This window comes from Mesorhizobium sp. WSM4806 (assembly GCF_055811635.1).
This window is the reverse complement of sequence record NZ_JBVVQZ010000020.1, coordinates 3,877-58,606: the sequence shown is the minus strand read 5'-3', so window position 1 is coordinate 58,606 and position 54,730 is coordinate 3,877. Positions and strand designations below refer to the sequence as shown.

The following is a 54,730-nucleotide window of genomic DNA, read 5'->3' as shown; positions in this document are numbered from 1 at the left end:
TTTGAGCGCCGAAGAGGCGCTGGCAATGGTCGGGCTTGACGGTATCGGCCATCTGCCGTTCGGCTATCTCTCCACCGGGCAACGCCGCCGCGCGGCGATCGCAAAACTGCTGGTCAGCCGGCGGCCGCTGTGGCTGCTCGACGAGCCGACGGCCGGATTGGACAAGGCTTCGGAAGAGCGATTCGGCCGGCTGATGCGGGAGCACTGTTCGGAGGGCGGAATCATTATTGCGGCGACGCATCTGCCGCTGGGGTTGGAGGGGGCACAAGAATTGAGGATGGGGGAAACTCGGTAATGTCGGCAGGACAGAGGGGGGTGCCTGGGCAAGGGCATCTAAAACCATGCTAGCCCTCTTCCTGCGCGATATCCGCCTGAGTATCCGGGCCGGCGGCGGGGCGCTGACCGGCGTGATCTTCTTTCTCGCGGTGATCGCCACGATCCCGTTCGGCGTCGGGCCGGACCTCAATTTGCTTGCCCGCATCGGCCCGGCGATCCTGTGGATCGGCGCCTTGCTGGCTTGCCTGCTCGGTCTCGACCGATTGTTCCAGGCCGACCGGGAAGACGGCTCGCTCGATCTGCTGGTGCTCGGCGACGACCGGCAGATGCTGGCGCTGACCGTGCTGACAAAATGCCTAGCGCATTGGGCAGGAAGCGTGCTGCCGCTGGTCATCGCGGCACCCCTGCTCGGCCTGTTCATGAACATGGAGCCGATCGGCATCGGCGCCACGGCGCTGACCCTTCTGGTCGGCACGCCGGCGATTACCTTCATCGGCGCTGCCGGTGCGGCGGTGGCGGTGGCACTGCCGCGCGGCGGGCTGCTGATCTCGGTGCTGGTGCTGCCGCTGACCATCCCGGTGCTGATCTTCGGCGTCTCGGCAAGCTATGGCGCGGTGGCGAACCCTGATCCGTTTCTGCAGCCTTTCCTCATTCTTGCCGCGCTGACCTTGTTTCTTGCCGTGCTGGGGCCGGTTGCGGCAGCGTTGGCTCTGCGCCATGGAACCGACTGATTTGGCCGGCCATCGTTGGTGATTACAGGGCGTCAAAGGCTGCGGCGCTGCTGTCGATTGCGAAGCCGATGGCGCAGGGTTAAAGGAAGGCATGTTGGAACGAAGCGAAATGGTCCGGCTGAAAGGTTTTGCACCGGAGGAGCGACCCCTATGACCGCGCATGCGCTCTATGTGACCGCTGCCTATGCCATCACGGCCGTGGTGCTGGCCGGGCTGATCGGCTGGATCCTGCTCGACCAGCGTGCACGCAGACGAGACCTCGCCGAGCTGGAAGCGTCCGGCGTGCGGCGGCGCTCCGACAAGGCGGGGAAATCATGAGCATGGAGACGGAAACGCCGGCGCGCTCACGCCGCCTGATCGTGCTGTTGCCGCTGCTGATTTTCCTCGGGCTGGCGGGGCTGTTCCTGACGCAGCTGCTGTCCGGCCGCGACACTTCGGAAGTGCCATCGGCGCTGATCGGCCTGCCGGCGCCGCAGACCAATCTGCCGGCGCTGGAGGGCATGAATTTGCCGGGGCTCGATTCCAGGCAGTTCGCCGGCAAGGTCACGCTCGTCAACGTCTTCGCGTCGTGGTGCGGGCCGTGCCGCGACGAACATCCGCTGCTGCTGGCGCTGTCGCAGGACAAGCGCTTGGTCATCGCCGCCCTCAACTACAAGGACCAGCCGGAAAACGCCCGCCGGTTCCTCGGCGATCTCGGCAACCCGTTCCAGGCGATCGGCGTCGACACGGCAGGGCGCGCGGCGATCGACTGGGGGGTCTACGGCGTGCCGGAAACCTTCGTCGTCGGCAAGGACGGCAAGATCGCCTACAAGCACGTCGGCCCGCTGACGCCGGACTCAGCACAAGCGCTGCTGCTGCCGGAGATCGAGAAGGCGCTGGCAGCACCCGGCTGATGGCCCCGCCGTTTCGTCATCCTTGGGTCTCCACTCCGCTTTGCGTCGTTACGCCCAAGGATTACGAACGTGATAGGTCGACCGAAGATTCAGCCGTAGACCTGCTTGTGGACCTGGTAGAGCATTTCGCTGCGGTCGGCGCGCATGTCGGCCAGATCGCGGCTGGAAAACGAATCGATTTCGGCGATGAGGCGGTTGTATTGCCGGCGCTTGGCGATGCTGGTGCGAGCGCGGCTCATTAGGCTGTCGAGAATCATAGCGAGGTTCCTTCTGTGCCGCTTTGTTGCGGCAGGTTGTTCCTCCCTGATCGATACGCAGCATGACATAGTTATGGTGCATCGCAAAAAGAAGATGTTGCAATGCACCATTGCGCTGGGCGCATAGCCGGTTAACGGCGCATGGGCCCGTCCTTCCATCCGTCAGTCGAGCAAGGGCCGCATTGCCTGTCCCGATACACGACCTTGCCATATCGATCGCCGGCTGGCTTGATCGCGCCGGCACCAACGATTTGCATGACCCGGGAGAAAACCATGGCCGAAGACTACGAAATTCTCGATCCACGCTTTGCGCGGCTGTTCAACGGCAACGCACAGGTGGACAAGCTTTTCACCGGATGCCGGTGGGCCGAAGGGCCGGCCTGGTTTGCGGCCGGCCGTTATGTGGTCTGGTCCGACATTCCCAACAACCGCATGCTGCGCTACGACGAGACCGACGGCAGCGTCAGCGTGTTCCGGCAGCCGTCGGGCAATTCCAACGGCAACACCGTCGACCGGCAGGGCCGGCTGGTCACTTGCGAGCATTCGGGCCGCCGGGTCAGCCGCACCGAGCATGACGGCTCGATCACCACCATCGCCGACAAATGGCGCGGCAAGCGGCTGAACTCGCCCAACGATGCGGTGGTCAAGTCCGATGGTTCGATCTGGTTCACCGACCCGACCTACGGCATCGATACGGATTATGAGGGCGACAAGGCCGAGAGCGAGATCGGCGCCTGCCATGTCTACCGGGCCGACCCCGGTACCGGCGAGATCGAAGCGGTGATCACCGACATGATCAGGCCCAACGGGCTTGCCTTCTCGCTCGACGAGAGCAAGCTCTACGTCGTCGATACCGGCCGCACGCATGGCGCGCAGAATCCGGCGCATATGCGGGTGTTCGATGTCGACGAGGCCGGCAAGAAGGTCTCCGGCGGGAAGGTCTTCGCCGATTGCACGGCCGGCCTGTTCGATGGTTTCAGGCTCGACGACCAGGGCCGGATCTGGACCAGTGCCGCCGACGGCATCCATTGCTACGATCCGGACGGGACGCTGATCGGCAAGATCAAGGTGCCGGAAGTCGTCGCCAATTGCGTGTTCGGCGGCAACAAGCTGAACTGCCTCTACATCGCCGGCACGACGTCGCTCTACATGGTCCGGCTGATGGTCAACGGCGCAAAGACATTTTGAGCGGCCCTGGGGCCTTCGAAGAGGTCGCTGCGCGTGACTGGTTCGTCGGCGAGACCAATGTCGCGGCGTTGAGACCGAAGGGAAATTTGCGAGAGGCTGCGGGACAGCGCCCCGCTCTGCCCTGCCGGGCATCTCCCCCACTTGGGGGCTTCGTCGCCGACGCTTGCTTCGCGTTCGCTCCGCCCGGGATAACGAAAGCACGGTGGCCGCCGCTTAACGCGACCGGATGAAATCGGCGAATGCCGAAATGGGGTTGTGCATTGCCAGTTGGCTTGCCGGCTCCGACAGGATTTTGTCCACCTCCGGTGGCCTCTTGCCGAGCAGGGCGATTTCGAGCGCGGTGTCTTCAACAAGCGCGAAAGACATGGTGCGCATGATCTCGGCCAGAGCCGCGCGGGCAAACAGCGAGCGCGGCGAGGCGTGCACCAGCATGGCCGGCTTGCCGACAGCTGCATCGCGCGACACCAGCCAGTCGAGCGCGTTCTTCAGCCCGCCCGGTACGCCATGGGCATACTCAGGGCAGGAGACGATCACGCCGTCAGCGGCGGTGACCGCGTCGATCAGCGCGGATGCTTGCGGTGGCGTCCGCTCGCCTTCGTCATCCGGATTGAAAATCGGCAGCCGGCCAAGCCCGTCATAGACGGATACGTGACAGTCCGGCGGCGCGTTTTGCGCGAGCGCCGCGACCAGGGCCGAATTGGTCGAGGCGGCGCGCAGGCTGCCGGAAATGGCGAGGATGTTCAGCAAAGGCTTAGAGGCGGGCTCGGCGATTCGTGGTCGGGCACACTACCACATGGTGTGTTTGTATTCTTCGTCCAGCCAGCGGTCGGTCGCCTCGGCCGAATCGGCGAGCGCCAGCTGGTCGCGCAGGATCTGGCCGAGCGTCGGCAGCGTCGCGCGGTCGTACCAGGTTTCCGGCTTCCACAGATCGGAGCGCATGAAGGCCTTGGCGCAATGCATGTAGGCGGCCTTGACCGTCACCAGGACGACGCTTTGCGGTTCCTTGCCGTCGACGGCGAGCCGCTCGCGCAAAGCCGCATCGACGGTGATGCGGGCGTCGCCGTTGACGCGCAGCGTCTCGTTCATGCCCGGGATGAGGAAGAGCAGCCCGACCGAAGGGTTGAGAAGAATGTTCTCCAGCGTGTCGAGCCGGTTGTTGCCGGGCCGGTCGGGGATGGCGATGGTCTTCTCGTCGAGCACGGCGGCAAAGCCCGGCCTATCGCCCTTCGGCGTCACATCGGCATTGCCGGCGCCGTCCGAGGAGCCAATCAGCACGAAGGGGCTTTTGCCGATGAAGGAACGGCCGTGGCCATCCAGCGCCTTCAGTTCCTTGCGGATCGAGCCGTCGGTCGGCCGAGGCGTCTTGTAGATCGTTCTCAGCTCTTCGCGCGTGGTGACGAATTCCATGCCCTCTCCTTAAAATCGTTACTTGCCGGGCTTCCCTTCCGTTCCGGTCTTGCCTTCAAGCGAATGGCGCATGATCAGCGGCATCTGGCTGAAGGTGAAAAGAAGGGTGATCGGCATGATGCCCCAGACCTTGAAGGTAACCCAGGCGTCGGTGGAAAAATTCCGCCAGACCACTTCGTTGACAAGGGCCAGGAACAGGAAAAACAGGCCCCAGCGGAAGGTGAGTTTCTTCCAGCCCTCGGCATCGAGGCTGAAGGCCGAATCGAAGACGTAGCCGAGCAGCGACTTGCCGAAGAACAGGCCGCCGAGCAGCACGCCGCCGAACAGCATGTTGACGATTGTCGGCTTCATCTTGATGAAGATGTCGTCCTGCAGGTAGAGCGTCAGCGCGCCGAAGACGAAGACGACGACGCCCGACACCATCGGCATGATCGGCAAGGTGCGGGTGAGCAGCCAGGACGCGGCCAGCGCGATCGCGGTCGCGGCCATGAACAGGCCGGTGGCGACGAAGATCGGTCCGCCGAATTCGGCCAGCACCGGAAATTTCTGCGACAGCCATGCGCCACGGGCGTTGGCGAAGAAGAACACCATCAACGGGCCGAGCTCCAGCACCAGCTTGAGCAGCGGATTGACGCCTTCCTTCTTCTGTTTCTGCGGGTCGGACGGGTCGCGTTCGAGGATGCGCGGGTTCATAGGCTTTCCTTCTTGCGCATGATCCTGTCCAAAAAGTCTGCAACTTCCTGGGATCAAGCTTGTTATGCCACTCCAGCGATCGCCCTGGCGAACTCGCTTGCGGAGAATGGTTCGAGGTCGTCGACCTGTTCGCCGACGCCGATGAAATAAACCGGCAATTTATGCTTTGCCGCAATCGCCACCAGAATACCGCCGCGTGCCGTGCCGTCCAGCTTGGTCATCACCAGGCCGTTGACGCCGGCGACATTGCGGAAGATCTCGACCTGGTTGAGCGCGTTCTGGCCGGTGGTGGCGTCGACCGTCTGCAGCACGGTGTGCGGCGCCTCCGGATCGAGCTTGCCCAGCACCCGGACGATCTTTTCGAGTTCCGCCATCAGCTCGGTCTTGTTCTGCAGCCGCCCGGCGGTGTCGATGATCAGCACGTCGGAGCCGGCTTGCCTGGCCTGTTCGAAGGCATCGTAGGCGAGGCCGGCGGCGTCGGCGCCAAGCTTCGAGGCGATGACCGGCGACCTGGTGCGCTCGCCCCAGATCTTCAATTGCTCGATCGCGGCGGCACGGAACGTGTCGCCGGCGGCGAGCATCACCGACAGGCCGCCGTCGGTCAGCTTTGCCGCCAGCTTGCCGATGGTCGTGGTCTTGCCGGTGCCGTTGACGCCGACGACAAGGATGACATGCGGCTTGTGGCTGAGGTCGAGCTCCAGCGGCAAGGCGACATGGGTCAGCACCTTCTCAACCTCGGTCGCCATGATGGCGCGGACTTCCGTCTCGGAGACGTCCTTGCCGTAGCGGCTGGCAGCCAGCGAATCGGTGATGCGCAAAGCCGTCTCCATGCCGAGATCGGCGCGGATCAGCACGTCCTCCAGATCCTGCAGCGTGTCCTCGTCGAGCTTGCGCTTGGTGAAGACGCCGGCGATGTTGCCTGACAGTTCCCGGGAAGAGCGGGCGAGCCCCTCCTTCATGCGCTGGAACCACGAGCGTTTCGGTGCCGGTTCCGGCGCCTTCTGCGGTTCGGCTCTCTGCCCGACCTTCCTGGTGACGGTGACCTTGCCGGCAGCCGGCTTTGGCTCCGGCGGTGGTTGCGGAACGGGCTCGCGCTTTACCTCCCCCGCGATGGGGGAGGTCCCGAGAGAAGCTCGGGGGTGAGGGTGACTGGCGCCGGCGCTGTCACCCAACCCCGCCGCTTCGCGGCGACCCTCCCCATCGAGGGGAGGGCGGGGCGCCGGTATGGCTTCAGGTTCGGGCGCGATCTCGGTAAGGACCGGCTTCGCCTCGATCGGCGCTGGCTGGCGAATGGGGGGCGGGATTTCGGCCGTCGGTGCGGCATCTTGCGCAGGTCCGCGCTGCCCCTCACCCTTACCCTCTCCCCGTGAAGGACGGGGAGAGGGGGGCGTCAGCGCAGCCGCTTCTTCCTCGGCCTCTGCGGGAGTGGTTCCGGCGGCGCGATCAGCACCCTTCTCCCCGTCCCTATACGGGGAGAAGGTGCCGGCAGGCGGATGAGGGGCGGCGCCAGCCGCTGATGATGGAAGCTGAGTGGACGCTTCGACGGACGCAGGTTCGGGTTGTTTCTTCGGGGCGATTTCCGGCTGCTCGGGCTCAGGAACGTCCTGCGGCTCCGGAGTTGGCTCGGGAATCACGGGAGCAGCCGGAATCTGCTCTGGCTCTTCGACCGGATCAGGCTCCGGCTGAGCAGGCTCGGCCTCTTCAACAGGCACCGGCTGTGCCGGAGGCGCAGCTTCTGCTTCGGGCCAAGGCTCTTCGCGTTTCAAAAATTCCGGAACGGCTTGCTCGGCCGCCGGTTTCAGTGCCTCGAGCGCGTCCCATTTGATCGGCGGCAGCGGTGCGGTCTCGTCGATCCGCTCCTCGACCACTTCCTTCTTGCCGAACGAAAATATCTTCTTGAGAAAACCAGCCATGTTCTTGCGTCTCAGGCGGCGCGGGCGGCAAGCGGCGCCGCGATCAGCCGCGAGCCGTCATCGCCGGCGATATCGGCCTTAACGATTTCGCCCGGCGCACCCTCGGAGATCGCGGCAAGCGTAAACCCTTCGGTGCGGCCGAGCCCGTCGCGCTCGATCAGGATCGACTGGCGTGTTCCGGCGAGCGAGGAAAGGTGGCTGCGATAGGCGGCGTCACCGGCGGCGCGCAGCCGTGCCGCACGCTGCTTGACCAGTTCGCGGCGAAGCTGCGGCATGCGCGCGGCGGGGGTGCCTTCGCGCGGCGAAAACGGAAAGACGTGGAGATGCGTCAGCCCGCATTCCTCGACGATCTCCAACGATTTTTCGAACATGGCGTCCGTCTCGGTCGGGAAGCCGGCGATGATGTCGGCGCCGAAGACGATGCCGGGACGCAATTTGCGCAAATCCTGGCAAAAACGGATCGACTGATCCCGGTTGTGCCGGCGCTTCATCCGCTTCAGGATCATGTCGTCACCGGACTGCAGCGACAGATGCAGATGCGGCATCAGCCGGGGCTCGGTGGCGATGGCGTCGAGCAGATCGTCGTCAGCCTCGATCGAATCGATCGAGGAAAGGCGCAGGCGTTTCACGTCAGGCACCTGCTTCAGGATTGTCTTGACCAATTTGCCGAGCTTCGGGCTGCCCGGCAGGTCGGCGCCGAAACTGGTCATGTCGACGCCGGTCAGCACGATCTCGGCATAACCATTGCCGCTCAGCCGCTTGACCTGCTCGACCACGGCGCCCATCGGCACCGAGCGCGAATTGCCGCGGCCATAGGGGATGATGCAGAAGGTGCAGCGGTGGTCGCAGCCGTTCTGAACCTGGACGAACGCCCGCGCCCGGCCTTCGATGGCGTCGACCATGTGGCCGGCCGTCTCGCGCACCGAAAAGATATCATTGACGCGAGCCTTCTCGGTGTCGTTGACGCCGAAATCCGGCAGCGCGCGATAGGAATGCGCCTTCAGCTTTTCCTCGTTGCCAAGGACGAGATCGACCTCGTCCATGGCGACGAAATTCTGCGGCTCGGTCTGCGCGGCGCAGCCGGTGACGATGATGCGGGCGGCCGGATTCTCGCGGCGGGCTTTGCGGATCGACTGTTTTGCCTGGCGCACCGCCTCGCCGGTGACGGCGCAGGTGTTAAAGATGATGGCGCCGCCTTCCAGCGCGCCAAGGCCGGCGCTTTCCGCCTCTCGCCGCATCACCTCGGATTCGTAGGTGTTCAGCCGGCAGCCGAAGGTGACGACGTCAACACTTTTGGGAAGAGCGGGATCCTTCTTGGCAAGGGGAGCCATCAGGCGGCGCTTTCGGTGTCGCGGGCCCACACGCCGGTCGCCGGGTCGAAGCTGCCGGAAAATTCCCATTCGGCGGCGCCGGTGAGGATGACGTGGTCGTCGCCGCGCCACTCGACATGCAAGGAGCCACCTCCGGGCGTCACCAGGGAGACGCTGCGTCCGGTCCGCCTGGTGCGCGCGGCAGCGACGGCGGCGGCACAGGCCGCTGTGCCGCAGGCCTTGGTCAGGCCGGCGCCGCGCTCCCAGGTGCGGATGACCATCGTCTCGGCCGAGGTCACCCGCGCGATGGTGATGTTGGCGCGTTCGGGGAAGATCGGGTGGCTTTCGAGCAGCGGACCGAAGCGGTCGAGCTCATAGGACCAGACGTCGCGGTCGACCCAGAAGATGGCGTGCGGATTGCCCATCGACACGACCGAGGGCGAGTGCAGCACCGGCGCGTCGATCGGGCCGACCTGCAGCTCGATCATGCGGGTATCGCGGAATTCCTCGGCGAGCGGAATATCCTGCCAGCCGAAACGCGGCTTGCCCATGTCGACCGAGATCAGCCCGTCGGCATGTTCTTCGGCGTTGAGGATGCCGGCGACGGTCTCGAAGGCGAATGTCTTCTGGCCGGTCTCGGCGGCAAGCGCCTGCACCACGCAGCGCATGCCGTTGCCGCAGGCCTGCGCGCCGGTTCCGTCGGAATTCAGGATGTCGATGAAAAAGGCAGTGCCCGGCGTTCTGGCGTCGTGGATCGCCATGATCTGATCGAACTTCGTCGCGGCATCGGCATTGAGCGCAAGGGCGGCAGCCGGCGCCACCCGGTCGGCGCGACCGCGCATGTCGGCAACGATGATTTCGTTGCCGATGCCGTTCATCTTGGCGAAGGGGGCAGTGCTTGCCATGGATCGAAAGGTCTCATGCCGATTTGGCGCCTATATGGCGGATAGCGGCCGGAATTACCAGTGCGAGACGCCAGCGCGACGTGCGTCGACTTGGACGCACAAAGTACGCTCTGACATTTTTAAACCTGCGCATCGTGCTTCCTGAAAATCGATTCCGATTTTCGGGCGGATGCGGTCTATGCCACCGCCAAGACGCCAAGCATGACCAGCAGGAAGATGATCAACACAATGCCGATGAGAATGCGGGCGCCGGTGGCGGCGGCTCCGGCCAATGCCGGCATGCCGAGCAGGCTGGCCGCGGCCGCGATTATCAGAAGAATCACAATCCATTTGATCATGGGAAATCCCTCGCAGCCGACGGTTGTGGACCACCACCAACGCGTTTACGACGTCCGGGTTCCCCCGGGGGCCTCTGGGGGGCCGGGTCGCCAGCCTAGAGCGCCGGCACGTCCCAGACTTCGCCGGGACGCAGGGCGCGAAAGCGTTCTTGCGGGACACCTTGATCGTTGAGGGCCTCGCCCAGCTTTCTTGCCGGCTCGTCAATCGGCTCGTTGGTGAGCCGGAACGTGCCCCAATGGCAGCCGGCGGCATAGGCGGCGTTGCACAACAGCATGCCTTGCACCGCCTCCTCCGGGTTCTGGTGGTGTGGCGCCATGAACCAGCGCGGCTCGTAGGCGCCGATCGGCAGGATGGCGAGGCGGAAGCCGCCGTGCCTTGCGGCCATCAGCCGGTAGTTGATGCCATCGTGGAAACCGGTGTCGCCGGCGAAATAGACCTTTCCGCCCGGCGTCTCGACCACAAAACCCGCCCACAGCGCCATGCGCCGGTCGCGGGTGCCGCGCGCCGACCAGTGGTGCACCGGCTCGACATGGACGGCGACGTCCTTGCCGATCTCGACCCGCTCGCCCCAGTCATGCACGGAAAGCCGCATTCCGGGAAAGCCATCGTCGATGATGGCGTCGTTGCCGAGCGGCGTCAGCACCAGCGGGTCGTGCTTTGTCTTCAGCCGCTTCAGCGTGGCGAGGTCCAGATGGTCGTAGTGGTTATGGCTGACCAATACGAGATCGATCGGCGGCAGACTGGAAAAGGCGATGCCGGGCGGATTGACCCGTTTCGGCCCGGCAAAGGGGAGCGGCGAGGCGCGCCGCGACCAGACCGGGTCGGTGAGGATGTTCAGGCCGGCTGTTTGGATGAGCAGCGTGGAATGGCCGACCATGGTCAGCCTCAGTTCGGAGCCGTCGATCCGTTTGGCCGGTGTCGCCTGATGAAACGGACTTGGATTCGCCGACGGCCATTTCGAGCGTTCGCCGCCGAGCTGCCACTTCAAAAGATCGGAAAAGCGGGCAGGCAACTTGCCGTTGGGATTGAAGAACAAGGTGCCGTCGAAATGATCGCTGGGCGGCCCGCTATAGTAGCGGTTGGCCGCCCTTTTCCTCGCAGCCAAGATTTCGCCTCCGGCAAGGTTCGGTTTCATCAGAGATAGGACCGAAGCGGGCTGGCGCAAGCATTTGGCGGCCGGACGCCAGGGGCAGGCCTGTCCTGGCAAACCGCTGCGCAGTTTCGCGTCGGACCCCCAGGACAGGTTTTCGGGCGGCCCGCATTTGTGGCAAAGTTGCAACAGGTGCCGCCGCAAATGCTATTTTAACCATACAGGGTTGAAATTTTGCCACCTTCTCCGTCTTGGTAAGGGGGATATTGTGCGGACGGCAGCCCGGCCGGACCCGACGGAGGTTTGAAATGAATTTTTCGAAAACCGGTCTGCTGGCCGTATCGCTGGCCGCGCTCCTTGCGAGCGGCTGTTCAACGTCACGGTTCTCGCCGATGGACCAGCAGCCGGCGCCGCTGCAAGCCGCGCCCTCCGGCACGGTGACCGCAAACCAGCTGCCGCCGCCGGCGTCGCCTGGCACCGCCGACCCGTCGAAATTTCCGACGGCGCCGCAAGGTCCTCAGGTCGCCTCGCTGCCGCCGGACGGAACGGCTCCGGCCGGAGCCCCGGATCTTACCGCAAGCAGCGTCGCCGGCGTGTGGAAGGCCAGCGTGTCCGGCCAGAGCTGCCAGGTGGCGACGCCGCAAACCAAATTCGGCTCCGGCTATCGGGCTGGACCACTGCATTGCCCGGCGCCGATTGACGGCATCAAATCCTGGAACGTCGCCGGCAAGCAGTTGACGCTGTACGACGCGAATGGCGGCACGCTGGCACGGCTCTATTCCTCGGGCGGAGAGAAATTCGACGGCCAGACTTCCAACGGCCTGCCGATCTCGCTTACAAGAGGCTGACCCGCCCGCCCTTATTGTTTTTAGGCGATTCCGAAAACCGCTACACGCTTTCCCGGAATTGCTCTCTTTTGTTTTTACGCAATTCCGGACAGAAAACCGCTACACATTTTCTTGGAATTGCTCCGGAACGACGTGACCGATGCATCTGCGTGACGGCCTTCAGACCCATGCGACCGTCCGGCAGCGTTACGACCATTGGGTCGATACGGGCGTGATCGACCGCGATCCGGCGCAGGAGCGGGTCGTCGCGGCACTCGATCGGTTGATCGACGAGATTTCGGCAAAACGGCTGGCGCACAAATCGAGCGCGCTGGGCTGGCTGTTCGCTCGCAAGCGCGAGACGCGCGAGGCCGTCAAGGGCCTCTATATCCACGGCGGCGTCGGCCGTGGCAAGACCATGCTGATGGACATGTTCTTCGAGCTGGTGCCGGTCCGGCGCAAGCGCCGTGTGCATTTCAACGACTTCATGGCCGATGTGCAGGACCGCATCCAGAAGCACCGGCAGGCGCGTAAAGAGGGCACCGTCAGGGAAGACGACCCGATCGCGCCGGTGGCCCGCGCGTTGGCCGAGGAAGCCTGGGTGCTGTGCTTCGACGAGTTTTCCGTCACCGACATCGCCGATGCGATGATCCTGTCGCGGCTGTTCTCGGCGCTGTTTGCCAACGGCGTCGTGCTGGTCGCCACGTCCAATGTCGCGCCGCAGGATCTCTACGGCGACGGCTTAAACCGCAAGCTTTTCCTTCCCTTCATCGGCATCCTGGAGCGGCATGCGCAGGTGATTGCCCTCGATGCCGACAAGGACTATCGGCTGGACAAGCTCAGCCGCCTGCCGGTCTATGTCACCCCTGCCGATGCCGCGGCCGATGCTGTCCTCGATGAGGCCTGGAAAGTGATGACGCATGGCAGGCCGACGGAGGCAGCGGCCCTGACCGTGAAGGGCCGGCAGATCGTCGTGCCGCGCGCCGCCGGCGAAGCGGCGCGGTTTTCCTTTGCCGATCTCTGCGAAAACCCGCTCGGTGCCCGAGATTTCCTGGCGATTGCCGGCCGCTTCTCGACCGTCTTCATCGATCATGTGCCGGTGCTTGGCGAAGGCATGCGCAACGAGGCGAAGCGCTTCATCCTGCTGATCGACACGCTCTACGACCATCATGTGCGGCTGGTGGTGAGCGCCGCCGCACCGCCAGCGGAGCTGTATACGGCTAGGCGCGGCAACGAGGTCTTCGAGTTCGAGCGCACCGCGTCGCGGCTGATCGAGATGCAGAGCCACGAATGGCTGGAAGACTGGGTGGAGAGGCAGAAGGCGCGGGTGGTGCCTGCGGAGGCGAGGCAGGTTCGGGCCTGAACCTCGTTTCGTAGAGTTCCGGCACACCCCCTCTGTCCTGCCGGACATCTCCCCCTCAAGGGCCCCTCAAGGGGGAGATCAGATGTCGCCTCGACCTTCGCCAGTTTCCAGCGTTGTGGAAGAAGCCCGTCGTCAAAACCGCCGATCTCCCCCCATGTGGGGGAGATGTCCGGCAGGACAGAGGGGGGCGCTGTCCCGCCGGCGTCTATAGTCGATACACATACATGACGAACGCCTCCGCCGGCCCGTGCTGCTCCTTGCGCGACTCATAAAGCGCCTGGGCCGCCACATTGTCCGGCTCGGTGCCGACCCAGGCCTCCTCGCAGCCATGCTCCCGGCCGAGCTCAAACATGGCGTCGAGCATCTTCGTCGCTATGGCCTGGCGCTGGAAGGCCGGCGCCACGCCGACTTCGTCGATGTAGAGTTCGCTCACCTTGTCCGGGTGGCGGTGGATGACGGCCGCGCATTGGCCGACGACTGTGCCATCGGCCAATGCCACGATCATGAAATGACCGGGTTCGCGGAGATACGCTGCCAACCGATCCAGCCTGACGGGTTCATCGAACACATCTTCGGCGACCCGCATCACAAGGGCGTCATCGCCGGAAAACAGCCTTCTTATTTCCATCTTCATTGCGTAACTTTCCCAAGTCGGCTCAATTCTTTTGACGTTTACGTAAATCCCAATCCATCTAACCGATTGAAAAATTTCACTCCAAAATAATCGTTTGAATATTTTATGCGCCGGGGCTATTGGGTGCGGCGAAATCTTCGCGGCTTCCCCGCAGCATTCCGGCCTCCTTCCTCGACGCCGTCATCCAATTCCTTAAGGGATTGGGCGCCGTCACAGTCTAAAGGGAAAACATCCTGACATGGCACGCAACAAGATAGCGCTCATCGGCTCGGGCATGATCGGCGGCACGCTCGCCCACATGATCGGCCTCAAGGATCTCGGCGACGTTGTGCTGTTCGATATCGCCGAGGGCATCCCGCAAGGCAAAGGGCTGGATATCGCGCAGTCGTCGCCGGTTGATGGGTTCGATTCCAGGCTGACCGGCGTCAACGATTATGCCGGCATCGAGGGTGCCGACGTCTGCATCGTCACCGCCGGCGTGCCGCGCAAGCCCGGCATGAGCCGCGACGACCTTCTCGGCATCAATCTGAAGGTCATGGAGCAGGTTGGCGCGGGTCTCAAGAAATACGCGCCGAAAGCCTTCGTCATCTGCATCACCAACCCGCTCGACGCCATGGTCTGGGCGCTGCAGAAGTTTTCCGGCCTGCCGAAGAGCCATGTCGTGGGCATGGCCGGCGTGCTCGACAGTTCGCGCTTTCGCTATTTCCTGGCCGAAGAGTTCAAGGTGTCGGTCGAGGATGTCACCGCCTTCGTGCTCGGCGGCCATGGCGATTCCATGGTGCCGATGATCCGCTATTCGACGGTCGCCGGCATCCCGCTGCCCGACCTCATCAAGATGGGCTGGACCTCGAAGGAAAAGCTCGACCAGATCGTGCAGCGCACCCGCGACGGCGGCGCCGAGATCGTCGGCCTGCTCAAGACCGGCTCGGCCTTCTACGCACCGGCCGCCTCGGCGATCGCCATGGCCGAAGCCTATCTCAAGGACAAGAAGCGCGTGCTGCCCTGTGCTGCGCATCTCTCCGGCCAGTATGGTGTCAAGAACACCTATGTCGGCGTGCCGGTGGTGATCGGCGCCGGCGGTGTCGAGCGCGTCATCGAGATCGAGCTCGTTAAGGCCGAGCAGAAGATGTTCGACAATTCGGTGGCGGCGGTGCAGGGCCTGTGCGAGGCTTGCGTCAAGATCGCTCCGCAACTCGCCGCCAAATGATCCGAAGTGACCCGCCAGTAAAGTGATCTGGAGACAACGCGCATGAACATCCATGAATATCAGGGCAAGGCGCTGCTGAAGGGCTTTGGCGCACCGGTGGCCGAAGGGGTGCCGGTGTTTAGGGCAAGCGAGGCGGAAGCCGCCGGCAAGGCACTGCCCGGCCCGCTCTATGTGGTGAAAAGCCAGATCCATGCCGGCGGCCGCGGCAAGGGCAAGTTCAGGGAGCTTGGCCCCGACGCCAAGGGCGGCGTCAGGCTGGCGAAATCGGTGGCCGAGGTCGTCGCCAACGCCAAGGAAATGCTTGGCCACACGCTGGTCACCAAGCAGACCGGCCCGGCGGGCAAGCAGGTCAACCGCCTCTACATCGAGGACGGCGCCGACATCGAGCGCGAGCTCTATCTGTCGCTGCTGGTCGATCGCTCCGTCGGCCGCATCGCCTTCGTCGTTTCGACCGAGGGTGGCATGGATATCGAGGCGGTCGCCCACGACACGCCGGAAAAGATCATCACCGTCGCCATCGACCCGGAAAAAGGCATAACGGCGGATGATTTGAAAGAACTCAACGGCGCGCTGAAGCTCGACGGCGACGCCGCCAAGGACGGCGAGACGTTGTTCCCGATCCTCTACAAAGCCTTCGTCGAGAAGGACATGAGCCTGCTCGAAGTCAACCCGCTGATCGTCATGAAGGATGGCCGGTTGCGCGTGCTCGACGCAAAAGTGTCGTTCGACAACAACGCGCTGTTCCGCCATCCCGACGTGATGGAGCTGCGCGACATTACCGAAGAGGACGAGAAGGAGATCGAGGCGTCGAAATACGACCTCGCCTATGTCGCGCTCGACGGCAATATCGGCTGCATGGTCAACGGCGCCGGCCTCGCCATGGCGACGATGGATATCATCAAGCTCTACGGCGCCGAGCCCGCCAACTTCCTCGACGTCGGCGGCGGTGCGTCGAAGGAGAAGGTGACGGCGGCGTTCAAGATCATCACCAAGGACCCGGCGGTCAAAGGCATCCTGATCAATATCTTCGGCGGCATCATGAAGTGCGACATCATTGCCGAGGGCGTTATCGCGGCGGTCAAGGAAGTCGGCCTGCAAGTGCCGCTGGTGGTGCGGCTGGAAGGCACCAATGCCGAGCTCGGCAAGAAGATCATCAACGACAGCGGGCTCAACGTCGTCTCGGCCGATGACCTCGACGACGCGGCCAAGAAAATCGTGGCGGCGGTGAAGGGCTGATCTGGTGCCTCCGCACAAGATAAACCTGGTCGAGGCGGCGGATCAGAAGATCAAAAAGGTCTTCGATCCGCATATCGCCGGCGACGTCAACGACGCCAAGGTCAAGATCGCCAAGTTCGGCGATATCTTCGATTGGCACGCGCATGACAACGAGGACGAAGCGTTCCTGGTGCTGCGCGGCCGCATCGCCATCGATTTCCGCGACGGCACGGTGGAGCTTGGCAGCGGCGAGTTCATCGTCGTGCCGCGCGCCATTGAGCACCGGCCGCGCTCGCTGAGCGAACAGCCGGTGGTGCTGATGTTCGAGCCGGCGACGACGCTCAACACCGGCAACGCCAAGAGCGACCTCACAGTCGCCGATCTCAAGCGGCTTTAGGGAGCTTGTGCGGGGAAGAGAAATGAAGAACATCACTCTGGCGGTCGAAGACGAGGTTCTGGAGCAGGTCAAGCTGACGGCCGCTGAACAGGGCACAACCGTCGACGCCTTGGTGCGGGAGTTTTTCGCGACAGTGGCCGCGAAGCGCCATGCCAACGACGGGGCTCGGCAAGCCCTGCTTAGGCTTGCCTACGAGGCTTCAGGCGACATGGGCAGCAAGACTTGGAACCGGGCAGCTCTCCATGACCGCTGAGTGCCGCCTCGACACGAACATTCTCGTCTGTGCCGCCATCGGACACGATTCCAAGCGCGCGGAGTATGGCGCAATCATCGCCGCCGCCGAGCGCCTTGGCGTCAAGACACTTTACACCGAAGACCTCAACCACGGGCAGGCCTACGGATCCGTGGTCGCCGTCAACCCCTTCCGCACTCACTGATCAGGTCGCTAAAAATGTCCATTCTCGTCGACAAGAACACCAAGGTGCTCGTGCAGGGCCTGACCGGCAAGACCGGCACGTTCCATACCGAACAGGCGCTGGCCTATCACGGGACAAAAATGGTTGGCGGCATCCACCCGAAGAAGGGTGGCGAGACGTGGACCGGCGCCGCGGGCGAGAGCTTGCCGATCTTTTCCACCGTCGCTGAAGGCAAGGCGAAGACCGGCGCCAATGCATCTGTCGTCTATGTGCCGCCGGCAGGCGCGGCCGAGGCGATCCTGGAGGCGATCGAAGCCGAAATCCCGCTGATCATCTGCATCACTGAGGGCATCCCGGTGATCGACATGATCAAGGTCAAGGCGCGGCTCGACCGCTCGACATCGCGGCTGATCGGTCCCAACTGCCCCGGCGTCCTGACACCCAACGAATGCAAGATCGGCATCATGCCCGGCAACATCTTCCGCAAGGGCTCGGTCGGCGTTGTTTCCCGCTCGGGAACGCTTACCTATGAGGCAGTGTTCCAGACCACCAATGTCGGTCTCGGCCAGACCACCGCCGTCGGCATCGGTGGCGACCCCGTCAAAGGCACGGAGTTCATCGACGTGCTGGAGATGTTCCTCGCCGACGACGAGACACAGTCGATCATCATGATCGGCGAGATCGGCGGCTCGGCCGAGGAAGACGCCGCGCAGTTCCTCAAGGACGAAGCCAAGCGTGGCCGCAAGAAGCCGATGGCCGGTTTCATCGCCGGGCGCACGGCCCCGGCCGGCCGCACCATGGGTCACGCAGGCGCGGTGATTTCCGGCGGCAAGGGCGGCGCCGAGGACAAGATCGCGGCGATGGAATCGGCCGGAATAAAGGTTTCGCCGTCGCCGGCTCGGCTCGGCACGACGCTGGTCGAAGCGATAAAAGGTTAAGGCAGTAAGGGAGTAGGGCAGTATGGGAGTAGGGGAATAGGAAGAACGCGACGAACGATGGCAAGTGCCTGGTTCTCCCTACTGCCCTACTGCCCTACTGCCCTACTCCCCTCCAAAACAGGAGACGGAGCCAGGCTCCGCGGAAAAAATGGCAAGACAAGATCAGGCCAACGACCAATTTTCGCTTACCTCTTTCCTCTATGGCGGCAATGCCGATTATATCGACGCGCTCTACGCCGCCTATGAGGACGATCCCGCTTCGGTCGATCCCGAATGGCAGGATTTTTTCGCGGCGCTGAAGGACGATGCCGGCGATGTCCGCAAGAATGCCAAGGGCGCCTCATGGGCCAAGCCCTCGTGGCCGCTGCAGGCCAATGGCGAACTGGTGTCGGCGCTCGACGGCGATTGGGGCATCGTCGAGAAGCACATCGAGAAGAAGGTCCAGAACAGGGCGGTGATGAACGGCGTCGCCCTGTCCGACGCCGACGTCCATCAGGCGACGCGCGATTCAGTGCGCGCCATCATGATGATCCGCGCCTACCGCATGCGTGGCCATTTGCACGCCAATCTCGACCCGCTCGGCATCGCCAAGCTCGAGGATTACAACGAGCTGTCGCCGGAAAACTACGGCTTCACATCAGCCGACTACGACCGCCCGATCTTCCTCGACAATGTGCTCGGGCTCGAATTCGGCACCATCCGGCAGATGCTCGACATCCTGACCCGCACCTATTGCTCGACGCTCGGCGTCGAGTTCATGCATATTTCCGATCCCGAGGAGAAGGCCTGGATCCAGGCGCGCATCGAGGGCACCGACAAGGAGATCTCCTTCACCGCCGCCGGCAAGAAGGCGATCCTGCAGAAGCTGGTCGAGGCGGAAGGCTTCGAGCAGTTCATCGACGTCAAGTACAAGGGCACCAAGCGCTTCGGCCTCGACGGCGCCGAGGCGCTGATCCCGGCGCTGGAGCAGATCGTCAAGCGCGGCGGCCAGCTCGGCATGAAGGAGATCGTGCTCGGCATGGCGCATCGCGGCCGGTTGAACGTGCTCTCCCAGGTGATGGCCAAGCCGCACCGCGCCATCTTCCACGAGTTCAAGGGCGGCTCGGCCGCGCCCGACGAGGTCGAGGGCTCGGGCGACGTGAAGTACCATCTCGGTGCTTCGTCGGACCGCGAGTTCGACGGCAACAAGGTGCACCTGTCGCTGACCGCCAATCCATCGCACCTGGAAATCGTCGATCCGGTGGTGATGGGCAAGGCGCGGGCCAAGCAGGACTCTCTGTTCGGCCGCAGCCGCGAAGAGATCGTGCCGCTGGAAGAGCGCGCCAAGGTGCTGCCGCTGCTCCTGCATGGTGACGCCGCCTTTGCCGGCCAGGGCGTGATTGCCGAAATCCTCGGCTTGTCCGGCTTGCGCGGCCACCGCGTCGCCGGCACGCTGCACTTCATCATCAACAACCAGATCGGCTTCACCACCAACCCGCGCTTTTCGCGCTCGTCGCCCTATCCGTCGGATGTCGCCAAGATGATCGAGGCGCCGATCTTCCACGTCAATGGCGACGATCCGGAAGCCGTGGTCCATGCCACCAAGGTGGCCATCGAATTCCGCATGAGGTTCCACAAGCCTGTCGTGGTCGACATGTTCTGCTACCGCCGCTTCGGCCACAATGAGGGCGACGAACCGGCCTTCACCCAGCCGATCATGTATCGCAACATCCGCAACCATAAGACGACGGTGCAGATCTATGCCGACCGGCTGATCGCCGAAGGCCACATCAGCCAGGCCGAATTCGACAAGCTGAAGGCCGACTGGCGGGCACATCTCGAGCAGGAATTCGAGGTCGGCCAGCACTATAAGCCCAACAAGGCCGACTGGCTGGATGGCGCCTGGTCGGGCCTGCGCACAGCCGACAACCAGGACGAACAGCGGCGCGGCAAGACCGCCGTGCCGGTCAAGACGCTGAAGGAAATCGGCAAGAAGCTGACCGAGGTGCCGAAGGATTTCGCGGCCCACAAGACGATCATGCGGTTTCTCGAAAACCGCCGCCAGGCGATCGAGTCGGGCGAAGGCATCGACTGGTCGACGGCCGAGGCGCTGGCCTTCGGCGCCATTCTGCTCGACGGCAATCCGGTCCGGCTGTCCGGACAGGATTCGGAGCGCGGCACGTTCTCGCAACGCCACTCCGTGCTCTACGACCAGCGCGACGAGACACGCTACATCCCGCTCAACAATCTGTCGGCGGCGCAGGCCGGTTTCGAGGTCATCAACTCGATGCTGTCGGAAGAGGCCGTGCTCGGCTTCGAATATGGCTACAGCCTGGCCGAGCCGAAGGCGCTGACGCTTTGGGAAGCGCAGTTCGGCGATTTCGCCAACGGCGCCCAGGTGGTGTTCGACCAGTTCATCTCGTCGGGCGAGCGCAAGTGGCTCAGAATGTCGGGCCTCGTCTGCCTGTTGCCGCATGGCTATGAAGGCCAGGGGCCGGAACATTCGTCGGCCAGGCTCGAGCGATTCCTGCAGCTTTGCGCCGAAGACAACATGCAAGTGGCCTACTGCACGACGCCGGCCAACTACTTCCACATCCTGCGCCGGCAGTTGAAGCGGGATTTCCGCAAGCCGCTGATCCTGATGACGCCGAAGTCGCTGCTGCGCCACAAGCGGGCGGTGTCGACACTGCCGGAGATGTCGGGCGAAAGCGCGTTCCACCGGCTGTTGTGGGACGATGCCCAGCAACTCCCCGGCCAGGCGATCAAGCTCACCAAGGATTCGAAGATTCGCCGCGTCGTGCTCTGCTCGGGCAAGGTCTATTACGACCTCTACGAGGAGCGCGAGAAGCGCGGCATCAACGACATCTACCTGCTGCGCGTCGAACAGCTCTATCCGTTCCCGGCCAAGGCGCTGATCACCGAACTGTCACGCTTCCGCAACGCCGAGATGGTCTGGTGCCAGGAGGAGCCCAAGAATATGGGCGCCTGGTCGTTCATCGATCCGTATCTGGAATGGGTGCTGGCGCATATCGACGCCAAGCACCAGCGGGTGCGCTATACCGGCCGGCCGGCCGCCGCGTCGCCGGCGACCGGGTTGATGTCGAAGCATCTCGCCCAGCTTGCCGCCTTGCTCGAAGACGCGCTCGGTGAATAGAACAGAGTTCGGCGAATAGAACAGAACCGACAGAAGAACGGACAGGCACAATGGCTACCGAAATCCGCGTCCCCACTCTTGGCGAATCCGTCACCGAGGCGACCATCGGCAAATGGTTCAAGAAGGTGGGCGACGCGATCGCCACCGACGAGCCGCTGGTCGAGCTCGAAACCGACAAGGTCACGGTCGAAGTGCCGGCCGCGGCCGCAGGAACGCTCAGCGAGATCGCCGTCAAGGAAGGCGAGACGGTCGAAGTCGGTGCTTTGCTCGGCATGATTTCGGCGGGCAACGGGGCAAAGGCGGCAGCACCCGAAGCCGCGAAGCCGTCAACATCCGAAGCGAAGCAGGACGCGGTATCGCAGGCCTCGGCGCCGACCGCCGCAGCCACCGTCAAGCAAGCCGCGGCCGAGACCGCAAAGATCGCCGGCGATGCCGGGCCGATCGAGGCGCGCGCGATGCCGCCGGCGCCAGCGGCGGCGAAGCTGCTGGCCGAGAGCAATCTCGCGGTCGACCAGATCTCGGGTTCCGGCAAGCGCGGCCAGGTGCTCAAGGGCGACGTGCTCGACGCGATCGCCAGGGGCGCTCCGTCGCAGCCTTCCGAGACGCCGAAGGCCCCTGCACCGGTCGCCGCCCGTGCGCCGTCCTCGGCCGACGACGCGTCGCGTGAAGAGCGGGTGCGCATGACCAAGCTGCGGCAGACCATCGCCCGCCGCCTCAAGGAAGCGCAGTCGACCGCCGCCATGCTGACCACCTTCAACGAGGTGGACATGAGCGCGGTGATGGCGCTCAGGACCAAATACAAGGATGTGTTCGAGAAGAAGCACGGCGTGAAGCTGGGTTTCATGGGCTTCTTCACCAAGGCCGTCACCCATGCGCTGAAGGAAATCCCTTCCGTCAATGCCGAGATCGACGGCACCGACATCATCTTCAAGAATTACGCCCATATCGGCGTCGCAGTCGGCACCGAAAAAGGCCTCGTCGTGCCTGTCGTGCGCGATGCCGACCAGATGGGAATAGCCGAGATCGAGAAAGATATCGGCAGGCTGGGCATCGCCGCGCGTGATGGCAAGCTGTCGGTCGCCGACATGCAGGGCGGCACGTTTACGATTTCCAACGGCGGCGTTTACGGGTCGCTGATGTCGACGCCGATCCTCAACGCGCCGCAGTCGGGCATTCTGGGCATGCACAAGATCCAGGAGCGGCCGGTGGTGGTCGGCGGCCAGATCGTGATCCGGCCGATGATGTATCTGGCGCTCTCCTACGATCACCGCATCGTCGACGGCAAGGAAGCGGTGACCTTCCTGGTGCGGGTCAAGGAAAGCCTGGAGGATCCGGAACGGCTGGTGCTCGATCTCTAGGCCCGGTCGAGGTGAGCCGGAGAATGGATCTGCGCCACCGAATGAGTTCCTCTCGTTTGCACTCCGGAATGTTTTTCGCAGCTGTGCTCGCGGCCGGCATTGCGCAGGCGGGATCGGCAGCCTTTGCCGCATGCCCGCTCGAACTCGCCGTCTATGGCGATGCCGAAAGTGCGGCCGAGATCGATTTCAGGCCGACCGGGGGATCGGCTGTCGTCACCAACACCTTCAAGATGGTGCTCGATAACGATGTCGTTCTCGACGGGATCGTCATGTGGACGCAAGGCGTGGCGCGGCCGCTTGGTTCGCTGATGTACAAATGCCCGACAGGCGACGTCACCGGCGACGAGCTCGCCGCCTGCACGCTGTGGGAGGGGGTCGTCTACAGTGCGGATGACAAGGGCAACATCGCTCTGTTGCCGGCCGAAGGGGTAGATGCTCCGAAGACCCTGATCTTTCCCGACCTCGGACCGTCGCTGCAGAGGTCGACCGCCTATGGCGCCAACGGGTTTTCAAAGGTGCCGTGGGATGTTTTTTCGTTGAAGGGCTGTCAGGAATGAGCGCGGCCAAAAAAGTGCTGCTGGTGACCGGCGGCGGCCGCGGCATCGGCGCTGCCACATCCAGGCTTGCCGTCACGGCTGGATACCGTGTTGCGATCAACTACGCATCGAATGAGGCTGCTGCCACGGCGCTTGTCGAGGCAATCGAACAGGCCGGCGGCGAAGCGCTGGCCATCAAGGGCGACGTTGGCAGCGAGGCCGATATCCAGGCGATGTTCGAGAGGATCGATCATGTCTTCGGGCCGCTCGATGCGCTCGTCAACAACGCTGGCGTCGTCGACCAGAGGGCGCGTGTCGACGAAATGAGCGGAGCACGGCTGGAGCGCATGATGCGCATCAACGTCATTGGCCCCATGCTCTGTGCCCGCGAAGCGGTGAAGCGCATGTCGACCAGCCATGGCGGCAACGGCGGCGCCATCGTCAATGTCTCCTCGATTGCAGCGAGAATTGGCGGGCCGGGCGAATATGTCGACTACGCTGCCTCGAAGGGCGCGATCGATTCTTTCACGATCGGCCTGGCGCGCGAGGTAGCCGGCGAAGGCATTCGCGTCAACGCGGTCAGTCCAGGGATTGTCGATACCGAAATTCATGCCTCCGGCGGACAGCCGGATCGCGTCGAGAGGATGCGTCACGGCGTGCCGATGCAAAGGGCGGGGACCACCGAAGAGGTCGCCGCGGCAATTCTCTGGCTCCTGTCGGACGGGGCGTCCTATACGACAGGCGCGAATTTGGAAGTGGGCGGCGGCCGCTAATCCCAGCCAAGGCTGAGTGCAGACCAGAAGGACAAATCATGGCTTATGACGTCGTTATCATCGGATCGGGACCAGGCGGCTATGTCTGCGCCATCAAGGCGGCGCAGCTCGGCCTGAAAACGGCGGTGGTCGAGAAGAACCCGACCTTCGGCGGCACCTGCCTCAATATCGGCTGCATCCCGTCCAAGGCGCTGCTGCATGCCTCCGAGATTTTTTCTGAGGCCGGCCACTCCTTTGATACACTCGGCGTCGAAATCAGCAAGCCGAAGCTCAATCTGGAAAAGATGATGGCGCACAAGGACGCGACAGTGGCGTCCAACGTCAACGGCGTCGCCTTCCTGTTCAAGAAGAACAAGATCGACAGCTTTCGCGGCACCGGCAAGGTCCTGTCCGCCGGAAAAGTGTCGGTGACCGGCGAGGACGGCAAGGTCGAGGAGATCGAGACCGGGAACATCGTCATCGCCACCGGCTCCGACGTCGCCGGCATTCCGGGGGTAAAGGTCGACATCGACGAGAAGGTAATCATGTCGTCGACCGGCGCGTTGTCGCTGGGCAAGGTGCCGGGCCACCTGGTGGTGGTCGGCGGCGGCGTCATCGGGCTGGAGCTCGGCTCGGTATGGGCGCGGCTCGGCGCCAAGGTGACCGTCGTTGAGTTCCTCGACACCATTCTCGGCGGCATGGACGGCGAGGTCGCCAAACAGTTCCAGCGCATGCTGTCCAAGCAAGGCATCGAATTCAGGCTCGGCGCCAAGGTGACCGGTGTCGCCAAGGCCAAGAAGGGCGCCACCGTCACCTTCGAGCCGGTCAAGGGCGGCGCGGCCGAGACGATCGAGGCGGATGGGGTGCTGATCGCGACCGGACGCCGGGCCTATTCGGACAGTCTCGGGCTGAAGGATGCCGGGGTCGAGGTCGACGAGCGCGGCCGAGTCAAGACCGACGGCCATCTCACGACCAATGTCCCCGGCATCTACGCCATCGGCGACGTCATCGCCGGGCCGATGCTCGCCCACAAGGCCGAGGACGAGGGCGTGGCGGTGGCCGAGATCATTGCCGGCCAGGCCGGCCATGTGAATTACGGGGTGATCCCGAACGTCGTCTACACCAGTCCGGAAATCGCCTCGGTGGGCAAAACAGAGGAAGAGCTGAAGTCGGCCGGCATCGACTACAAGGCCGGCAAGTTTCCGTTCAGCGCCAATGGCCGGGCGCGCGCCATGCTGCATACCGACGGCTTCGTGAAGATCCTGGCGGACAAGCAGAGCGACCGCGTGCTCGGCGTCCACATCGTCGGCTTCGGCGCCGGCGAGATGATCCACGAGGCGGCGGTGCTGATGGAGTTCGGCGGCTCGTCGGAAGATCTTGCCCGCACCTGCCACGCCCATCCGACGATGTCGGAAGCGGTGAAGGAAGCGGCACTTGCGACCTTCTTTAAGCCGATCCACATGTAGGCCTTCCCAAGGAACCCCGGCAGCCATCTGACGGCTCAAACAAAAACGGCCCGCTTTTCAGCGGGCCGTTCGTATTTGAAGTCAGCAGCCGATCACTGCGGGGCTGGTGCGGGCGCCGGAGCAGGTGCTGGCTCTGCGGGTGCCGGAGCCGGAGCAGGCGCTGGTTCTGCTGGCGCCGGAGCGGGCGCTGGTTCTGCCGGCGCCGGGGCAGGTGCAGGCTCTGCAGGGGCCGGGGCAGGCGTCGGTTCAGCGGGCGCTGGCGCCGGGGCCGGCGTGGTTGCAGCCGGCGGTTCACCAGGCTCTGGCGCCTCACCGCTTGTTCCAAAAACATAATAAGCGACAATGGCCAGGATAACGACGACCAGGGCAATCAGCCAGCCGGTGCTGCCGCCACCCGACTTGGGAGGGGGGGTCGGAGTGGTGTACGGGTCGTTTGGATTCGCCATAAAAGTGTCCTCCGTGGATGAAAAGTATCAATCAACACACATCAACGCGCAATCGTTGAACAGGTTTCACGCTAGGAATCGAAAACGCCGAAAACAGGGCATTCTTCGCCGGGAATCGTTTGTCTGCAAGCACTTTACTCGCAAAACTCACCGTGATCGAGCCAAATTAGACCTTTCGACCGTCCTGTACTGAGACAATCCTCCGGCGACTCGGGCAAAGCGTCGCCCCGAGTCACGCCTTGCCGGGTCTGCAACTCGACCGTGCAACTCAGTCGACGGCAGTGACGGTGTAGCCGGCCTTGCGGAAATCCTCGACCAGGCCCTCCGCGCCAGGGAGGTGCAGGGCGCCGACCGCCATGAACACGTTGCCCTTGGCGAGGATCGGCCTGGCATGGTCGATCATCACCTTGTTGCGGCTGGTGATCATGATTTCCTCGAAGGCGGCATAGCTTGCTGAATCGTCTTCGTCGCCGGGAAGGACGGCACGAAACAGCGGCCAGAGCATGCCGGTGTCGCCGCGCTGGTAAAGCACGATCATGGTTTCATTGACGTCGTTCACCCTGTCGCCGAGCTTCAGGGTGTCGACGAGGCCCTTCATGTGAAACGCAAGCGGCAGCGAGGCCATGGCGCGAAGCTGCTCGGCGACGGTCTCCAACCCATCGACGGCCTTGCCTGAGGCTTTGGCGTCCTCTGCAAGCTTGATGTCGAGCACCGGCGTGCCACCGGCCTGGCGGGCCAGTTCACAGGCCGGGAGCGCGACCATGGTCGACAGCATCCACGGCTTCATCTTGGCAACCCTCGCCGGTGGAATGCCGCGCGCGTCGAGCGCCTTGTTCACCGCCGCCGCATCGTCCGGCGACAGCAGCGAGGACAGCGTGGTGCTGTCGGTGAACATCATTAGCTCCGGCTCTTTCAGGAACGCCGCCATCATCTTCTGCTTGTCGAGCACCTCCGTGGTCTCGATGACGACAGTGTCGGCGGCGTCAAAGGCCTTTTGCGCGGCGGGCGGCAGCCTGGTCACGCGCGGGTCGGTCATGTGCATGGTGCCGAACAGGAAGGACGGTCTTTCGCCCGCCTTTTCCAGTTTCCACAACAGGCCCTTACCGTTCGGTGTCGCGGCCGCTTCCGTCTCGATCTTGCGGTAGGCGGCCGGGTCGTCCTTCTGCAAGGCCGACAGCATGTCGGCGCCGGCGCAGACCTGGGTTTCAGCCCCTGGGGTTTCAGCGCGCGCCCTGCCGGCGGCGAGCAGAGCGATGACGAGGAAAGAGAGGAAAAACAGGACGTTCAGCGCGACGAGCAGCTTCAGCGAAGCAAAGGCGGTGCGGTCGGCGATAGCAATGACGCGTTTCATGGCTCGCTTTTAGAGACAAAGAACGGCGAAACGGTTAACCGGCGCGGCAAAATTGTTTCGGACATCGTTCCACGGCGCATACCCTGGCTGCAACTTGCGAAATCATGCGTCGGCTACGCCCGCGGGTGGGCCGCTTCATAGATTTCGAGCAGCCTCGCGGTGTCGACGCCGGTATAGATCTGCGTCGTCGACAGGCTGGCGTGGCCCAAAAGTTCCTGGATGGTGCGCAGGTCGCCGCCGCGCCCAAGCAGATGTGTGGCGAAGGAATGGCGCAACGCATGCGGCGTGGCGGTGTCCGGCAGATTGAGCGCCGAGCGCAGCTTGGCCATGTCGCGCTGGACGATGGCCGGGTTGAGCGGGCCGCCGCGGGCGCCGCGAAACAGCAGACCCTTCGGATCGAGATGATAGGGGCAGAGCCGGCGGTATTGGGCGATCGCCCGCAGCGCGATCGGCAGCACCGGCACCAGCCGCGTCTTGCCGCCCTTGCCGGTGACGCGCAGCACCGTTTCATCAGGCGACGACAGATCGCCGCCGGACAGGCCGAGTGCCTCGGAAATGCGCAGGCCCGAGCCGTAGAGCAGCGTCAGCACGGCGGCGTTGCGGGCGGCGATCCACGGTTGCTCCGCCAGCTGGCCTTCCACCGAAACGACGTGTTTCGCATCGCTTGCCGTCAGCGGCTTGGGCAGCGACTTCGGCTGCCGCGGCGCGCCCAGTGCCGCAGCACCCGCCGCATTGACGAGGCCGCGCCGCTCCAGAAAGCGCAGCAGCGAGCGGATGCCGGCGAGCCCCCGCCCGAGCGTGCGGGCGCCGGCGCCTCCGGCACGGCGGGCAGCGAGAAAGCCGCGCAGATCGGCCGGGCGCAGATCGGCTATATCCGAAATGCCGGGCGAGCCGCCGCAATGGCCGGTCAGGAAGTGCAGGAACTGGCGGGTGTCGCGCTCATAGGCTTCCACGGTTTCCGGCGACAGCCGGCGCTCGCGCGCCAGCATCTTGAGCCAGCTTTCGCGGGCCGCCTGAAGGTCTGGCTTGGCCGGGATGAGGAATTCCTGCATTGCGCTCTTCCGATATGCCGCTCTTCCATTTCCGGGCGATCTTCCGGCAGCCGGGTTAGGAAGCGGTGAAGAGCCGCGTCATTGAAATGACAAGAGCGTGGAGCTAGAGCAAGGCAAAGGATTTTTCCACCAATGACCAAACCGCAAAACCCTGTCCAGATGGCCGTGATCGGCGCCGCCCATGGCATCAAGGGCGAATTGCGCGTGAAAACCTTCACCGGCGATCCGCTGGCGCTGGCCGACTACGGGCCGCTCTATGCCAGGGACGGCCGCGCCTTCCAGATCGTCGACATCAGGCCGACCAATAACGTCGTGGTGGTGCGCTTCAAAGGTGTCAGCGACCGAAACGCTGCCGAGGCGCTCGCCGGCACGGAATTATTCGTCGACCGCTCGATGCTGCCGGACGACGGCGAAGAGGACGAGTTCTATCATGCCGATCTCGTCGGGCTGGCGGTCCGGGACGATACCGGTGCTGACATCGGCAAGGTCGTCGCCGTGCATAATTTCGGCGGTGGCGATATCCTCGACGTGATATTGGCGGGGCGCAAAGGCGTGCTGATCCCGTTCACGCAGGCTGCCGTTCCTGACGTGTCGATCAAGGACGGTTTCGTCCGCATCGATCCGGCGGCGGCGGGCTTGATCGATGACGAAGACAGCGATGCTCCTGGCAGCGATGGTTTCGACCCGAAGGGCAGGCCGCGCGGGCCGAAGGACGCCGGGGGCAACCGGTGAGTTTTTCCGCCTCGGTGCTGACGCTCTATCCCGAAATGTTTCCCGGTGCACTCGGCGTGTCGCTGGCCGGCCGGGCGCTGGAGGCCGGCACATGGTCGCTGGAAGCAATCCAGATCCGCGATTTCGCCACCGATCGCCATCGCACCGTCGACGACACGCCGGCCGGCGGCGGCGCCGGCATGGTGATGCGCGCCGACGTTCTGGCCAAGGCGATCGACCATAGCTCGCCACCGGGCGATCCACGGCCACGGCTGCTGATGAGCCCGCGTGGAAAACCGCTGACGCAGGTGCGTGTGCGCGAACTGGCCGCGGGGCCGGGCGCAGTGATCGTCTGCGGACGCTTCGAAGGCGTCGACCAGCGGGTGATTGACGCGCGGGGGCTGGAGGAGGTCTCGGTCGGCGACTTCATCCTCTCCGGCGGCGAGCCGGCAGCGCTGGTGCTGCTCGACGCCGTGGTGCGGCTGTTGCCCGGCGTGATGGGCAATACGGTGTCGGGCGATGAAGAGAGCTTTGAAAACGGCCTGCTCGAACATCCGCACTACACGCGTCCGCAGGAATTCGAGGGCCGGCAAATCCCCGAGGTTCTCACCTCGGGCAATCATCAGAAGATCGCCGCGTGGCGACGCGCCGAATCGGAAAGATTGACGAAAGAGCGGCGGCCGGACCTGTTAGCCGCTCAGCCCTTGGTGAAGTAATAGAAGGCAAGAAACACGCCGACCCCGACGACGAAGCCACGCACGGCAATTTGCGGCACGCGCTTGGCGATCCAGACGCCGGCATAGCCGCCCAGCGCGCCGCCCGGTATCATGACGATCGCCTGCCGCCAGGCGATGACGTCGCCGGAGACGAAGACCAGGATGGCTACTGCCGCGATGACCACGGCCAGCAGGTTCTTCAGCGCGTTGAGGCGGTGATAGTCGCCGGCCTGGGTGAGGCCGAGCGTCGCCAGCATCATGACGCCCATGCCGGCGCCGAAGAAGCCGCCATAGACGGCGGTGGCGAACTGCGCCAGGGAACCGACCAGCGAACCCATCGCGGCCTGACGGCCCGGCTTGGGCGCCGGCTTCAGCCACGGCCCGGCGGCGAACAGCGCGGTTGCCGCGAGCAGCAGCCAGGGCACCAGGACGCGGAACGACGGATTGTCGAGCGCCAGAAGGATGAGCGCACCGGCCAGCGCGCCAAAAGCAGAGATAAGGCCGAGCAGCAACGCGGTGCGCCAGAAATGCTTGATGTCGGACCAGTAGGCGAGCGTCGAGGTGATGTAGCCGGGAAATTGCGTCAGCGACGAGGTGGCGTTGGCGACGATCGGCGGCAAGCCGACCAGCGACATGGCGCCGAAGGTTATGAACGTCCCGCCGCCGGCTATGGCGTTGACGGCACCTGAGAGAAAGCCCGCGAAAAAGAGCAGGGCCGCATCGAGAACTGGCATAGGGTGTTGCCGCCGGAGGAAAGTCACGTTCTGCCCGGCTTAAAAAGCTTGGGCCTTCAACGCAACCCCTGTGCCGGAAGATTGCGACGTTGACCAACGACCAAAAAAGAACGCGGCAAAGGCGTGACAAAGCGTCGAAATAGCTGTATGTGCGCGCCGAACCGGGAGAAAATCTGCCGGGCCCGTCAACAATGACGGTGTAGTCGCCCCTGCCCGATGTTCTCGAACCCAGATGTTCTCGAACAAAGGGCATAGCCGAGCGGTCAATGGAACTGCAAGGCGAGTGTCGGACGCTCTGACTGTCGGAAGAACAAGAAGTGGATTTGTAGAGATGGATATCCTCCGTCAGCTCGAGGCCGAACAGGCCGCCAAGATCGAAGCCAAGCGCAAGCTTCCCGAATTCCAGCCCGGCGACACCGTACGCGTCCAGGTCCGCGTGACCGAAGGCACCCGCACCCGCGTCCAGGCCTATGAGGGCGTCGTCATCGCCCGCGCCGGCGCCGGTTTCCAGGAGAATTTCACCGTTCGCAAGATTTCCTACGGCGAAGGCGTGGAGCGCGTGTTCCCGGTCTTTTCGCCGATGGTCGAGGGCGTCGAGATCGTGCGCCGCGGCAAGGTGCGCCGCGCCAAGCTCTATTACCTGCGCGATCGTCGCGGCAAGTCGGCCCGCATTTCGGAAAACACCGGCGTGCGCGCCCGCAAGCTGAACGATGAGGAGCGCGATGCGCTGAACGCCGAGAAGGCCCGCATCGAGGCCGAGAAGGTTGCAGCCGCCCAGGCGCTGGCCGCCGAGAAGGCCGCGCAGGAAGCCGCCGAGAAGAAGGCCGCCGACGAGGCCGCCAAGGCCGAGGAAGCCGCTGCCGCCGAATAAGGCGAATTCAAAAACCATGTTTCGGAAAGGCGGCTTCGGCCGCCTTTTTTGCCTCGCGGAATGGGTTTCGATTTTGCCGGGCCGCCGGTGCGCAATCGAAACGGATCGTTCCGTAATGCCGTGAAAGCATGGAATCCATTTTCGCGCGAAGCCGCATCAAGCCGGCTTGCAAGGCGCCTGCGGAAAGCTAAAGTCGGCGCCGGATTTCCTGCAAGCCTCGACAATGTCGAGGCCGTTCAAATGCTCGGGGTGTACCATGATCAAATCGAAACTGCTGTTGGCCGGCCTGTTGGCTCTGGTACTTGCGCCCGTCGCCGCCCTGGCGCAGTCGCTGCCCGATCTCGGCGGCAAGAAGGTGGTGGTGGTGACGGAAAACGCCTATCCGCCGCTGCAGTTCATCGACGCCAAAACCGGCAAGCAGATCGGCTGGGAATATGACGCGATGAACGAGATCGCCAAGCGGCTGAATTTCCAGGTCGAGTACCAGAACACCTCCTGGGACGCGATGATCCAGGCGGTTTCCGACAACCAGTACAACATCGGCATGACCGGCATCACCATCAAGGACGATCGCAAGCAGAAGGTGGATTTCTCCGACCCCTATATGCGCTCGGAACAGTTCATGCTGGTGCGCGGCGATGAGAAGCGCTTCACCGACGCCAAGACGCTCGGCGCTTTCAAGGACGGGTTGATCGGTGCGCAAGCCGGCACCACGCCGTTCTACACCGCTGTCTACAGCGTCCTCGACGGCAATGAGCAGAACCCGCGCATAAAACTTTTCGAGACGTTCGGCGCCACGGTGCAGGCGCTGAAGACCGGCGACGTCGATGTCGTGCTGACCGACGGCACTGCCGGCAAGGGCTATGTCGAGGCGTCCAATGGCGGGCTGAAGCTGATCGGCGGACCACTCGGCACCGAGGATTTCGGCTTTATTTTTCCGAAAGGCTCGGATCTGGTGAAACCGGTCAACGCAGCCATCGCCGCGCTGAAGGCCGACGGCACACTCGACGCGCTCAACAAGAAATGGTTCCTTGATTACAAGATGGGGCAGTGATTTCCTTTGTGGCGCGCTTTTCATGACAATTGCGCGCCGGAACTCGCGCTGACTCTGCGCTCGAACACCCCCCTCTGTCCTGCCGGACATCTCCCCCTCAAGGGGGGAGATTTGCTGTACCCTCCGCTTTCGCCAATCTTCAACGTTAGAAAAAAAGCGCGGCCAGGGAAGCTGCCGATCTCCCCCCTTGAGGGGGAGATGGCCGGCAGGCCAGAGGGGGGTGGCCTGGCGCGACATTGGTTCGTCGGCGCGCCCTGATGGCGACGCCCGCATCTTCAACCGCCAAGTCCGACTTCCCCTGGTGGCTCGCCGTGGCCGTGGCGCTCGCCTTGGCAGCGGCTATCTTCATCGCCGCAAGCGACCTCTATACCCAGGTTTTCGCGACCGTCGCCAAGGGCATCGGCATCACCGTGTTCGTCACAATGGTCGCCTTCGCGCTGGCCTCGGCAATCGGGCTCGCCATTGCGCTGATGGGCCTGTCGGGGTCGCGCTGGCTGCGCCAGATCGCGCGCTTGTATATCGAGATCATTCGCGGCGTGCCAATGCTGGTGCTGTTGTTCTGGATCGCCTTCGCCGGCGCGCCGGCCTTCGTCGCGGGATGGAACGCGCTGACGGCGCCGCTGCAAAGCGCCGGCCTCTTCGGCGAGCTAATGATACGCGACGTATCGTTGCTATGGCGCGCCATCATGGCGCTGACCATCGGCTATTCGGCCTTCATCTCGGAGGTCTTCCGCGCCGGCATCGAGGCGGTCGAGAAGGGCCAGATCGAGGCCGCGAAGGCGCTGGGGCTGACGCGCACCCAGCGTTTTCGGCTGATCGTCTTTCCGCAGGCGATCCGCACCATCCTGCCGCCGCTCGGCAATGATTTCGTCGCCATGGTCAAGGATTCCTCGCTGGTCTCGGTGCTCGGCGTCGCCGACATCACCCAGATGGGCAAGATCTATGCAGCCGGCTCGTTCCGCTTCTTCGAGACCTATTCGATCGTGGCCTATATCTATCTCATCCTGACGGTCGGCCTGTCGCTGGCCTTGCGGGCGCTGGAAAAGCGGCTGCGCCGCCAGCATGAGCAATAACCGGCAGGCGAAGGCGGCGCTACGATTGCGGCCAATACGTTTTGGAGGGTCAGTTCCATGAACATCGACAAAGCCAATGCGGCGCTGGATGCGGTCTATACGGCCGACACGCCGGAAGCGCTTGCCAAGGCCTACGCCGCCTGGGCTGCGACCTATGACAGCGAAACCGCCGCGCTCGGCTACCTCCTGCCGTTCCTGATCGCCGCCTGGGTGGCGCGCCATGTGCCGTCAGGCGAAGGGCCGCTGCTCGACGCCGGCTGCGGCACCGGCCTGTCGGGACCGTCGCTCAAGGCGCTGGGCTATGAGGACATCGCCGGGCTCGACCTGTCGGCTGAAATGCTGAAAATCGCCGGCAGCCGGCAGGCTTACAGCGAGCTGAAACAGGCGATGCTCGGCGATCCGCTGCCCTGGCCGGACGGGCATTTCCGCGCCTTCTTCTCGACCGGCGTGTTCACCATCAGCCATGCACCGGCCTCCGGCCTGCATGAACTGGTGCGCATCACTAGGAAGGGCGGCCACGCCATCTTCACCGTTCGCGACCAGGTTTTTGCGAGCGGCGGGTTTCAGGCGACGTTCGACGAACTGGAGCAGGCGAAAAAGTGGCGGCCGGTCGAAGAAAGCCCGTGGTTTCGCTGCTATGCGATCGGCGAACCTGAGGCGCTGGTGAAGACATTTGTGTTCGAGGTGGTTTGAAGCGCCTTCTTCCTTCTCCCACAACAAGGGGAGAAGGCAGAGCCGCGCCAGGCAGCCGCAATTGCCGAAAAGTCAAAACATTGATATGAGCCACGCCATGGAACAGCTTTTTGGCGATCCGGCTTACAAGGGGTTCGTGCTGCAGGACAGAAAACGCCTGCCGTCGCGTTTCTCGGCGCGCGTTTCCGGCGCTCTGACCAGCCGACTTCGCTGAGATATCCGGGCTAGGCCGTGTTCGCCGGCTAGCCGGCGCCAGTCACTTCCCATTTTCATATCGACGGATTTACGCACATGAGCGCACCGCGCACCCTCTACGACAAGATATTCGACGACCATGTCGTCGACCGCCAGGACGATGGCACCTGCCTGCTCTATATCGACCGTCACCTCGTCCATGAAGTGACCAGCCCGCAAGCTTTCGAAGGCCTGCGCATGACCGGCAGAAAGGTCCGCCATCCGGAAAAGACGCTGGCTGTGGTCGATCACAATGTGTCCACCTCGCCCGAGCGCAAGTTCGGCATCAAGAACGAGGAAAGCCGCATCCAGGTCGAGGCGCTGGCCAGGAACGCCAAGGACTTTGGCGTCGAATACTATTCCGAGAAGGATATCCGCCAGGGCATCGTCCACATCATCGGTCCGGAGCAGGGTTTTACGCTGCCTGGCATGACCATCGTCTGCGGCGACAGCCACACCTCGACGCATGGTGCTTTCGGCGCATTGGCGCACGGCATAGGCACGTCGGAAGTCGAGCATGTGCTGGCCACGCAGACACTGATCCAGCGCAAGGCCAGGAACATGCTGGTGCGCGTCGACGGCGTGCTGCCGGAAGGCGTCACCGCCAAGGACATAATTTTGGCGATCATCGGCGAGATCGGCACTGCCGGCGGCACCGGCTACGTCATCGAATATGCCGGCGAAGCGATCCGCGCGCTGTCCATGGAAGGCCGCATGACCATCTGCAACATGTCGATCGAGGGCGGCGCCCGGGCCGGCCTGATCGCGCCTGACGAGACGACCTTCGCCTATGTCAAGGACAAGCCGCGCGCGCCGAAGGGCGAGGCGTGGAACGCCGCGCTCGCCTACTGGAAGACGCTGCAGTCCGACGAGGGCGCCCATTTCGACAAGGTGGTCGTGCTCGACGCCGCGAAACTGCCGCCAATCGTCTCCTGGGGCTCCTCGCCCGAGGACGTCGTCTCGGTCCAGGGTATCGTGCCGAACCCCGACGATATCACCGATGAGAACAAGCGTACGTCCAAGCAGCGCGCGCTCGACTATATGGGCCTGACCCCAGGCACCAAGATCACCGATATCGCGCTCGACCGCGTCTTCATCGGCTCCTGCACCAACGGCCGCATCGAGGACTTGCGCGCTGTCGCCAAGGTGGTCGAGGGCAAGAAAGTCAGCCCTCACGTCGATGCGATGATCGTGCCGGGCTCCGGTCTGGTCAAGGAGCAGGCGGAGGCCGAAGGTCTCGACAAGATCTTTGTCGCCGCCGGCTTCGACTGGCGCGAGCCGGGCTGCTCGATGTGCCTTGCCATGAACGACGACCGGCTGAAGCCGCATGAGCGCTGCGCCTCGACCTCGAACCGCAATTTCGAGGGCCGTCAGGGTTTTAAGGGCCGCACCCATCTGGTGTCGCCGGCGATGGCGGCGGCGGCGGCGATCGCCGGCCATTTCGTCGACATCCGCGAGTGGAAATAACCCGATGACGAGTTAACAGAACCCGAACCGCGATGCGGTTCGGGTTCTCTTCACGCCGGGCGCCTGACGAATTCGTGGAATTGCTCACGGCGGCCGGGTTCATCCTTTGCCACCACGAGCCCCAGCTGCCGTTCGTCGAACAGCTTGAACCATTCGTCCCATTCGACCAGTTCGTAGCCGCCGGCGTTGGCCGGGCGTTCGGCCTGGTCCTGGTCCTGATAGGCGTGCTGGCCGAAAACCAGCCTCAGCATGGCTTGCGTGCCTGTTTCGGGCGATACATCGACGATTGCCGGAAATCCGGCACGTGACGCGGCCCAAGAGCGAATTGCCTGGTGGTCGGTCAGCATGATCGTATCGGCCATGAAAGCGTCTCCATCGATTGCTGCTGGAAAACGCCGGTCGCGGTTTCAAGTTCCGTGCAACTGCTTCATGGGGGTCCTCGCGCATATTCGACTTTGCTTAACCGCTTGTTTGGGCTTGCGCCCTAAGGTCTCTCTCACGGAAGCGTGGGGGTTCACGGTCCTTTGGACACCGGTCTGCTGACAGGGTTACTCAACCCGACGATCGCGCTTGCGCTCGGCGCGGTGTTTCTCGTGCTGTGGTTTTATCAGCGTCACTGCGCCTATCTGGCTGTGCTCGCCGCCAGTTACTGGCTTTCGGCGGCCGGCTTCCTGCTGCAGTATTTCACCCTGCCCATCGGCATGGCGCCGACCAAACTGCTCTCCGTCACCTGCTTCACGATTGCTGCCAGCGGTCTCGCCGGCGCGATCGTGACACGTTATGGACGGCGCGTGCCCTTTGTTGCGATCGGCTTTCTGGCGAGCGGCGGCCTGGCCGCTTTTTGCTGGTTCATGTTCATCCAGCCCGATCTCACCTGGCGAATCCTGGCGATGAATTTCGCTTTCGGCGGGCTCAGCCTGGTAGTCGCCGCCGAACTGCGCGTGGTGCGCGGCAGGGGCCCGACGGAAATGATGCTGTTCGTGCTGTCGCTGCTTTCCGGGCTGAATTTCGTCGCGCGCACCCTCGTTATCGTCATCGCGCATGGACCCTACCAAAGCTATGACGGGTTCTATGCCTCGTCCTACTGGACGACAGCGCTGCTGTCGCATGCACTGCTGTCGCTGCTCACCGCGCTTAGCCTGTTCTGCGCGGCTGCGCTGGACGTAATGAAAACGCTGAAGGCCGAGGCGTACACCGACCCGCTGTCGGGCCTGCTCAACCGGCGCGGCTTCGAGGAACGCGCCACGCATCTCCTGCGGCACTGCGCCACCGCCAAACTTCCGGTCGCGCTGGTGCTCGCCGACCTCGATCACTTCAAGGCAGTCAACGATCTGCACGGGCATGCGGCGGGTGATCGCGTGATCGCCGATTTCGCCGCCAAGCTTCGATCGGCTGCCGGCACCAGCGGCGTCGCCGGCCGCATCGGTGGCGAGGAGTTCGCCGTGCTTTTGCCGCTGAGCGACCTTGGCGCGGCAAGGCTGTTTGCCGAAGCCATTCGCACGGTCTATTCGGCAGGCAGCGTCGACGGGCTTCCGCCCGGCACAAGAGTAACGGCGAGCTTCGGCGTGGCGGCCTACACCGGCGAGGAGGGGCTGGAGCCGCTGATGCGCCGCGCCGACGAGGCACTTTACAAAGCCAAACGGAACGGCCGCGACAGCGTGCGGCTATCCTATGAACGGTCGGCCCATGGACGCTCGGAAACGGCGCTGGTCGTGGAGCCGCTCAAAGCCGGCTGATCGTCCACGTCTAGAGCATTTGCAGCCAAGGGAATCGCTTGGCGCCGCAGAAATCGCGCTAAACAAACAAACAGCGCGGGGTGCGCGGTTCAATTCGAACGCATTCCGTACTACGCCCATGTTAACGTCTTTTTCGCCCGTTCGTGATTTGCTGTCGCAGGGAGTGTGAAAGACCACATGGGCGGCGGCGCAGAGTTCATCCTTGCAATCAACCTGCTCGTCGCCGGCGTGCTGGCGGCCGCCTTCATGACCATATCGTTCAACGAGGTGGCGCGCGCGCCGGCGCGCTGGCTGGTCTTCGGTTATCTGCTCGGGATGGCCTATTTCGCCATCGAGTTCAGCATTCCGCTCTTCGACAATGCGCGACCCGCAGTCGTCGCGGGCTTCGCCGTTTTCCTGGGCGCCACCATCGCCTTCAATGCCGGGCTTGCCCATAAATACGGCGTGGCGCCGCCTTGGGTGCCGATGCTCGTCTTCCTGTTTGCGGCCACCGTGGCCGTGTATTTCGTGCAGGATCTGCCGCGCCAGTCGCTTGCCCGCATGATGGCCTACCAGCTTCCCTATGCCGCCATGCAGTTCGTCGGCGTCGGCATCGTCTGGTCGTCCAGGCAAAGACGCGACTGGCTCGACCATGCGGTGATGGCCGTACTGGCAGCCAGCGCCCTGCAATTCGTGAGCAAGCCGTTCATCGCTCATGCATTGGGCGGCTGGGGAGCCAATCCGCAGGCCTATCTGCAGAGCAATTACGCTCTGGTGTCGCAATCGCTCGGCACGGTGTTTGCCATGACAATCGCGCTTCTGATCCTGATCATTCTGGTCCGCGACGTGCTCGCCGAAGCGATGTCGAAATCGGAGACGGACACGCTATCGAGGCTGCTCAACCGTGGCGGCTTCGAGCGTCATGCCGAGCTTGCGATGCGTGACGCCGTGCGCAGGGGTATTCCGGTCGCGCTGGTCATCGCCGACCTCGACCATTTCAAGAGCATCAACGACAGTTTCGGCCATGCATCCGGCGACAGGGTCATCGAGACCTTTGCCGGCTTCCTGCGTGATGCGGCCGCCGAGCATCACGTCGCCGGCCGCATCGGTGGTGAGGAATTCGCCATCATCCTGCCGAGAACCAACCTCGCCGCCGCGCGGCTCTTCGCCGAAGGCACGCGCAGCGCTTTCGGGGCGTTGCCGATCGACTGTCTGCCGGCGAACCATCGTTGCACCGCCAGCTTCGGCGTTGCCGAGCTCCACCCGACTGAGAATTTTTCCGACCTGCTGCGGCGCGCCGACGAAGCGCTCTACCAAGCGAAGGGCAGCGGACGCAATTGCGTGCGGATCTCGATAGGATCAATCGCCGCCCGGCAGCCCGCTGTCGCCAATGCCGGGCCGAAGATCAGCGGCAGGGGCTAAGCTCCGGCATCTCACCGTCGGAAAGCCCGTACATATAGCTGCGGCCCTTCACGAAAACCGGCGGCCTGTAGCAGTCGTGGCTGCTGACATCGTCCGGTTCGTCTTGATAGAGGATTTTGGGCTGCCCAGCGCCGACGTAATCCGACATTTCCTTGGCCAATTCGCCCTCGCCAACGAGGATGCGCTTGTAGCCGGCGGCGCTCTCGATGACGAGGTTGCCGAAGGAATCGGCATAGACGCGGTCGCGCGTCCCGGCGCGTGCCGGCGCTGCGAATGCGAAGCCGATGGCCACCGCCACCAGGACGACGGGCATCGAGACGGGCGCCGGAAGGCGCGATCTGGCTGAATTCGAATGCATGGCGTCCCCATTTGTCAGAGGCCGAGTTCTTGCTCGAATCACAAATTAACCTTTTCTTAACCATTGTTAAGAGGCCAGCCCTGCTGGCCGGCAGTTCTCGGCAAACATGGTTAATATCCGCGGCCATCTTTCGGCCATGCTTGCCACCACCATCGCGGCCGAGCGCGACATCGGTTATCTTGGCAAGCATCGCGGCTGGATTGACGCGCAGGGAGACAGCACATGGCGTTAGGCCGGACGTTTCGGGTGACGCTGGCCCTTTGTCCATTGCTGACCACAATTGCCTGCGTGTCTCAAACCAATGCGCCAGCCGCCGCGCCCGATTCACCGCAGCCGCGCACCGCAACCTACAGTTGCGCCGATGGCGCCAGGATCACCATCGAAAATCTCGGCACTTCGGTGCGGGTGCTTGGTCCGGACGGCGCCAGCGAGGACCTGCCGGCCTCGCCAGCCAATCAAAACAGCCGCTTCGGCGCGGCGCATGACGCAATCGTGATCGACGGGCGCGACGCGCTGGTGATGAAGGGCGGGAAGACGCCGCTGACCTGCAAGCGCTAGGGGCATGCCCATATTCAGGTGAGGCTGGTCTGCAAACAGTGGTTTCCTACGCTTCCGGTACTCACGTACCCGAAAGTACGCTCCGTTCCGGTTCTCGGAACCGCTGTTTTCGCCACGGGCTGACCTGAATCTCAACATGCCCCAAGCCGTAGGATCGAAACCACATACCGCACCGCAGCGAACATTGCGCCGGCTTTGGGTCGCGCGCTAATCGATTGAAGCCAAACACTGCCTTTTGTCAGACTAAATTACCTTTTCGGAACGATTTTCCGGCTTTGACGCGGTGCAAAAAGAGCATTAGAAACCGGGCTGTCCAAAGTCGCAACCGGAAGCGGTAATGCCGCATTTCCACCTGGGGCTCCAAGAGACGCCGAACTTGGGACGCCGAACTGGGGGAGCCATGAGCAAGTCACCAGCCACCCGCGAATTTGCCAGACGTGAACGGCCGCTGTCGCCGCATCTGACCGTCTATCGTCCGCCGATCACGATGACGATGTCGATCATCCATCGCATCACCGGCGGCGCGCTCTATTTCGGCACGCTGCTGGTCGCGCTGTGGCTGATGGCGGCGGCGAGCTCGCAGCCCACCTTCGATGCCGTCAACTGGGCCTTCGGCTCGTGGCTGGGGCGGCTGGTGCTGTTGTTCTATACCTGGGCGCTGATGCACCACATGCTGGGCGGCGTGCGCCATCTGATCTGGGACACCGGGGCCGGGCTTGAAAAGGACACCGCCTCCAGGGTCGCCTGGGCGACGCTGGTCGGCTCGATCGTACTGACGCTGCTGATCTGGATCGCCGGCTACATGGCGCGGGGAGCGTGATCGTGAGCCACCACAACACCGACATGCGCACCCCGCTGGCCAAGGTCCGCGGCCTCGGCTCCGCCCGCGAGGGCACGGAGCATTTCTGGCGCCAGCGCCTGACGGCGATCGCCAACATTCCACTGATCCTGTTCTTCGTCGGCTTTCTGATCGCGCTGAACGGCGCCGGCTATGCGCAAGTGCGCGCCGCACTTGCCAACCCGTTCGTGGCGCTGGTCCTGGCCCTGGTGCTGTTGTCCGGGCTCTACCATATGCGGCTCGGCATGCAGGCGATCATCGAGGATTATGTGCATGGCGAGGGCATGAGGCTGGCGCTGCTCGCCCTCAACACATTCTTTCCCGTAGTGGTCGGCGTCGCCTCGATCTTCGCCCTGCTCAAACTGGCATTTGGAGGCTGAAATTTTGGCCAAGGACGCGAACAACGCCAACACGGCGTCCGCCTACAGCTATGTCGACCACAAATTCGACGTGGTTGTGGTCGGCGCCGGCGGCGCCGGCCTGCGTGCCACGCTCGGCATGGCCGAACAGGGCCTGCGCACCGCCTGCATCACCAAGGTTTTCCCGACGCGATCGCACACTGTCGCCGCTCAGGGCGGCATCGCCGCCTCGCTGTCCAACATGGGGCCCGATTCCTGGCAGTGGCACATGTACGATACCGTGAAAGGATCGGACTGGCTCGGCGACGTCGACGCCATGGAATATCTGGTGCGCGAAGCACCCGCCGCCGTCTACGAGCTCGAGCATTACGGCGTGCCGTTCTCGCGCACCGAAGAGGGCAAGATCTACCAGCGGCCGTTCGGCGGCCATATGATGAATTTCGGCGACGGCCCGCCGGTGCAGCGCACCTGTGCGGCCGCCGACCGCACCGGCCACGCCATCCTGCACACGCTCTACGGCCAGTCGCTGAAGAACAACGCGCAGTTCTTCATCGAGTATTTCGCGCTCGACCTGATCATGGAGCCGGACGGCACCTGCAGCGGCGTCGTCGCCTGGAACCTCGACGACGGCACCATCCACCGTTTTTCGGCAAAAATGGTGGTGCTGGCGACCGGCGGCTATGGCCGCGCCTATTTCTCGGCGACCTCGGCGCACACCTGCACCGGCGACGGCGGCGGCATGGCGGCGCGGGCCGGGCTGCCGCTGCAGGACATGGAATTCGTGCAGTTCCACCCGACCGGCATATACGGCGCCGGCTGCCTGATCACCGAGGGCGCGCGCGGCGAAGGCGGCTATCTCGTCAATTCCGAGGGCGAGCGCTTCATGGAGCGCTATGCGCCGTCGGCCAAGGACCTTGCCTCGCGTGACGTGGTCTCGCGCTGCATGACGCTGGAGATTCGCGAGGGACGCGGCGTCGGCAAGAACAAGGACCATATTTTTCTCCATCTCGACCACCTCGATCCGGCCGTCTTGCACGAGCGACTTCCGGGTATTTCGGAGTCGGCAAAGATCTTTGCCGGCGTCGATCTGACCAAAGAGCCGATCCCGGTGCTGCCGACGGTCCACTACAATATGGGCGGCGTGCCGACCAACTACTGGGGTGAGGTGCTTAACCCCACCGCCTTGAACCCGGACCAGGTGTCGCCCGGGCTGATGGCGGTCGGCGAAGCCGGCTGCGCCTCCGTCCACGGCGCCAACCGGCTGGGCTCCAACTCGCTGATCGATCTGGTGGTGTTCGGCCGCGCGGCGGCGATCCGGGCCGGCAAGGTGATCGATCGCAACGCAGCGATCCCGTCGCCCAACGAAGCCTCGGTCGACAAGATCATCGACCGCTTCGACCGGCTGCGCCACGCCAACGGCTCGACGCCGACGGCGGTTTTGCGCGAAAAGATGCAGAAGGCGATGCAGGACGATGCGGCGGTGTTCCGCACCCAGGAATCGCTGCAAAGCGGCTGCAAGCGCATTTCGCAGATCTGGGGCGAGCTCAAGGACGTAAAAGTGTTCGATCGCTCGATGATCTGGAATTCCGACCTGGTCGAGACGCTGGAGCTGGAAAACCTGATGGCCAACGCCATCACCACGGTCTACGCCGCCGAGGCGCGCAAGGAGAGCCGTGGCGCACATGCGCGGGAGGATTTTTCGGCGCGCGACGACGCGAACTGGCGCAAGCACACGCTGTCCCGGCTCAGCGAGGCCGGCGGGGTGTCGCTCAGCTATCGGCCGGTGCACACCGAGCCGCTGCTCATGGAAGCAGACGGCGGCATCAACCTGGCCAAGATCGCGCCCAAGGCCAGGGTGTATTGATGATGGCCGCCGTAAACGGGACTTGGTCCGGGCTGAAGCTCGTCATCCGAAAGGACCTGAGATAATGGTCGAACTCACCCTTCCGAAAAACTCGAAGATCAAGGCCGGAAAAACCTGGCCGAAGCCGGAGGGTGCGACCAATCTGCGGGAATACCGCATCTACCGCTGGTCGCCGGACGATGACGAGAACCCGCGCATGGACACCTATTTCGTCGACATGGACGATTGCGGGCCGATGGTGCTCGACGCTCTGCTCTACATCAAGAACAAGATCGACCCGACGCTGACGCTGCGCCGCTCCTGCCGCGAGGGCATTTGCGGCTCCTGCGCCATGAATATCGACGGTTCCAACACGCTCGCCTGCACCAAGGGCTGCGATGACATTTCCGGCGCGATCAAGGTCTACCCATTGCCGCATATGCCGGTGGTCAAGGACCTGGTGCCCGACCTGACCAATTTCTACGCCCAGCACGCCTCGATCGAGCCGTGGCTGAAGACGGTGTCGCCCGAGCCGGCCAAGGAATGGCTGCAGAGCCATGAGGACCGCGAAAAGCTCGACGGGCTCTATGAATGCATCCTGTGCGCCTGCTGCTCGACCTCATGCCCGAGCTATTGGTGGAACGGCGACCGCTATCTCGGTCCGGCGACGCTGCTGCAGGCCTATCGCTGGCTGATCGATTCCCGGGACGAGGCCAAGGGCGAACGGCTCGACAATCTCGAAGACCCGTTCCGGCTCTATCGCTGCCACACCATCATGAACTGCGCCCAGACCTGTCCCAAGGGGCTGAACCCGGCCAAGGCGATCGCCGAGATCAAGAAGATGATGGTGGAGAGAAGGGTTTAGCTTTGGACGGGTTGCTGCAGGGATCATCTCGTCGGTAGTGATCCTTCGCGCCGGCGCTGTCCCGCCGACTTCAAAGGAAGCCGACCCATGACCGATACCGAACTCCCCATCCTCTCTCCCGTCGAAGCGCGCGTGCTCGGTTGCCTGATCGAAAAGAAGGAACTGACGCCCGACATCTACCCGCTGACGCTCAATGCGGCACTTGCCGCCGCCAACCAGAAGACGGCGCGCGAGCCGGTGATGTCGGTCGAGCTTGTCGAGGTGAGACGAGCGCTTGGCCAACTCGAGCACAAGGGGCTGGTCAGGCAGGTCTTTGCCTCGCGTGTCGAGCGCTACGAGCATATCGTCGCGCAGCGCTTTTCGCTGACCTCGGCGCAGATTGCGCTGCTTGGGCTGCTGTTGCTGCGCGGTCCGCAAACCGCCTATGAATTGCTGGCGCGAAGCGAGCGCATGGCGCGGTTGCCCTCCATCGACGAGCTTCGCAGCAATCTCGACCTGTTGATCGGCCGCAAGCCGCCGCTCGTTCAGCAGATCGATCGTGGTCCCGGCCAGCGTGAGGACCGCTATGTGCATCTCCTGGGCGGGCCGGTGCAGCTGTCGGCTGCCGCAGCGCCCTTGCAAGCGCCTTCGCCGGCCTCGGATCTCGAAGCGCGCGTGCAGGCTCTCGAGGAAGAGGTCGCACAGCTGCGCGCACGCATCGACGCGCTGACCGGCGACGGACGCTGATGACCTTTTGAGGCGTTGGAGGGACGTGAAGGATCGCCTACGCCCCACAAATGAAAACGCCGGCCTTGGAGCCGGCGTTTATCACCTCATGCCATCTGCTCAGCCGAGTTTGGCGTCGAGCGAAACCTTTATGGCGCCGAGCGCCTTCGAGACCGGGCATTCGGCCTTGGCCTTCTCGGCCAGCTCCTGGAATTTCGCCGCATCGATGCCCGGCACCTTGCCGACCACCGTGAGCGCGCTGCCTGTGATCCCCGTGCCAGGAATCAGCATCACCACCGCCTTGGCGTCGAGTTCGTCGGCGGGGGTGCCGTTCTCGGCCAGGAAGTGAGAGAACTGCATGGCGTAGCAGCCGGCATGCGCGGCGGCGATGAGTTCCTCCGGATTGGTGCCGGCCTTGCCGCTTTCATCCTCGAACCGCGCCTTGAACGAGTAGGGCGTGCCTTTCAGAGCCGCGCTCTGCGTGTCGAGCGTGCCGTTGCCCTCTTTCAGATTGCCTTTCCAGACGGCGTTTGCGGTGCGGTCCATGAATTCCTCCTTGATTGTGGTGGCTGAGCCGTGATCGGCGTCTGGTCGACTATAGCGCGCGCGGGCACGAAGGCCACCCGTGCTTTCGCGCCAATGGCGACGCGAAAAAAAATCCGCGTGCAAAAATGTCGACTTCCATCTGCCTCGGCCGTCCTGCGGGCGGCCACGGGTTTCGTGGCCGAATGGAGGACACCATGAATAATCTGTTTTCTGCTCACTGGAGTGACACCGGCCGAAAGGCGGCTGAACAGGAACCTGACCGGTTGGATCGGCAATTTTCCGGTTTCGGTCGACTGCTTGTTGCGGTCGCCATGATAGGGGTTGCGGTATCCCTTCTCGATCATGCGGCGGTCAAAAGCCCGGCTGGGACCTTGGTCGCCAACAGTTCGTCCCAACAAGGAAGATGAAAGATGAAATACGTTTGCCTGGTCTATGGTGAGGAAAAAGACCTTTACGCGATGAGCCCGGAGAGGCTGGCCAGGCTCGACGCCGACTCGCTGGCCTATGACAAATCGGTGGAGCAAAGCGGCCGGCTGATCATCGCGCAGGCGCTGCAATCGGTAAGAACGTCGAAAACCGTGCGCCGGCGCAAGGGCAAGCGGCTGATCACCGATGGTCCCTTCGCCGAGACCAAGGAGCAATTGCTCGGCTTCGTCATGATCGAGGCGGGGGATATCGACGAGGCGCTGGAGATTGCCGGCGGGATTCCGCTGGCCGAAATCGGCACGATCGAGGTCAGGGCGATCTACAGCGTACCGGGATCCTGAACACTATTCCGGTTGCGTTCGGCGGAATCGATGTTCTTCGGCGGGCGCAACTTTTGCGTGTTGAAGCGAGACAGCACTTCTCCTATCGTCGCTGCGGTTGGGGGATTTCGGGCATGCATATACTGATTGCTGCAATTGGGCTGTTGGGAGTGGCGGCGTTCTGGTGGTATCGGATGAAGGCCATGAACGATGCGGCGCGCGAGGTCGCGGACGTCGTCGGGCGGGTGCAAGGCAACATTCGGCGCAAGAGGTTGCGCAAGCAGGCGGCGCTCTCACCGCTGACGGCGATCGACGATCCGGTCGTGGCGGCCGCGACGCTGATCACCGCCATCATTTCCGAGAACGGCCCTGTCCTGCCGCAGCGCGAAGCCGTGGTTCGGTCGGTGATTTCGGAGATTGCAGACGACAAGAAGACCGATGAGGCCGTGGTCTACGCCAAATGGGCGGCGTCCCAGATCGACGATGCCACGATCGTCATCGACAAACTGGCGCCGTTCCTGCGCGAACGCCTCGACGTGACTGAGCGAAACGATTTGCTGCAGATGGTGAACCGCGCGGCGCAGGCTGGTGAGCAACCCCTAAAAATATCCGACCAGAGGATACTGCGGCTGCGCCAGAAGCTCGGCTTCGAGGTCAACTAAGGGTGTGCTGATATTCAGGTGATGCCGGCCCGTCAGACGGGTTCAGATCGCCTCGCCCTTGAGCAGTTTCGGCGTGTCGCCGGACAGACCGGACGCCTGGCGGATGAAGAAATCCTTCAGCCGCGGCATGCGTTCGACGAGACCGAGGCCGATGTCGCGGACGGCGCGCAACGGGCCGATGTCGTTGGAAAACAGCCGGTTCAGGACATCGGTGGTGACGCCCATCTGCAGCGTGTCGAAGCGCCGCCACTGCTGGTAGCGTTCGAGCACGTCGAGCGCACCGACATCCTGGCCGAGCCGGTCGGCCTCGACCACCACTTCGGCCAACGCCGCCACATCCTTGAAACCGAGATTGAGGCCCTGGCCGGCGATCGGGTGGATGCCGTGGGCGGCGTCGCCGGCGAGCGCAATGCGCGGCGCGACGAAATCGCGGGCGATGGTCAGGCCGAGCGGCCAGGCACGTGGCCTGTCGGCGACGCGAATTTCGCCGAGCTTCAGGCCAAACCGCTGTTCCAGCTCGTGCTCGAAGACGAGGTCGTCGCCGTCGACCAGTTTTTCGGCATCTTCCGACCGCTCGACCCAGACGATCGACGAGCGGTGGGTGCCGTCCTTGTCCGACTTGAGCGGCAGCGTGGCGAACGGGCCGGCTGGCAGAAAATGCTCTTCGGCGCGGCCATTATGCGGCCGTTCATGCGCGACGGTGCAGACGATGCCGGACTGGCCGTAGTCCCATTTCACCGTCTTGATGCCGGCCATGTCGCGCAGCTTCGAGTTGACGCCGTCGGCGGCGATCAGCAGCCGCGCCTTCAGCGTCGCGCCGTCGGCAAGATGCACGGTGATGCCGGCACCGTTGACGTCGAAGGCACTGACGGCGACGCCTTCGATGATGTCGATGCCGAGTGTTTCAGCGCGCCGGCGCAAGGCGCCGTTCAAATCCCTGTTGGCGACCATATGCGCAAACGCTTCGCCAGGCGCGACCTCGCCATCGAACGTGAGAAACACCGGGCGCAGCGGATCGGAAGCGCGCGAATCGGTGACGATCATCTCGGTGATCGCCTGCGCCTCGGGGGCGATTTCGGCCCAGACGCCGAGTTGGTCGAGCATGCGGCAAGCGGCAGCGGCGATCGCCGAGGCGCGGCCGTCCTTTTGCCAGATGCCGGCGGGCGCGGCGTCGACGACAGCGACCGCCAGGCTCGGTCGTGCCTGTTTCAGCGATACGGCGGCGGCAAGGCCGACATAGCCGGCGCCGGCGACCAGAATGTCCAGCGCGGTTCGGTTTTTTGCATCCGCCTTGTCGACCATGGCAAATTCCTTTCCGGCCAAATTCCTTTCCGGCCTTGACTGCCCGTCATTCCTGTCGGAAACCGCCATAACACTTTTGCGGCTTCTGAAGCTCGCTTCGAGTAAAATATCGAAATTAAGGCGAACTTCGGAATCAAAACGACACGAGGGCGCGAAACATGACGGCGGCCATGGACGAGCTTCTCGGCATTCTCGACCTCGAGCAGCTGGAACACAACCTGTACCGTGGTCGCAGCCCCAAACTCGACTGGCAGCGTGTCTTCGGCGGCCAGACCATCGCCCAGGCGCTGGTCGCCGCCCAGCGAACGGTCGAGCCCGAACGCCACGTCCATTCGCTGCACGGCTATTTCATGCGGCCGGGCGACACCAAGGTGCCGATCATCTACCAGGTCGACCGCATCCGCGACGGCGGCTCCTTCACCACGCGCCGTGTCGTGGCGGTCCAGCACGGCCAGGCGATCTTTTCGCTGGAAGCCTCGTTCCAGCAGGACGAGGTCGGTCTCGAGCACCAGGTGCCAATGCCGCTGGACGTGCCGGCGCCCGACACATTGCTGTCGCAGCGCGAATTGATCGGCAAGTTCGGCGCGGCCGTGCCCGACGGCATCAGGCGCTACTGGGAGCGTGACCGGCCGATCGAGATGAAGCCGGTGATGCTGGAGCATTACACCAGCCGGGAGAAGCTGGAGCCGAAACAGAACATCTGGATCCGCACCACCGGCCCGGTTCCGGGCGATCGCGCCGCGCAGGCGGCCGTGCTTGCCTATCTTTCCGACATGACGCTGCTCGATACCTCGACCTTTGCGCATGGCCGCGCCATCTTCGATAGCGACATCCAGGCGGCGAGCCTCGATCACGCCATGTGGTTCCATCGCAGCCATCCACTCGACGACTGGATGCTCTACACGCAGGACAGCCCGTCGACGCAAGGGTCGCGGGGGTTCACGCGCGGGTCGCTGTTTGCCCGCGACGGCACGTTGATCGCCTCGGTTGCCCAGGAAGGTCTCATCAGGCTGAAGCGGCCGCCCGCGGAATAGGCAATTTTGCAAAATTGCCTACTTTTTAATCAGCTGCGCTGCCGCGACTATGAACAGTCAGCCGACAAACCTTCGCCAAGTCGTTATTTAACAGCAGCTTAACACCCTGCTTCGGCAACTGGCACGGAGCTTGAATCCTAGCGGGCACTCTCCGGCTCTCATGGGGATCGGCGAAGTCGTGCAAACGCGGGGGACCCGCAACAGTAAAGGGTGAAACCTTATGAAAATCGTGATGGCAATCATCAAGCCGTTCAAGCTCGACGAGGTGCGCGAAGCGCTCACCGCAGTCGGCATCCAGGGCCTGACCGTCACCGAAGTCAAAGGCTACGGGCGTCAGAAGGGACACACGGAAATCTATCGCGGGGCGGAATACGCGGTCAGCTTCCTGCCGAAGATCAAGATCGAAGTCGCGGTCGGCCTGGACATGGTCGACAAGGCCGTCGAAGCCATCACTGCGGCGGCCAAGACCGGTCAGATCGGCGACGGCAAGATCTTCGTTTTCGGCATCGACCAGGCGGTGCGCATTCGCACCGGCGAAACAGACACCGACGCGCTTTGAGCTGCGGAAACGTATTCCAATGGAGAGTTCAATGAATATTCCTTCTACTTTGAAGTCGGTGGCGCGCACCGCGCTGCTAGGCTCACTCGCTATCGCAGCGCTGGGCACGTTCGCCGCATTCGCGCAGGAAGCGGCGCCGGCCGCACCGGCCGCGCCAGCAGCGCCGGCCTTTACCGTCGACAAGGGCGACACGACGTGGATGATGATCTCCACCATCCTGGTGCTACTGATGACCATTCCCGGCCTTGCCCTTTTCTACGGCGGCCTGGTTCGCGCCAAGAATATGCTGTCGGTGCTGATGCAGGTCTTCACCATCACCAGCGTGGTCATGATCGTCTGGGTTTTCTACGGCTACAGCCTTGCCTTCACCCCCGGCAACGCCTTCGTCGGCGGCCTTTCCAAGATGTTTCTCGCCGGCGTCGACGTGACGACGGTGTCGGAAACTTTTACCAAGGGCGTCGCCATTCCTGAACTGGTGTTCGTCATCTTCCAGATGAGCTTCGCCTGCATCACGCCTGCCCTGATCGTCGGCGCCTTCGCCGAACGCGTCAAGTTTTCGGCCGTGATCCTTTTCACCATCCTGTGGGTCACATTCGTCTACTTCCCGATCGCGCATATGGTCTGGTTCTGGGGCGGCCCGAGCGCTTACAGCGACCCGTCGGGGCTCATCTTCAGCTTCGGCGCCATCGACTTTGCCGGCGGCACCGTCGTTCACATCAATGCGGGCATCGCCGGCCTCGTCGGCGCGCTGATGATCGGCAAGCGCATCGGCTACAACAAGGACGTCATGGCGCCGCATTCGATGACGCTGACCATGGTCGGCGCGTCGCTGCTGTGGGTCGGCTGGTTCGGCTTCAATGCCGGTTCGAACCTCGAAGCCAACGCCTATGCGGTGCTGGCCATGGTCAACACCTTCGTCGCCACAGCCGCGGCGGCAGTGACCTGGATCGTGCTCGAAACGCTGCTGCGCGGCAAAGCCTCCATGCTTGGCGCGGTTTCGGGCGCTGTTACCGGCCTTGTCGCCGTCACGCCCGCCGCCGGCTTTGGCGGACCGATGGGCGTCATCGTGCTCGGCATCGTCGCCAGCTGCGTCTGCTACTTCTTCGTCTCGGTCGTGAAGAACAAGTTCGGCTACGACGACAGCCTCGATGTCTTCGGCATCCACTGCGTCGGCGGCATCATCGGCGCGCTCGGCACCGGCATCCTGGTCAATCCCGCCCTCGGCGGCGCCGGCATCGTCGATTATTCGACGGCCGACTTCGCCGCCGGCTATGCCGGCACGGCGACCCAGTTGTGGTCGCAGTTCAAGGGTGTCCTGGTAACCGTCCTGTGGTCGGGCATCGGCAGCGCCATCCTCTACAAGATCGTCGATATGATCGTAGGCTTGCGCCCGACAGCCGATGCAGAGCGCGAAGGGCTCGACCTCACCGCGCATGGCGAAGCGGCCTATCACCCGTAAGCCAGGCCACCTGTGGGTCTTGTCTGGGGCGGCCTCGGTCGCCCAACACCTTCCCTCCCGTCGTGACGCTCCCGAAAAGGGCTCACGCATTGAGGCCCGGACCGGTTCCGGGCCTCTTTTTCGTGGGATGCACGCCGGTGGCAGTCCAGGCTCGGTCACAATCGCTTGATCGGGCGCCTGATCGATCTTGGGCGATGAAACATCGGCCGGCCAGCGTGCCCGCCATTTATGTGACCGGTTTCCACTCGGGGAGCGCCGGCACGCACCCATGGTTAATGCGGCCTTAACCTTCCCGCCGATAGTCTGGCATCCGAATCTGCCGGAGTACGTCATGCGTCCGGCCAGTCCATGACAGACGGGGAACGACGAATGCGTTCAGGGGCTTCAGCACCGCTTGCGCTGGCCGATACGGGGCACGGCATCCAGGCGTTCGCGCGGCGTCAGGTCGGCCGGCTGCTCGGCGCCGGCCTGTTTGCGCTGGTCGCCTTCGGCGTCGCCAGCCTCGCCACCTGGAACGTCGCCGACCCAAGCTTCTCCCATGCCACCGACAACATCGTCACCAACGCCATGGGCTATGTGGGCGCTGTCTTCTCCGACCTGGCCATGCAGTTCTTCGGCCTTGCTGCGGTCGCGGCGCTGGTGCCGGCGGTGGTGTGGGGATTTCTGCTGTTTTCGGCGCGCGGCGTCGACAGGCTGCCGAAGCGCGGGCTCGCCTGGTTCGGCTACGCGGTGCTTGCCGCGGCCATGGCCGGTTGCGTGGTGCCGCCCAAGACCTGGCCGCTGCCGACCGGTCTCGGCGGCGTGTTCGGCGACATGGTGCTCAAGATCCCAGGCTTCGTCGTCGGCGGCTATCCGACCGGTCTCATCGCCAGCGTGCTCGCCGTGCTCCTGGCCGCGCCGGCGCTGTGGCTGTTTGCCTACGGCTCGGCGCTGATTGCACGCAAGAACGGTTTCGCCGTCCTGGAGCAACCGGCCGCAGCCGATCCGAGGGACCAGGACGACTTGCTTTTCGACAATGACGAGGATGAGGGCGACGAGGGCATTCTGGCGCTAGGCGCGATCACGCATTGGTGGCTATCGTTGCGAGCCTATCTCCGCCGCCGCGCCGCGCGCCGCCGCGAGCGCGACGATTTCGAACCGGAGATGGAGCGCGCCAGCGCCTGGCGGCGCGCTGCCGAACGGGTCGAATCGGCCGAATTCGCCGAGTCGCGGATGAGTGCCGATGGCCGGGCCCGCGTCGAGCCGGAATTCTTCGCCGCCATGGTCAACGACCGTAGCGCCTCGCTCGACGACGCCGATGTTTTCGACGATGACGATGACATGGATTTTGCGCCGGAGCCTGCGCGCAGCGCTGCGCTCAATGCGAAGGTGCAACCGTTCCGCTCCGATGCAGCCACCCGCGTCGCGGCGCCGGCGCCGCGGCCGGTTCCGGGCGCGCGTGTCCAGCGCGAAGCGCAGTCCTCGCTGATCGGCTCCGAACAATTCGAAATGCCGTCGCTGCATTTCCTGTCCGAGCCGAAGAACGTCGTGCGCGACGCCAGCCTGTCCAAGGACGCGCTCGAGCAGAATGCCCGCCTGCTCGAGGGCGTGCTGGAGGATTTCGGCGTCAAGGGCGAGATCATCCATGTCCGCCCCGGCCCGGTCGTCACGCTTTACGAGTTGGAACCGGCGCCCGGCATCAAATCGTCGCGGGTCATCGGCCTGTCTGACGACATCGCCCGCTCGATGAGCGCGATCGCCTGCCGCGTCGCCGTGGTGCCCGGCCGCAACGCCATCGGCATCGAACTGCCGAACGCCAAGCGCGAGACCGTCTATCTCAGGGAAATCATGGCCAGCCGCGATTTCGAGACCACCAAGGCCAAGTTGGCGCTGGCGCTCGGCAAGACCATCAACGGCGAGGCGGTCATCGTCGACATCGCCAAGATGCCGCACGTGCTGGTCGCCGGCACCACCGGCTCGGGCAAGTCGGTCGCCATCAACACCATGATCCTGTCACTGCTCTATCGACTGACGCCGCAGGACTGCCGGCTGATCATGATCGACCCGAAAATGCTGGAGCTCTCGGTCTATGACGGCATCCCGCATCTTTTGACGCCCGTCGTCACCGATCCGAAGAAGGCGGTGGTGGCGCTGAAATGGACCGTGCGCGAAATGGAGGACCGCTACCGCAAAATGTCGAAGGTCGGCGTCCGCAACATCGACGGTTTCAACGCGCGGGTGCAGCAGGCCGAGAAGAAGGGCGAAAAAATCTCGCGCACCGTGCAGACCGGCTTCGACCGGCAGACCGGCGAAGCGGTCTATGAGACGGAAAACCTCGATCTCGAGCCAATGCCCTACATCGTCGTCATCATCGACGAGATGGCCGATTTGATGATGGTCGCCGGCAAGGACATCGAAGGCGCGGTGCAGCGCCTGGCGCAGATGGCGCGCGCTGCCGGCATCCACGTCATCATGGCGACGCAGCGGCCGTCGGTCGACGTCATCACTGGCACGATCAAGGCCAACTTCCCGACCCGCATCTCCTTCCAGGTGACGTCGAAGATCGACAGCCGCACCATTCTGGGCGAACAGGGCGCCGAACAGCTGCTCGGCATGGGCGACATGCTCTACATGGCCGGCGGCGGCCGCATCCAGCGCGTGCACGGTCCTTTCGTTTCCGATGACGAGGTCGAGAAGATTGTCGCGCATCTGAAGCTGCAGGGCGTGCCGGAATATCTCGATGCCATTACCGAGGATGACGACGAGGACGACGATGAGCCGTCGGGCAAGGGTGGCTTGGGCGGTGGCGGCGGCAATTTCGAGGATTCCGACGATCCCTACGACCAGGCGGTTGCGGTGGTGCTGCGTGACGGCAAAGCCTCGACCAGCTACATCCAGCGCCGGCTCGGCATCGGCTACAACCGCGCCGCCTCGATCATCGAGAAGATGGAGAAGGAAGGCATTGTCGGCCCGGCCAACCATGCCGGAAAACGCGAAATTCTGGTGCCGACGGAGGACGACAAGTTCTGATCCGCCCGCCAAGCCGACAGGATTTTCGCGGCTGCAACCTGACGGCAGCAACTTTGAACCTTCTGGCGCGTTTGCAACGACCAAGCGCTGTTCGGCCGCCAAACTTAAGCCCAACTGGGGGGCCAAACACTGCGACAACAGATGAACCAGACGAGAGTAACCGGCATGAAAAACTCTTCTTTCGCCACGATCAGCGATTTTGCCCCGACCCGCCGCCAACTGCTTGGCCTCGGGCTGGTCCTGGCCGGCGCCGCGGCCATCAATGTCGTGCCCGGGGTCCAGTTGCTGGCGTCGGCGCAAGCGGCGGTGCCAGCCACCGCGCAGAAGATCGCCGACCATTTTTCCTCGGTCAAATCGATGGCCGGCGAATTCGTGCAGTTCGGACCCAAGGGCGAGCAGACCGGCGGCAAGTTCTTCCTGGAACGGCCGGGCAAGATACGCTTCAACTATGATGGGACGTCGAATTTCCGGGTGATTTCCGACGGCAAGTCGGTGGTCATCCTGAACAAGCGGCTGAAAACGTCCGATCTCTACCCACTGTCGAAAACGCCGCTCAAGCTGCTGCTCGACACCAGGATCGACCTCTCCGGCGGCCGCGTCAAAAGCGTCAAGGAAGAAAACGACGTCACCACCATCCAACTCGCCGACAAATCGGTGTTCGGCAGTTCGAAGATCACCATGATGTTCGATCCGAAAACCTACGAATTGCGCCAATGGACGATCACCGACGCGCAAGGCAAGGACACGACGGTGATGATCTTCAACGTCAGGGAAGGCGTAAGCTTCGCCCCCGACACCTTTGCCATCGACTACACGGCCAACCGCGAACTGAACACCAAGTCGCGGTAGGATCTGCTGTTATTCAGGTGAGGCCGGCCTGCGAATGGCGGTTTCCTGCGCTTCCGGTACGTACTTTAAGTAAGTACGCTCCGCTCCGGTTCTCGGAATCCACCATTCTCGACTCGGCCTGACCTGAATCTCATCGAATCCTGGTGCCAGCCCGGGGCCCCCGTGAAAGCCCGGCCGCGTGTTTTTTAGATTGGGGGGGGGGAGGTATTTTAGGGGATTGAATTAAGGGGGGGGCCTAATGGGGGCCCTTGGGGG

General features: G+C 63.6%; 59 protein-coding genes (1 of these 59 cut by a window edge). 41 read left to right on the top strand and 18 right to left on the bottom strand.

What is annotated here, in order from left to right:
* From ccmA to AC0L2M_RS26750, 4 genes are all read left to right on the top strand, one after another.
* A protein-coding gene (gene ccmA, locus AC0L2M_RS26765; RefSeq protein WP_473536333.1) for a heme ABC exporter ATP-binding protein CcmA crosses the window boundary here: on the top strand, window positions 1-295 show its final stretch. Its footprint begins 314 nt before the window's first position; the window shows 295 of its 609 coding nt (coding positions 315-609); its start codon lies beyond the left edge, outside the window; the stop codon is at window positions 293-295.
* Window positions 296-341: 46 nt separating this feature from the next.
* A complete protein-coding gene (gene ccmB / locus AC0L2M_RS26760; protein ID WP_023803343.1) occupies window positions 342-1,007 on the top strand; it encodes a heme exporter protein CcmB in 666 nt (221 codons plus the stop codon).
* 150 nt (window positions 1,008-1,157) lie between these two features.
* Window positions 1,158-1,325 carry a heme exporter protein CcmD gene (gene ccmD, locus AC0L2M_RS26755; protein WP_287225062.1) on the top strand — a complete coding sequence of 56 codons (168 nt, stop codon included), beginning with the start codon at window positions 1,158-1,160 and terminating at the stop codon, window positions 1,323-1,325.
* Entirely contained in the window at window positions 1,322-1,900 is a 579-nt protein-coding gene (locus AC0L2M_RS26750; RefSeq protein WP_287225061.1) for a DsbE family thiol:disulfide interchange protein, read from the top strand. The genes ccmD and AC0L2M_RS26750 overlap by 4 nt, the downstream gene beginning before the upstream one ends.
* 89 nt (window positions 1,901-1,989) lie before the next feature.
* Here the strand turns inward: AC0L2M_RS26750 and AC0L2M_RS26745 are convergent, their stop codons facing one another.
* Window positions 1,990-2,157 carry a hypothetical protein gene (locus AC0L2M_RS26745; RefSeq protein ID WP_023803346.1) on the bottom strand — a complete coding sequence of 56 codons (168 nt, stop codon included), beginning with the start codon at window positions 2,155-2,157 and terminating at the stop codon, window positions 1,990-1,992.
* A 273-nt stretch (window positions 2,158-2,430) separates the two neighbouring features.
* On the opposite strand from AC0L2M_RS26745, the gene AC0L2M_RS26740 reads away from it, so the two are divergent.
* Window positions 2,431-3,345, top strand: coding sequence for an SMP-30/gluconolactonase/LRE family protein (locus AC0L2M_RS26740; protein ID WP_128175358.1), 915 nt, complete (start codon window positions 2,431-2,433; stop codon window positions 3,343-3,345).
* 213 nt (window positions 3,346-3,558) lie between these two features.
* On the opposite strand, the gene AC0L2M_RS26735 is transcribed toward AC0L2M_RS26740, so the two are convergent.
* The 8 genes from AC0L2M_RS26735 to AC0L2M_RS26700 all read right to left on the bottom strand — a co-directional run bounded on the left by AC0L2M_RS26735 (window position 3,559) and on the right by AC0L2M_RS26700 (window position 11,017).
* The gene (locus AC0L2M_RS26735; protein WP_287225060.1) at window positions 3,559-4,092 is read right to left on the bottom strand and encodes an NADPH-dependent FMN reductase; all 534 of its coding nucleotides are present in this window, start codon (window positions 4,090-4,092) and stop codon (window positions 3,559-3,561) included.
* Between the two features lie 39 nt (window positions 4,093-4,131).
* Window positions 4,132-4,752: a pyridoxamine 5'-phosphate oxidase family protein gene (locus AC0L2M_RS26730; protein ID WP_128171119.1), complete on the bottom strand. Its 621-nt coding sequence runs from the start codon at window positions 4,750-4,752 to the stop codon at window positions 4,132-4,134.
* Between the two features lie 18 nt (window positions 4,753-4,770).
* On the bottom strand, window positions 4,771-5,445 hold the full coding sequence (locus tag AC0L2M_RS26725) for a septation protein A (protein ID WP_023803351.1): 675 nt from the start codon (window positions 5,443-5,445) through the stop codon (window positions 4,771-4,773).
* Between the two features lie 62 nt (window positions 5,446-5,507).
* Window positions 5,508-7,358 (bottom strand): signal recognition particle-docking protein FtsY, encoded by a 1,851-nt coding sequence (ftsY, locus tag AC0L2M_RS26720; RefSeq protein WP_473524082.1) that lies wholly within the window; start codon window positions 7,356-7,358, stop codon window positions 5,508-5,510.
* Window positions 7,359-7,369: 11 nt separating this feature from the next.
* Complete coding sequence (gene mtaB / locus AC0L2M_RS26715) at window positions 7,370-8,689, bottom strand: tRNA (N(6)-L-threonylcarbamoyladenosine(37)-C(2))-methylthiotransferase MtaB (RefSeq protein ID WP_287225058.1); 1,320 nt, start codon at window positions 8,687-8,689, stop codon at window positions 7,370-7,372.
* The gene (dapF, locus tag AC0L2M_RS26710) at window positions 8,689-9,573 is read right to left on the bottom strand and encodes a diaminopimelate epimerase (protein WP_128175371.1); all 885 of its coding nucleotides are present in this window, start codon (window positions 9,571-9,573) and stop codon (window positions 8,689-8,691) included. The genes mtaB and dapF overlap by 1 nt, the downstream gene beginning before the upstream one ends.
* Before the next feature lie 176 nt (window positions 9,574-9,749).
* Complete coding sequence (locus AC0L2M_RS26705; RefSeq protein WP_023803355.1) at window positions 9,750-9,911, bottom strand: DUF1328 family protein; 162 nt, start codon at window positions 9,909-9,911, stop codon at window positions 9,750-9,752.
* A 95-nt stretch (window positions 9,912-10,006) separates the two neighbouring features.
* The gene (locus AC0L2M_RS26700) at window positions 10,007-11,017 is read right to left on the bottom strand and encodes an MBL fold metallo-hydrolase (protein ID WP_473536332.1); all 1,011 of its coding nucleotides are present in this window, start codon (window positions 11,015-11,017) and stop codon (window positions 10,007-10,009) included.
* Between the two features lie 293 nt (window positions 11,018-11,310).
* Between AC0L2M_RS26700 and AC0L2M_RS26695 the strand changes: the two genes are divergently transcribed.
* Window positions 11,311-11,850, top strand: coding sequence for a protease inhibitor Inh/omp19 family protein (locus tag AC0L2M_RS26695; protein WP_473536331.1), 540 nt, complete (start codon window positions 11,311-11,313; stop codon window positions 11,848-11,850).
* Between the two features lie 139 nt (window positions 11,851-11,989).
* Window positions 11,990-13,192: a cell division protein ZapE gene (zapE, locus tag AC0L2M_RS26690; protein WP_128245823.1), complete on the top strand. Its 1,203-nt coding sequence runs from the start codon at window positions 11,990-11,992 to the stop codon at window positions 13,190-13,192.
* 205 nt (window positions 13,193-13,397) lie between these two features.
* Here the strand turns inward: zapE and AC0L2M_RS26685 are convergent, their stop codons facing one another.
* Window positions 13,398-13,826, bottom strand: coding sequence for a GNAT family N-acetyltransferase (locus tag AC0L2M_RS26685; RefSeq protein ID WP_473536330.1), 429 nt, complete (start codon window positions 13,824-13,826; stop codon window positions 13,398-13,400).
* Between the two features lie 238 nt (window positions 13,827-14,064).
* On the opposite strand from AC0L2M_RS26685, the gene mdh reads away from it, so the two are divergent.
* The 11 genes from mdh (at window position 14,065) to lpdA (ending at window position 25,244) form a co-directional block, all read left to right on the top strand.
* Window positions 14,065-15,033: a malate dehydrogenase gene (gene mdh / locus AC0L2M_RS26680; RefSeq protein ID WP_128170459.1), complete on the top strand. Its 969-nt coding sequence runs from the start codon at window positions 14,065-14,067 to the stop codon at window positions 15,031-15,033.
* A 42-nt stretch (window positions 15,034-15,075) separates the two neighbouring features.
* Window positions 15,076-16,269: an ADP-forming succinate--CoA ligase subunit beta gene (gene sucC, locus AC0L2M_RS26675; protein ID WP_128170458.1), complete on the top strand. Its 1,194-nt coding sequence runs from the start codon at window positions 15,076-15,078 to the stop codon at window positions 16,267-16,269.
* A gap of 4 nt (window positions 16,270-16,273) precedes the next feature.
* Window positions 16,274-16,645 (top strand): cupin domain-containing protein, encoded by a 372-nt coding sequence (locus AC0L2M_RS26670; RefSeq protein WP_473536329.1) that lies wholly within the window; start codon window positions 16,274-16,276, stop codon window positions 16,643-16,645.
* A gap of 22 nt (window positions 16,646-16,667) precedes the next feature.
* On the top strand, window positions 16,668-16,898 hold the full coding sequence (locus AC0L2M_RS26665) for a hypothetical protein (RefSeq protein ID WP_023803364.1): 231 nt from the start codon (window positions 16,668-16,670) through the stop codon (window positions 16,896-16,898).
* Window positions 16,888-17,082 (top strand): PIN domain-containing protein, encoded by a 195-nt coding sequence (locus tag AC0L2M_RS26660; protein WP_023803365.1) that lies wholly within the window; start codon window positions 16,888-16,890, stop codon window positions 17,080-17,082. Before AC0L2M_RS26665 ends, AC0L2M_RS26660 begins: the two co-directional genes overlap by 11 nt.
* 14 nt (window positions 17,083-17,096) lie before the next feature.
* Window positions 17,097-17,999: a succinate--CoA ligase subunit alpha gene (gene sucD / locus AC0L2M_RS26655; RefSeq protein ID WP_023803366.1), complete on the top strand. Its 903-nt coding sequence runs from the start codon at window positions 17,097-17,099 to the stop codon at window positions 17,997-17,999.
* Between the two features lie 148 nt (window positions 18,000-18,147).
* Entirely contained in the window at window positions 18,148-21,132 is a 2,985-nt protein-coding gene (locus AC0L2M_RS26650) for a 2-oxoglutarate dehydrogenase E1 component (RefSeq protein ID WP_128175384.1), read from the top strand.
* Window positions 21,133-21,182: 50 nt separating this feature from the next.
* Window positions 21,183-22,490 carry a 2-oxoglutarate dehydrogenase complex dihydrolipoyllysine-residue succinyltransferase gene (odhB, locus tag AC0L2M_RS26645; protein WP_128170454.1) on the top strand — a complete coding sequence of 436 codons (1,308 nt, stop codon included), beginning with the start codon at window positions 21,183-21,185 and terminating at the stop codon, window positions 22,488-22,490.
* Between the two features lie 68 nt (window positions 22,491-22,558).
* Window positions 22,559-23,047 (top strand): hypothetical protein, encoded by a 489-nt coding sequence (locus AC0L2M_RS26640; RefSeq protein WP_473536328.1) that lies wholly within the window; start codon window positions 22,559-22,561, stop codon window positions 23,045-23,047.
* Window positions 23,044-23,799: an SDR family oxidoreductase gene (locus AC0L2M_RS26635; protein WP_128170452.1), complete on the top strand. Its 756-nt coding sequence runs from the start codon at window positions 23,044-23,046 to the stop codon at window positions 23,797-23,799. The genes AC0L2M_RS26640 and AC0L2M_RS26635 overlap by 4 nt, the downstream gene beginning before the upstream one ends.
* A 38-nt stretch (window positions 23,800-23,837) precedes the next feature.
* On the top strand, window positions 23,838-25,244 hold the full coding sequence (gene lpdA / locus AC0L2M_RS26630; RefSeq protein ID WP_128245827.1) for a dihydrolipoyl dehydrogenase: 1,407 nt from the start codon (window positions 23,838-23,840) through the stop codon (window positions 25,242-25,244).
* A 714-nt stretch (window positions 25,245-25,958) separates the two neighbouring features.
* Here the strand turns inward: lpdA and AC0L2M_RS26625 are convergent.
* Window positions 25,959-27,041: a TraB/GumN family protein gene (locus AC0L2M_RS26625; protein WP_473536327.1), complete on the bottom strand. Its 1,083-nt coding sequence runs from the start codon at window positions 27,039-27,041 to the stop codon at window positions 25,959-25,961.
* A gap of 113 nt (window positions 27,042-27,154) precedes the next feature.
* The gene (locus AC0L2M_RS26620) at window positions 27,155-28,093 is read right to left on the bottom strand and encodes a tyrosine recombinase XerC (protein ID WP_473536326.1); all 939 of its coding nucleotides are present in this window, start codon (window positions 28,091-28,093) and stop codon (window positions 27,155-27,157) included.
* Window positions 28,094-28,225: 132 nt separating this feature from the next.
* Between AC0L2M_RS26620 and rimM the strand changes: the two genes are divergently transcribed.
* Both rimM and trmD read left to right on the top strand, forming a co-directional pair.
* Window positions 28,226-28,825 carry a ribosome maturation factor RimM gene (gene rimM / locus AC0L2M_RS26615; RefSeq protein ID WP_473536325.1) on the top strand — a complete coding sequence of 200 codons (600 nt, stop codon included), beginning with the start codon at window positions 28,226-28,228 and terminating at the stop codon, window positions 28,823-28,825.
* The gene (trmD, locus tag AC0L2M_RS26610) at window positions 28,822-29,520 is read left to right on the top strand and encodes a tRNA (guanosine(37)-N1)-methyltransferase TrmD (protein ID WP_023800593.1); all 699 of its coding nucleotides are present in this window, start codon (window positions 28,822-28,824) and stop codon (window positions 29,518-29,520) included. Before rimM ends, trmD begins: the two co-directional genes overlap by 4 nt.
* Here the strand turns inward: trmD and AC0L2M_RS26605 are convergent.
* Window positions 29,502-30,254 carry a sulfite exporter TauE/SafE family protein gene (locus AC0L2M_RS26605; protein WP_473536324.1) on the bottom strand — a complete coding sequence of 251 codons (753 nt, stop codon included), beginning with the start codon at window positions 30,252-30,254 and terminating at the stop codon, window positions 29,502-29,504. The two genes, trmD and AC0L2M_RS26605, sit on opposite strands and share 19 nt — an antisense overlap.
* A 331-nt stretch (window positions 30,255-30,585) precedes the next feature.
* Between AC0L2M_RS26605 and rplS the strand changes: the two genes are divergently transcribed.
* From rplS to leuC, 5 genes are all read left to right on the top strand, one after another.
* Window positions 30,586-31,125: a 50S ribosomal protein L19 gene (gene rplS / locus AC0L2M_RS26600; protein ID WP_023800592.1), complete on the top strand. Its 540-nt coding sequence runs from the start codon at window positions 30,586-30,588 to the stop codon at window positions 31,123-31,125.
* A 256-nt stretch (window positions 31,126-31,381) separates the two neighbouring features.
* Window positions 31,382-32,179 (top strand): transporter substrate-binding domain-containing protein, encoded by a 798-nt coding sequence (locus AC0L2M_RS26595; protein ID WP_473536323.1) that lies wholly within the window; start codon window positions 31,382-31,384, stop codon window positions 32,177-32,179.
* Window positions 32,180-32,436: 257 nt separating this feature from the next.
* Window positions 32,437-33,252: an amino acid ABC transporter permease gene (locus tag AC0L2M_RS26590; RefSeq protein WP_473536322.1), complete on the top strand. Its 816-nt coding sequence runs from the start codon at window positions 32,437-32,439 to the stop codon at window positions 33,250-33,252.
* A 57-nt stretch (window positions 33,253-33,309) separates the two neighbouring features.
* The gene (locus AC0L2M_RS26585) at window positions 33,310-33,945 is read left to right on the top strand and encodes a class I SAM-dependent DNA methyltransferase (protein ID WP_473536321.1); all 636 of its coding nucleotides are present in this window, start codon (window positions 33,310-33,312) and stop codon (window positions 33,943-33,945) included.
* Window positions 33,946-34,236: 291 nt separating this feature from the next.
* A complete protein-coding gene (gene leuC, locus AC0L2M_RS26580; RefSeq protein WP_473536320.1) occupies window positions 34,237-35,646 on the top strand; it encodes a 3-isopropylmalate dehydratase large subunit in 1,410 nt (469 codons plus the stop codon).
* Window positions 35,647-35,696: 50 nt separating this feature from the next.
* Here the strand turns inward: leuC and AC0L2M_RS26575 are convergent, their stop codons facing one another.
* Window positions 35,697-36,008, bottom strand: a complete 312-nt coding sequence (locus tag AC0L2M_RS26575; protein WP_473536319.1) for a hypothetical protein — start codon at window positions 36,006-36,008, stop codon at window positions 35,697-35,699.
* A 162-nt stretch (window positions 36,009-36,170) separates the two neighbouring features.
* On the opposite strand from AC0L2M_RS26575, the gene AC0L2M_RS26570 reads away from it, so the two are divergent.
* Both AC0L2M_RS26570 and AC0L2M_RS26565 read left to right on the top strand, forming a co-directional pair.
* Entirely contained in the window at window positions 36,171-37,382 is a 1,212-nt protein-coding gene (locus AC0L2M_RS26570) for a GGDEF domain-containing protein (RefSeq protein WP_473536318.1), read from the top strand.
* A 177-nt stretch (window positions 37,383-37,559) separates the two neighbouring features.
* Entirely contained in the window at window positions 37,560-38,783 is a 1,224-nt protein-coding gene (locus tag AC0L2M_RS26565; protein WP_473536317.1) for a GGDEF domain-containing protein, read from the top strand.
* Here AC0L2M_RS26565 and AC0L2M_RS26560 read toward each other — a convergent pair.
* A complete protein-coding gene (locus AC0L2M_RS26560; RefSeq protein ID WP_473536316.1) occupies window positions 38,767-39,141 on the bottom strand; it encodes a hypothetical protein in 375 nt (124 codons plus the stop codon). The genes AC0L2M_RS26565 and AC0L2M_RS26560 overlap by 17 nt on opposite strands.
* A 106-nt stretch (window positions 39,142-39,247) precedes the next feature.
* On the opposite strand from AC0L2M_RS26560, the gene AC0L2M_RS26555 reads away from it, so the two are divergent.
* The 7 genes from AC0L2M_RS26555 (at window position 39,248) to AC0L2M_RS26525 (ending at window position 44,330) form a co-directional block, all read left to right on the top strand.
* Window positions 39,248-39,373 (top strand): hypothetical protein, encoded by a 126-nt coding sequence (locus tag AC0L2M_RS26555; RefSeq protein WP_287213413.1) that lies wholly within the window; start codon window positions 39,248-39,250, stop codon window positions 39,371-39,373.
* Complete coding sequence (locus tag AC0L2M_RS26550) at window positions 39,364-39,699, top strand: hypothetical protein (protein WP_473536315.1); 336 nt, start codon at window positions 39,364-39,366, stop codon at window positions 39,697-39,699. The genes AC0L2M_RS26555 and AC0L2M_RS26550 overlap by 10 nt, the downstream gene beginning before the upstream one ends.
* A 400-nt stretch (window positions 39,700-40,099) precedes the next feature.
* On the top strand, window positions 40,100-40,519 hold the full coding sequence (gene sdhC, locus AC0L2M_RS26545) for a succinate dehydrogenase, cytochrome b556 subunit (protein WP_473536314.1): 420 nt from the start codon (window positions 40,100-40,102) through the stop codon (window positions 40,517-40,519).
* A gap of 23 nt (window positions 40,520-40,542) precedes the next feature.
* The gene (gene sdhD / locus AC0L2M_RS26540) at window positions 40,543-40,917 is read left to right on the top strand and encodes a succinate dehydrogenase, hydrophobic membrane anchor protein (RefSeq protein ID WP_268929907.1); all 375 of its coding nucleotides are present in this window, start codon (window positions 40,543-40,545) and stop codon (window positions 40,915-40,917) included.
* 4 nt (window positions 40,918-40,921) lie between these two features.
* Window positions 40,922-42,760 carry a succinate dehydrogenase flavoprotein subunit gene (gene sdhA / locus AC0L2M_RS26535; protein ID WP_473536313.1) on the top strand — a complete coding sequence of 613 codons (1,839 nt, stop codon included), beginning with the start codon at window positions 40,922-40,924 and terminating at the stop codon, window positions 42,758-42,760.
* 64 nt (window positions 42,761-42,824) lie between these two features.
* Window positions 42,825-43,604, top strand: coding sequence for a succinate dehydrogenase iron-sulfur subunit (locus tag AC0L2M_RS26530; RefSeq protein ID WP_023800578.1), 780 nt, complete (start codon window positions 42,825-42,827; stop codon window positions 43,602-43,604).
* An 87-nt stretch (window positions 43,605-43,691) separates the two neighbouring features.
* The gene (locus AC0L2M_RS26525; RefSeq protein ID WP_287320548.1) at window positions 43,692-44,330 is read left to right on the top strand and encodes a YceH family protein; all 639 of its coding nucleotides are present in this window, start codon (window positions 43,692-43,694) and stop codon (window positions 44,328-44,330) included.
* A gap of 99 nt (window positions 44,331-44,429) precedes the next feature.
* Here the strand turns inward: AC0L2M_RS26525 and AC0L2M_RS26520 are convergent, their stop codons facing one another.
* Entirely contained in the window at window positions 44,430-44,855 is a 426-nt protein-coding gene (locus AC0L2M_RS26520) for an OsmC family protein (protein WP_473536312.1), read from the bottom strand.
* Window positions 44,816-45,199 (bottom strand): hypothetical protein, encoded by a 384-nt coding sequence (locus AC0L2M_RS26515; RefSeq protein ID WP_473536311.1) that lies wholly within the window; start codon window positions 45,197-45,199, stop codon window positions 44,816-44,818. Before AC0L2M_RS26515 ends, AC0L2M_RS26520 begins: the two co-directional genes overlap by 40 nt.
* A 66-nt stretch (window positions 45,200-45,265) precedes the next feature.
* On the opposite strand from AC0L2M_RS26515, the gene AC0L2M_RS26510 reads away from it, so the two are divergent.
* Window positions 45,266-45,622 (top strand): YciI family protein, encoded by a 357-nt coding sequence (locus AC0L2M_RS26510; protein WP_473536310.1) that lies wholly within the window; start codon window positions 45,266-45,268, stop codon window positions 45,620-45,622.
* A 113-nt stretch (window positions 45,623-45,735) separates the two neighbouring features.
* Entirely contained in the window at window positions 45,736-46,263 is a 528-nt protein-coding gene (locus tag AC0L2M_RS26505; RefSeq protein ID WP_473536309.1) for a hypothetical protein, read from the top strand.
* A 42-nt stretch (window positions 46,264-46,305) separates the two neighbouring features.
* On the opposite strand, the gene AC0L2M_RS26500 is transcribed toward AC0L2M_RS26505, so the two are convergent.
* Window positions 46,306-47,565: a ubiquinone biosynthesis hydroxylase gene (locus AC0L2M_RS26500; RefSeq protein ID WP_473536308.1), complete on the bottom strand. Its 1,260-nt coding sequence runs from the start codon at window positions 47,563-47,565 to the stop codon at window positions 46,306-46,308.
* A 158-nt stretch (window positions 47,566-47,723) separates the two neighbouring features.
* On the opposite strand from AC0L2M_RS26500, the gene tesB reads away from it, so the two are divergent.
* The 5 genes from tesB to AC0L2M_RS26475 all read left to right on the top strand — a co-directional run bounded on the left by tesB (window position 47,724) and on the right by AC0L2M_RS26475 (window position 54,475).
* Window positions 47,724-48,599, top strand: coding sequence for an acyl-CoA thioesterase II (gene tesB, locus AC0L2M_RS26495; protein WP_027155914.1), 876 nt, complete (start codon window positions 47,724-47,726; stop codon window positions 48,597-48,599).
* A gap of 220 nt (window positions 48,600-48,819) precedes the next feature.
* Window positions 48,820-49,158 (top strand): P-II family nitrogen regulator, encoded by a 339-nt coding sequence (locus tag AC0L2M_RS26490; protein ID WP_023800571.1) that lies wholly within the window; start codon window positions 48,820-48,822, stop codon window positions 49,156-49,158.
* Window positions 49,159-49,189: 31 nt separating this feature from the next.
* Window positions 49,190-50,617 (top strand): ammonium transporter, encoded by a 1,428-nt coding sequence (locus AC0L2M_RS26485; protein WP_287056968.1) that lies wholly within the window; start codon window positions 49,190-49,192, stop codon window positions 50,615-50,617.
* Between the two features lie 369 nt (window positions 50,618-50,986).
* Window positions 50,987-53,626 (top strand): FtsK/SpoIIIE family DNA translocase, encoded by a 2,640-nt coding sequence (locus tag AC0L2M_RS26480; protein ID WP_473536307.1) that lies wholly within the window; start codon window positions 50,987-50,989, stop codon window positions 53,624-53,626.
* Between the two features lie 165 nt (window positions 53,627-53,791).
* Complete coding sequence (locus tag AC0L2M_RS26475; protein ID WP_027155917.1) at window positions 53,792-54,475, top strand: outer-membrane lipoprotein carrier protein LolA; 684 nt, start codon at window positions 53,792-53,794, stop codon at window positions 54,473-54,475.
* Window positions 54,476-54,730: the final 255 nt, after the last annotated feature.

Coding starts and splice junctions, on each gene's coding strand:
- AC0L2M_RS26685 (WP_473536330.1), bottom strand. CDS start 13,826: ATGAAGATGGAAATAAGAAGGCTGTTTTCCGGCGATGACGCCCTTGTG.
- sucD (WP_023803366.1), top strand. CDS start 17,097: ATGTCCATTCTCGTCGACAAGAACACCAAGGTGCTCGTGCAGGGCCTG.
- AC0L2M_RS26520 (WP_473536312.1), bottom strand. CDS start 44,855: ATGGACCGCACCGCAAACGCCGTCTGGAAAGGCAATCTGAAAGAGGGC.
- AC0L2M_RS26560 (WP_473536316.1), bottom strand. CDS start 39,141: ATGCATTCGAATTCAGCCAGATCGCGCCTTCCGGCGCCCGTCTCGATG.
- AC0L2M_RS26660 (WP_023803365.1), top strand. CDS start 16,888: ATGACCGCTGAGTGCCGCCTCGACACGAACATTCTCGTCTGTGCCGCC.
- AC0L2M_RS26515 (WP_473536311.1), bottom strand. CDS start 45,199: ATGATCGAGAAGGGATACCGCAACCCCTATCATGGCGACCGCAACAAG.
- AC0L2M_RS26565 (WP_473536317.1), top strand. CDS start 37,560: ATGGGCGGCGGCGCAGAGTTCATCCTTGCAATCAACCTGCTCGTCGCC.
- AC0L2M_RS26505 (WP_473536309.1), top strand. CDS start 45,736: ATGCATATACTGATTGCTGCAATTGGGCTGTTGGGAGTGGCGGCGTTC.
- AC0L2M_RS26730 (WP_128171119.1), bottom strand. CDS start 4,752: ATGGAATTCGTCACCACGCGCGAAGAGCTGAGAACGATCTACAAGACG.
- AC0L2M_RS26750 (WP_287225061.1), top strand. CDS start 1,322: ATGAGCATGGAGACGGAAACGCCGGCGCGCTCACGCCGCCTGATCGTG.
- AC0L2M_RS26650 (WP_128175384.1), top strand. CDS start 18,148: ATGGCAAGACAAGATCAGGCCAACGACCAATTTTCGCTTACCTCTTTC.
- AC0L2M_RS26485 (WP_287056968.1), top strand. CDS start 49,190: ATGAATATTCCTTCTACTTTGAAGTCGGTGGCGCGCACCGCGCTGCTA.
- sucC (WP_128170458.1), top strand. CDS start 15,076: ATGAACATCCATGAATATCAGGGCAAGGCGCTGCTGAAGGGCTTTGGC.
- AC0L2M_RS26480 (WP_473536307.1), top strand. CDS start 50,987: ATGCGTTCAGGGGCTTCAGCACCGCTTGCGCTGGCCGATACGGGGCAC.
- sdhD (WP_268929907.1), top strand. CDS start 40,543: ATGCGCACCCCGCTGGCCAAGGTCCGCGGCCTCGGCTCCGCCCGCGAG.
- sdhC (WP_473536314.1), top strand. CDS start 40,100: ATGAGCAAGTCACCAGCCACCCGCGAATTTGCCAGACGTGAACGGCCG.
- AC0L2M_RS26625 (WP_473536327.1), bottom strand. CDS start 27,041: ATGAAACGCGTCATTGCTATCGCCGACCGCACCGCCTTTGCTTCGCTG.
- mdh (WP_128170459.1), top strand. CDS start 14,065: ATGGCACGCAACAAGATAGCGCTCATCGGCTCGGGCATGATCGGCGGC.
- tesB (WP_027155914.1), top strand. CDS start 47,724: ATGACGGCGGCCATGGACGAGCTTCTCGGCATTCTCGACCTCGAGCAG.
- AC0L2M_RS26595 (WP_473536323.1), top strand. CDS start 31,382: ATGATCAAATCGAAACTGCTGTTGGCCGGCCTGTTGGCTCTGGTACTT.
- leuC (WP_473536320.1), top strand. CDS start 34,237: ATGAGCGCACCGCGCACCCTCTACGACAAGATATTCGACGACCATGTC.
- odhB (WP_128170454.1), top strand. CDS start 21,183: ATGGCTACCGAAATCCGCGTCCCCACTCTTGGCGAATCCGTCACCGAG.
- ccmB (WP_023803343.1), top strand. CDS start 342: ATGCTAGCCCTCTTCCTGCGCGATATCCGCCTGAGTATCCGGGCCGGC.
- AC0L2M_RS26705 (WP_023803355.1), bottom strand. CDS start 9,911: ATGATCAAATGGATTGTGATTCTTCTGATAATCGCGGCCGCGGCCAGC.
- mtaB (WP_287225058.1), bottom strand. CDS start 8,689: ATGGCTCCCCTTGCCAAGAAGGATCCCGCTCTTCCCAAAAGTGTTGAC.
- AC0L2M_RS26640 (WP_473536328.1), top strand. CDS start 22,559: ATGTTTTTCGCAGCTGTGCTCGCGGCCGGCATTGCGCAGGCGGGATCG.
- AC0L2M_RS26575 (WP_473536319.1), bottom strand. CDS start 36,008: ATGGCCGATACGATCATGCTGACCGACCACCAGGCAATTCGCTCTTGG.
- rimM (WP_473536325.1), top strand. CDS start 28,226: ATGACCAAACCGCAAAACCCTGTCCAGATGGCCGTGATCGGCGCCGCC.
- AC0L2M_RS26555 (WP_287213413.1), top strand. CDS start 39,248: ATGGTTAATATCCGCGGCCATCTTTCGGCCATGCTTGCCACCACCATC.
- AC0L2M_RS26725 (WP_023803351.1), bottom strand. CDS start 5,445: ATGAACCCGCGCATCCTCGAACGCGACCCGTCCGACCCGCAGAAACAG.
- AC0L2M_RS26635 (WP_128170452.1), top strand. CDS start 23,044: ATGAGCGCGGCCAAAAAAGTGCTGCTGGTGACCGGCGGCGGCCGCGGC.
- AC0L2M_RS26475 (WP_027155917.1), top strand. CDS start 53,792: ATGAAAAACTCTTCTTTCGCCACGATCAGCGATTTTGCCCCGACCCGC.
- ftsY (WP_473524082.1), bottom strand. CDS start 7,358: ATGGCTGGTTTTCTCAAGAAGATATTTTCGTTCGGCAAGAAGGAAGTG.
- AC0L2M_RS26530 (WP_023800578.1), top strand. CDS start 42,825: ATGGTCGAACTCACCCTTCCGAAAAACTCGAAGATCAAGGCCGGAAAA.
- AC0L2M_RS26525 (WP_287320548.1), top strand. CDS start 43,692: ATGACCGATACCGAACTCCCCATCCTCTCTCCCGTCGAAGCGCGCGTG.
- AC0L2M_RS26665 (WP_023803364.1), top strand. CDS start 16,668: ATGAAGAACATCACTCTGGCGGTCGAAGACGAGGTTCTGGAGCAGGTC.
- lpdA (WP_128245827.1), top strand. CDS start 23,838: ATGGCTTATGACGTCGTTATCATCGGATCGGGACCAGGCGGCTATGTC.
- AC0L2M_RS26500 (WP_473536308.1), bottom strand. CDS start 47,565: ATGGTCGACAAGGCGGATGCAAAAAACCGAACCGCGCTGGACATTCTG.
- AC0L2M_RS26585 (WP_473536321.1), top strand. CDS start 33,310: ATGAACATCGACAAAGCCAATGCGGCGCTGGATGCGGTCTATACGGCC.
- AC0L2M_RS26590 (WP_473536322.1), top strand. CDS start 32,437: ATGGCGACGCCCGCATCTTCAACCGCCAAGTCCGACTTCCCCTGGTGG.
- rplS (WP_023800592.1), top strand. CDS start 30,586: ATGGATATCCTCCGTCAGCTCGAGGCCGAACAGGCCGCCAAGATCGAA.
- AC0L2M_RS26620 (WP_473536326.1), bottom strand. CDS start 28,093: ATGCAGGAATTCCTCATCCCGGCCAAGCCAGACCTTCAGGCGGCCCGC.
- zapE (WP_128245823.1), top strand. CDS start 11,990: ATGCATCTGCGTGACGGCCTTCAGACCCATGCGACCGTCCGGCAGCGT.
- AC0L2M_RS26740 (WP_128175358.1), top strand. CDS start 2,431: ATGGCCGAAGACTACGAAATTCTCGATCCACGCTTTGCGCGGCTGTTC.
- AC0L2M_RS26695 (WP_473536331.1), top strand. CDS start 11,311: ATGAATTTTTCGAAAACCGGTCTGCTGGCCGTATCGCTGGCCGCGCTC.
- AC0L2M_RS26605 (WP_473536324.1), bottom strand. CDS start 30,254: ATGCCAGTTCTCGATGCGGCCCTGCTCTTTTTCGCGGGCTTTCTCTCA.
- ccmD (WP_287225062.1), top strand. CDS start 1,158: ATGACCGCGCATGCGCTCTATGTGACCGCTGCCTATGCCATCACGGCC.
- AC0L2M_RS26745 (WP_023803346.1), bottom strand. CDS start 2,157: ATGATTCTCGACAGCCTAATGAGCCGCGCTCGCACCAGCATCGCCAAG.
- AC0L2M_RS26550 (WP_473536315.1), top strand. CDS start 39,364: ATGGCGTTAGGCCGGACGTTTCGGGTGACGCTGGCCCTTTGTCCATTG.
- AC0L2M_RS26510 (WP_473536310.1), top strand. CDS start 45,266: ATGAAATACGTTTGCCTGGTCTATGGTGAGGAAAAAGACCTTTACGCG.
- dapF (WP_128175371.1), bottom strand. CDS start 9,573: ATGGCAAGCACTGCCCCCTTCGCCAAGATGAACGGCATCGGCAACGAA.
- AC0L2M_RS26490 (WP_023800571.1), top strand. CDS start 48,820: ATGAAAATCGTGATGGCAATCATCAAGCCGTTCAAGCTCGACGAGGTG.